We start from the raw sequence: 47,675 nt of genomic DNA, 5'->3' as shown, positions 1-47,675 counted from the left end.
CGTAGGTGGCCCAATCGGCGGAATGAGAGTCAAAAGTGCCTCTGAATCCAGCACGGGTAGCCCGATCTGCCAAAGGAGAGTCAAAAGTGCCTCTCCTTTCCGGCCCGGAGGCGTGCTCCAGGCAAATCAATATTTGTCCCTTACTTATCAGCTTCCAGCTCATTCCCCACAGTTACATTATTCCCCGATGCAATAGCCTCATCGACTGCGAACGCCAGCCGCACATCCGTCAAGGCATCCGCTAACGCATAGGAGGACACTCCCGTATGCAGGAAGTCAGCCATATTCAGCAGCGCCTGTCCGATCCCAATTTCTTCATCAGAAAGCGGGGCAGCGGCAAAAGGGTTGCGGAACAGGCTATGTCCGCCTGCCCGCAGCTCTCGCAGACCCAGGCTGTCCAGACTGCCCTCCTGACCGCTTTGAATCCGCATAATATTCAGGTACTCCGTCTCATCAGGACTCAGCCGGCGGATAATCTCATTATCGCGGATTTCCCCGTGTGACCCGCGGATCAGGATGCGGTTTGAACGCAGCGGTGAAAAGTACTGTGAGCGGGTGAAGTCAAGTACGGCACTCTGGCCGGTGGGGAAGACCATGATCGCAATATCCTGCTGCTCCGTCTTCAGGCTATCCTCTGCTGCACGCCCCCGGTAGGAGAAGTCCATAATTGGCAGCTCAACCCGGCGGGCTGTAATGTCACAGGCTGTGCCCGTGACGGAGAGCCACCTGCGGATCAGGCTGATGCCGTGATAGCCATGGGCCACAGAGACTTGAACATGCCCGATCTGCCCCAGCCCGCCTGTTCCGATATAGGCGGTTCTCGCCTGATGATGCGGCAGCAGCGGATATTGCTCGGCCACCTGAATCTGCGGGCTGCTCAAGGCAAGAGAGCGCAGCAGCTCATATTCAGCCGGAGTAGAGGCAGTAGGTGTTTCAGCCAGCACAGGTATGTTCAAAGCCGCCAGCTCCAGAAGCAGCGGCGCAGCCGCTGTTTTGGACACCGCCAGCACCACAAAATCACTATCTGCCGCAAGGCGTTCCACCGAGCTATGCACGGTGAGATTCCACTTAGTGATCAGCAGCTGGTATTTGGCAGGATTACGAATCATTACACCGCTTACCTGAAACTGCTGCGGAAGCAGCTCAGCCAGCTTGAGATACATCTCCGCCCGCCAGCCGCTGCCGATGATGCCGAAACGGATAGGTCTGTTCATCGTTAACGCTCACCTTTCTGCCTAGAGAAAAATCAGTAAGAGTGTACCGACCGCAAAGCAATAGTACGAAAAGTAGATCAGATTGCCTTTGGCCATAATGCCGATGAACCAGCGCATCGCATAATAGGTGGCCACAAGCGTTGTAAGGAACGCGATGACGTAGGGGATAGCCAGCTGCGCCCGGTTCGGATCGTTCGCAATATCAGAGGCTCCCAGAATCAGGCCGCCGATGCTGATTGGAATATAGAGCATAAAGGAAAATTTCAGAGCCGTCTCCTGCTTCATACCAACCGCAATGGAGGCAATAACCGTCGAGCCTGAACGGCTAATCCCGGGAATCAGGGCTACCGCCTGAGCCAGTCCGACAATAAGGGCATCTCTCATGGTAAGGTTGCCGTCCCTTTTTTGTCCCCGGAGATTACGGATCAGCCACAGGGCAACCCCTGTAACCAGTAAGCTGATAGAGACAGTATGTACTGAAGTAAATACCCGCTCTATAGTGTCCTTGAACAGCACTGCAGCAACGGCAGCCGGGATTGTACCGATAACAATGTAAAGGCAGAACATGAAATCAGCCTTATGCTCTGCACGGCGCGTCTGCAGGTAACGGTAAGCACCTGTAATTAACGATTTGATATCATTGCGGAAAATAAACATGATAGCGATCAGCGAAGCCGTATTGGTCAAGATTTCAAACGACAGCCCGTTTTGTTTCATCCCCAGCAGACGCTGCGCGATAATCAGGTGTCCGCTCGAAGAGACGGGGATCGGCTCTGTTACCCCCTGAACGATCCCGAGCAGCAGATACTTTAGCCAGGTTAATAAGTTTTCCATGTGTTCCTCCTGAATTACGGATTGTTAATGCTCTATGCCTGCCTGTTTCTGTACCGCTTTAAAAGGACGTAGCATCCGAAGCACAAAATGAAGACTGCTGCTGTCGGAATGATGTAAGGCTTGATAATCTCGTCCACATGCTCCCATTGAGCCCCCAGCTTATATCCCAGGTAAACGTACAGTGAAGTAATAGGCAGCATAGCCAAAAAAGTATAGATACTGAATTTTAACACATTCATCTTAGCCATACCGCATGGTACGGAAATTAAGGTTCTAACCCCGGGGATAAAACGTCCGTAAAAAGCAACGCCACTGCCGTATTTCTCAAAAAAACGGTCGGACGCCACTAAATGATGGGGACGGATGAAAATATACTTGCCGTATCTTTCAATAAAGGGTCTCCCGCCGAACCGGCCGATCGCATACAACGTTAAAGGACCAAAGGTTCCTCCGACTGTGCCCGCCAGAATCGTTAAAACCAGCTTCATGTCCCCGAGATAAACCCAATAGCCCGCCAGCGGCAGGACGAGCTCAGCAGGTACAAATTCAAAGGACAAGGCAATGACTATACCGGCATACGACAAATCTTTGAAGAACAGGATGAATTCTGTGATCCATTGTGTCATGTTGTTTCCTCCAAGCGCCTGATCATTTTTTTTAGGGAATAATAGTTTGATTTACTCTCTTCTAAAGCAAAGCTTAACAATTGCCAGGGGGGCTTGTCAAAACTAAAATGGAAATTCAGAATCATAGCATGAAAATATTGCCGGTGAACAGCGTTCATTTCATCAGAAAAAAGGAGCAGTGCTGTAGCACTACCCCTTCTATACAGAGCTTGCCGTTTGGCAAATGCAACTCTGCTTATCTTTAATTTGCTGCCAGCTCCAGCGCTCTGGCCAGTACCTTTTCACCGTTCATTCTGCCATAATCGATCGTGTTAATGACATCAACCTTAATGCCTTTGGGAACATAGCGCTGCTCATAATCCTTTCTCATGTATGCAACCTGCGGCCCGAGCATCAGCACATCGATACCGTCCGTGATGTTCGCCAGCGCTTCACCGGCTGTAGCCTGGATACTTACCTCCTGGCTGGAAGCCTCTGCAGCCTCCTGCATTTTTTTAACCATAAGACTGGTAGACATTCCTGCCGAGCATACAAGCACTATTCTGATCATGTATTTAGATCCCCTTTCTTCATTAGTTAGTTTGCGGTAAGCGTTCGTACAGACTGATAAACTCCTTGGCCATATCCTTCACCGTCATTGCATTCATGAGATGGTCCTGGGCGTGGATCATCAGCAGGGTAATGTCCTGTCTGGTCCCGCCGGCTTCCTCCTGAATTAGCTGGGTTTGAATTTTATGCGCACTTCTTATTTCGGTGGCCGCAGCATCGAGCAGCTCGCCTGCACTCACCATCTCATTTTGTTTGGCGAGCATCAGCGCTTCCATAGCTTTGCTGCGGGCGCTGCCGGACATCGCAATCAGGGTCATGATTTTTTCCAGATAATCCAATGTAGTAACCTCCGGTATTAAGTTTAGATCGTACCCTAATGAAGTATTCACTATCAGTATAGTTAATGTTTAAAGGAATCTAAACCGAATGTTTTTCCGTTTGGTTGCGGAAAAAAATATTGGATATCTCCTGAAAGGAATCCGCCGAGGTCAACTGCTGTACAAGCTCATAGCTTTCAGTCACCTGTATCAGTATATTGTACATCCCTGTCAGGTCCTGCTTTTTTTTGCCTGAAACACAGAGCAGGCAGACAAATTGTACCCGTTTGTTTCCCCACAATACCGGTTTTTGTAACGTGCAGATGACCCAGAAGGTCTCCAGCGTCTGCGGGATCAACGGGTGCGGAATGGCCGTGAGGTTACCATAGGCTGTAGAAGAGACAGCTTCCCGCTGCTTTACCAATTCAAGGAAGTTGGCTCCTGCCAGCTGTAATCCGGTCAGTTTTGAGCACAGAAAGGCTAATATTTCATCTCTTGAATCTAAGCTTTGCTTAAGAAAGGTCAGCTCCGGGCGGATAAAGGGGGCAACGGTGCTGTTCATGCTGAGCATGTGGCTATTTATACTGTGCCAATCCCCTTCATTTAGAAGCGGGTGAACCACGATAACCGGAATACCCGGGTTAAGGGCCAGAGGTACCGTGCTGATGATAAAATCAATCTGATCAAGCGGTGCCATACTCAGGTTATAGGAGCCGAAGGTACCGAGTACTTCCAGCCGGGAGCCTGTCAGCTTACTGAGCTTTTGGTACAGCAATTGGGCACTGCCCAGGCCCGAGCTGCAGACAATGATACATTTCTTCTGCAAGCCCCTCCCCTTGATACGTTCCAATGCTGCACCGATATGGAGCGCGATGTAAGCAATCTCATGCTCAGATATGGGCAGCCCGGTTTGCTTTTCAAGCAATGCCGCTCCGATAATCCCTGCCTGAAAAGCAAGCGGATACGCAGACTTAATCGATTCTAGCATCGGATTCTTAATCATCATATCCATGCGGATCCGGTTCAGCGCAGGCTTGAGATGCATCCCCAGACTCCAGATCAGCTCCGTATCGGCATGGATGCCCAGCCCTAATGCTTCTTCCATTTCATCAATCATGTCCCGGGCATACGTGTAGTATTCTTTGTCCATAGCCTCGACAGCCCGGCCTATGTCATTGCCTGCAGCGGGCAGCCTTTCTGTTCCCAGCAGAAGCATGGTCAGATAGGCCGTTTCTGCAGGGGGAAAGGTTATACCGTCCAGCTCCAGCCTACTTGTCAGGTCGAGTACGGCTACTGCCTCCTGTGTATGCTCCAAAGCTGAGAAACCGTCCGGCAGTCCGGAAATCTGATGTCCTTCCCGGATGCGTTTGGCTGCAATTAGAATATGGACGACAAGGCTGTTGAGTCCGGTATCGGAAAAAGCCAGGTCATACCTCCGCATGCTGGAGATGACCAGATTGCGGAGTTGAGTGACTTCCTCCGCCGTAAACAGTCCGTTTGTGCCCGGGGAAGTCGTACCCGCGTCGTTAACGAACGGCTTAAACGCCTCGAACATGCAAAGCCGCAGCGGAAACTCCCGGCCGCTTATTTGCAGGCCGTAGTTCGGCCTTTTCTGAAGTTCGAGCCCGTGTGTGCCAATCGCAGCCTTTACATCCTTCAAATCGTTCTGAATGGTTGAGGTACTAACATACAGCAGGTCTGCCAGCTCTTCGGTTTTGAGGTAGCCCTTTGCAAGCAGCAGCGTTCTGATTATATAAGTAGTCCTGTCAGCAGGTGAAACAAACGATCCGGGCGGAGCGCCGGTGATCTGCTGCCGGCTCCAGCCGTCAAATAAGAACGGATCGGAAATCCGCAGCTCATACCCGGCCCCTCTTACGGTATGAACCTGTGCGCCATTACGGGTCAGCATATCATTCAGGAGTTTAATATCATTACGCACGGTCCGCGAAGTAACCCTGGTCTCCCCGGCAAGCCATTCCCCTGTAACCGGATTTTCCGCATGAATCAAATAGCTTAGGATGGTTGCAAGTCTTGGATACATACGGCGGCCTCCCCCGAAATAGTCAGCACTTATTCAGTAAGCTTACTGACTGTCTGGTTGTCCAAAAAGTGTGTACTGATGATGACTTCTTTGGAATCGAACTGTTTGGAGCTGATCAGCTGAATCAGCAGGTCCGCTGCATTTACAGCGATATCCTTCTGGTTCTGGATGATCCGGGAATAGGAAGGAGACAGGAAATTATCCGGCGGGCCGTCAAAGCCGAGCAGGCTGTAATCCTCCGGGATTTTTCGGCCGGCCCGTTCCAGGGCATTCCAGAGCATCTGACCACTGAGGTAATCAAGCGCAAAGAAACAGGTAATCTCCGGCTTCTCCTTAATTTTCTGATAGATCTTCTGATAATCCGTTTCCAGGCCCTGCACATCTGTAAGGTTCCAGTAGGAGGTTTCAAGATCCAGCAGCCATAGCTGGGTATCAAGCAGCACCTGTTTGCTCATATACGCTTCTTTAATGCCGTCGATTCTGTCGTTGATGGAGGAATTATTCACATTAGTATGAGAAATAACGCAGATTTTAGTGTGGCCTGAGGTTAACAGCTGACTTGTTATCCGGGTGGCAACCTCTTTATTGTTGCTGCCGACATAAGGGACGGACAAGCCGGCAAGCTTGCGGTCCATTAATACGACCGGGAAATTGCTCAGCGTAACCTTGAGCAGGGCGGGGTTATGGAATTCCGCCTGAACCGGAAGAATAATGATTCCTTCCACACCTAGGGTGATTAGCTCATCGAGATACTCCGTCTCCCGCTCCTGGGATTCGTTAGAAATCTTCAAAATACAATGATACCCCTTCTGATTCAGCTCGCTAATGATAGTCCGGAGCAGTTCTGTACCGTAGCTGTCTGAAAAACCGGCCAGAATAAGGCCGATCAGCCTGGAGCTCCGCGCTTCGGCCGGGGCCGTAGGCTGTGCGGCAAGCTCGCTGACAAAGCTCCCCTTTCCCGAGACACGGTTAATCCAGCCTTCTTCGGCCATTAGGTTCATCGCATTTTTGGCTGTCAGCCTGCTGACCTCAAAGAGATCCATCAGCTCTTTTTCAGTAGGAATCTGTTCACCGGGCTTATATTTGCCATTTTGGATGTCTTCTTTGATTTGCTGGTAGATTTTTTGATACAACGGTTTTTTTCTCAAAATGGGAGGATCTCCTTTTCAATAAAATGATATATATATTATATCATTTATAATCGTTGTTGACAAAGAGTGATTTTAAAATGTAGTATAAAGGTACTAAATATATTATAAAAGGATATAGAAATATTAAAAGGAGTGGAAAAAGGTTATTAAACATCAGGCGATGGACGGAATAAGTGAGCTGTTGACGTTAATGGATGAAAAAACCCGTGCTATTGGAAAGGAAAGCTGGGGGAGCCAGTTCCGGAACTGTTTTTCTGACACACTGTTGAGAACGCTTAACATTCAGGAAGACGGATCGGTATATCTGGTTACCGGAGATATTCCGGCGATGTGGCTAAGAGATTCTACTGCGCAGATCCAGCCGTATCTGGTGCTTGCCCAAACCAATGAGATCTTTCAGACCTTGCTGGCTGGGCTTGTGCAAAAGCAGTGCGATTACATCCTGATTGACCCTTATGCGAATGCTTTTAACGAAGCACCGAACGGGCAAGGTCATCAGACGGATAAGACGGCAATGTCACCCTGGGTCTGGGAACGCAAATATGAGGTCGATTCCTTATGTTATCCCGTAAAGCTTGCTTATCTGCTGTTTGAGCAGACCGGGTATACAGGGCATTTCAATGAAAGCTTTTTGCAGGCAGCCAAAGAGATTGTGCGGGTCTTCAGGCAGGAGCAGCATCATGAAAGCTCGGATTATTCCTTTGAACGGTTCGGGGCACGGCCGGAGGATACACTGACAAATGACGGCCGGGGTACGCCGGTCGGATATACGGGAATGACCTGGTCGGGCTTCCGTCCAAGTGATGATGCCTGCCGCTACGGGTATCTGATTCCGGCGAATATGTTCGCAGTTGTCATTCTGACGCATCTGGAAGAGCTCGTTTCCCGCTTTTATCAGGAGGAGGTATTCGTTCAGGAGATTAGCCGGCTGCGTGATGAGATCCGCTCAGGTATTGAACAGTACGGAATTGTACAGGATGAGCAGACCGGCAAAAAAATGTACGCCTATGAAGTGGACGGTCTGGGCAATTACACGCTGATGGATGATGCCAATGTTCCCAGCCTGCTATCAGCCCCCTACCTGGGTTATTGCAGTAAAGAGGATGAGCTGTATGTGAATACCCGGGAATTTCTTCTAAGCCCTAGGAATCCGTATTACTATACCGGAAGCGTAGCGTCGGGAATTGGCAGCTCACATACACCGGATCAGTACATCTGGCCGATTGCCTTGAGTATTCAAGGGCTGACTGCAACAGCCAAGGATGAGAAAGCACGAATTCTGGATATTGTGTCAGGAACAACGGCGGGTACGATGCAGTGCCATGAGAGCTTTGATGTGAATGATGAGAGCCGGTACACCCGTGAGTGGTTCTCGTGGTCCAATATGATGTTTTGCCAGCTGCTGCTGGATTATCTGGATATTAGATAAATTATTTATGGGGGTTATATCATGAGCAAGGTGCAAACATTTCTGGAAGAACGGATTGCTCCGTTTGCCGGGAGAATCGGACAAGTCAAACAGCTGGTAGCTATTCGTGACGGTATATCCTATATCATGCCGCTCATTATTATCGGGTCAATTGCCCTTATTCTAAACAGCTTGCCGATTGAGGCTGCATGGTATCAGAATTTCATGAATGAAGGCGGATGGGCGGAGCGCCTGGGACTCATTGTTAACGGGACATTCGGTCTGATCGGGCTCCTGGCTGCCTTTACTATTGCTTACTCGCTCGCGAATCAATATTCTTTAGATGGGATGTCCGTCGGTATTTTATCGTTGTCCGCATATATGCTCAGCACCCCTAATATTTTTACAGCCGAGAATGCAGCGGGTATTCCGCTTGCTCTAATGGGAAGCAAGGGCTTGTTTGTGGCTATTGTAATTGCGATTATCTCCACCGAAATCTTCAGATTTGTCATTAAAAAGAATCTTGTCATTACCCTGCCGGACGGGGTTCCGCCTGCTGTCGGCCGATCGTTCACCGCACTGATTCCGGGTTTCTTCATTATAGTGTTCTTCGCTGCGATCAGCTGGATTCTCACAGCAACAGGAATCGGAAGCCTGCATGATCTGGTGCAGACTGTTCTGGGCAAGCCGCTGAGCATGCTGGGCGGTACGATCTTCGGCGCTATCATTTATGATCTGCTGATTAGCGTGTTCTGGCTGACCGGGATACACGGCGGCAACATTATGGGCGGTATCATGAACCCAATCTGGATGCAGAAAATGGATGAGAACCGTCTGGCTCTTCAGGCCGGGCAGGAGCTGCCTAATATTTTCACCCAGCCGTTCTTTGATGTCTTTGTTCATATGGGTGGGGCAGGTACGGTATTTGCCCTTGCTGTCTGTCTCTTTCTGTTTAGTAAAAGCCAGCAGAATAAATCCATCGGCCGCCTGAGTATTACGCCTGCAGCTTTCAATATCGGAGAACCGCTGATGTTCGGTGTGCCTGTCGTACTCAATCCAATCATGTTCATTCCGTTTATTCTGGCACCGATTGCCATGGTTGTCCTGACGTATTTTGCAATGGTGACGGGGCTTGTTCCCAAAACCAACGGTGTATCGGTACCTTGGACCATGCCGCCGCTCATTAGCGGATATCTGGCTACAAGCAGCCTGAGAGGCTCCATTATGCAGCTGGTTAACCTTGCGGTCTCAGTACTTATCTATTATCCGTTCTTTAGGGCAATGGATAAACAATTCATTCTGGAAGAAAAGAAAGGGGAGGGCCAGGCATGACCAAGCGATTATTAAACTGTGATGCCAGTGATCTGCTTGCAATGAGCAGAGAAGAGCTGAAGCTGGCTATTTACGCGAGTGAAGGAAGAACGGTGCTTGCGGAAACGGCAGTCATCAAGGAGCCGATCATAGACGGCATAACTAACGGGGAAATTGCCAAATTTGCAGGAGCGGACCTGCTGCTGCTTAACGCCTTTGATGTTGAGCATCCTGGAATCAGCGGAATAGATCCGGCAGACAAGCAGCCGGTCAGAACGCTCAGGAAGCTGACCGGACGTCCGGTTGGCGCAAATCTGGAGCCGGTAGATGATAGTGCGGCAACGATGGATGAAAAAGAACAAATTGGAGCTGGCAGAAAAGCTAATGCGGCTACCTTTGCAAAGGCCAACGAGTTAGGACTGGATTTTATTTGCCTGACAGGCAATCCGGGTACCGGTGTTACCAATGAGGCTATTACCCATTCGATCAGAATTGCCAGAGAGGTCTTTAACGGCTTAATTATTGCCGGTAAAATGCACAGCTCCGGTATCGATGAACCCATTATTGATAAGGAGACTGTGCAGGCTTTTATTGAAGCCGGTGCCGACATTATTCTGTTTCCTGCCGTGTATACCGTGCCTAAGTTCAGGGAGGATGAGCTTTACGAACTTGTAGAAGCCGTTCATGCTTACAACCGGACTGAAGCTGATCCTGCCAGAAAAGTACTGACCTTATCAGCGATTGGAACGAGCCAGGAGAGCTCTGGTAAGGAAGTTATACAGAAGATTGCTCTGGCCTGCAAAGCTTGCGGCGTAGATATTCAGCATATCGGGGATGCCGGCTTCTCCGGCCTGGCCCTGTATCAGAATATTGATATCCTTGGGAATGCGATCCGCGGTGAGCGTCACCAGCTGCGGATGAGAGCCAAGTCCATTCTTAGATAATGTATATTCAGAAGAGCCACCTTAAGGGGTGGCTCTTTATCATTCCTGTGAACAGTAAACAAAGTTCGACATTTCCTGAGCAAATAACAGGACTGAATCCTATATTTTGTGTTATCATAGCTACAAGTGATCTCTATAAACAGATGAAATTTTCATATACGCACATGATTCCATGCATCCGATACTCTCCTGAATTTAGAAAATGATTAGCAGAGAAGCCCGTTGCATGAGGGCTTCTCTGTTTAATTTGATAACGTTTACAGAGTTAATAGGGGGACATGCAATGAAGAAAATACCGATGATGCTGCAGCTGGCCGTAATTCTATTCTGCATAATGGCCATACCGACAGCCATCCTGACGTGGTATAGCGGAGCTCAGATCATAGAAAATTCAGAGGCAGCCATCGGTGAATCTGCATTAGCAGGACTGAACGCCAACCGTAAGCTGAACGAGAATGCCCTGGCCAATCTGGCCCAGGACACGGCGCGCCTGGCTGCAGCCAACGTATTTGAACCGATCCGCGGATTCGAGACCTACAATGAGGTGAACTCCAGCTACTCTAACTACACTAAGGCCAAGTCTGTAATGAATGAGCTGCTGAACTTAAACCGGCGTGTTGACGGAGTGAGCTCTTCCTATTTTTATCTGACAGATTCTGATTATGTAATTTCTACTGATAACGCTATCACGACGCTGGAACGTTACGAGCCGATGAGCTGGACAACGGAAGCCCTTAAGGACCAGAGAGGAATCAGCGGGGTATGGGTTCCGCGCAGGCTGGCCTCTGGTGAACATGTTGTGTCCTATGTCTATCCGCTCAACCGCCTGTCCTCTCCGACAAGCGGATTGATTGTCGTCAACATGAAGGAGAGCCAGGTCGGCAAATATCTGAATACGGCGGAAGCAGAGGGCAGCAGCTCCCTGCTGCTGGGGGCAGACGGAAAAGTAATCTCGCACAGTGATAAGTCACTGCTGCTGACAGAAGGCTTCGAGCTGCCTTTTGTACAGGAAATCCTGAATCAGGCTTCGGATGAAGGCTATACATTCCGTGAGCTGGACGGTAACCGGATGGTTTACGCGTGGAGCCGGTCTGCATTATCCGGCTGGTGGAATGTCAGCTGGAGCTCAATGGATGAGCTGATGGCTGAATCACGCGAGATGCAGAGCAATATTATTTTGCTTACCGGAGCTATTATTGTGCTGGGAACGGTACTGGCAGTGGTTCTTGCAACCTGGCTGTCAAGGCCGCTCAGACAGCTGGTGAGTAATATCCGCTCCAAAAGCGGTTTGGAGATCGCCAGCAGAAACAGAAATGAGCTTGCCTTCCTGGACATGGCGTTCAAACGGATGCAGGAGGAGGAGGAAGGCCTGTTCCGGCTGCTGCAGGAGCGCGAAGAGGATACGCGCAGCTTTGCAGTTCACCGCCTGCTGCGCGGGGAGATCCCGCCGCGGATTGCTGAGGTTTTTCCGGAGGCCAACTACCGGGTGGCTGTTGTCTCCATCGACCGGTACAGGGTATATGTCGGTAATACTAATGTCGAAACCCGCAGCTACCACCGTTATCTGCTCAATACGAAATACGAAAGCCTGTTTCCGGAAGGGATAGTGGCCCATTCTGTATATCATACCGACGGCTGTATCGTCATTGTGCTGAATTTTGCTTCCGGTGAGGATGAATGCAGCAATATCCTGATTCAGCAGGCGCTGGAGTCTATCCGCGATGAATCGCTTGAGCTGCTGGAGCATACAGTCACCATTGCCGTCAGCGAGGTGGCAGATGCACCTGAAATGGTTGCCGAGCGGCTGCTTGAGGCAATGGAATTAATCAAGCAGCGGATTATCAAGGGTGCAGGGAGCATAATGTACTGGCAGGAGGAAGAAGAGCACAGCCGCAAATATTTGGATTCCGAGAACAGCGAGCGGAGGATTCTCAACTTTCTGGATGCCGGAGACCTGGATGGTATATTCAATGAGCTGGAGAATATCCGCAGCCAGATTAGCACAGAACAGCACATTTCCTACGATAATATCATGTTTATCTATCACCAGCTGATCGGCACAACGATTAAGCATCTGCGTGAGAATCATATCAGTACGGGTAGAACAGTCATGGGGAAGGGTGATATTTACAGCGTGCTGGCTGCGATGGATACACTGGATGAGCTGGAGAATTATCTGCAGGCGTTGTTCCGGGAGATTATCCAGAACCTGGACCGCGGCACCGGCGAGACCAATCACGGGGAACGGGTCATCCAATACCTGAAGGATCATTATAAAGAAGAGATTGTCCTGAAGGATATGAGCACCGAATTCGGAATCAGCTACTCCTACATGCGCAAGATCGTCTATGAGCTGACCGGGAAAAGCATGATCGACTATCTGAACCAGCTGCGGATTGATAAAGCCAAGGAGCTGCTGCTCGATACGGATCTGACAATTAAGCAGGTTGCTGCTGAGGTAGGCTATTATAATGTTCAAAGCTTTAACCGGTTCTTCCGCAAGTATGAGGGCATGCCGCCAAGCAGCTACAAAACGGCCAAGAGTAAAGGCTCCTAGGAGACGGCTCATGGCCGTTTTTCTATTGTGAATATATGTTAATGAAAACGTTTTAGCCTATCAAAAATGATCATTCACCCCTCTGAAAGCCCTTTAAAACCGCGATTCTATCAGTTTTGATGGCGAGCAGCATTACTCATTGTTTTCAAAAGCGGACAATGGGGCTAGCATAGAAGTCGAGCCGGTCAACATATCCGGTGCAGAGATGAAATGGTGCAGGAGGTGAGATTTTGAAAGTTGCAAACGCTTCAAAGACAAATCAAAATGCTCTACTAAGAAAGAATTCGCGCTTCGGTTTTTTACAGCGCGACTGGCAGCTCTACTTGCTTGTAGCGATTCCGCTGGCTTTTGTAATCGTATTCAAATACTTCCCGATGGCCGGGCTTGTAATCGCTTTTAAGGATTATAAGATCGCAAGAGGCTTCTGGGGCAGTGAGTGGGTCGGCTTCCAAATATTCCAGGATATTTTCTCCAAGCCTGATTTCACAAAAGCGATCCGCAATACACTGCTGCTCAACGTTCTTGATCTCATATTCAGCTTCACGATGCCGATCATACTGGCCCTGATGCTGAATGAAGTCAAAAGTGTCAAGTTCAAACGCATCAACCAGACCCTGCTGTATCTGCCTCACTTCTTGTCCTGGGTTATTATCGGGGCTATTGCGTATCAGCTGCTTAGTGAAGGTAACGGGGTTGTCAACAACTTGATTGAACTGATGGGCGGTAACCGGGTGCCATTCCTTCAAGAGGATACGAACTGGCTGGTCAGCTATCTGGCCATCGGGGTATGGCAGAGTATGGGCTGGGGAACAATCATCTACCTGGCTTCGATCAGCGGTATCAATCCGGAAATGTATGAAGCGGCAACGGTCGATGGGGCCGGACGCTGGAGAAAGGTATGGAATATTACCATTCCATCCATCCGTGCAACCATAGTAACGCTGCTTATCATGAATCTCGGAAAAGTTATGGAAGGCTCGTTCGAGCGCATCTGGTCATTGCAAAATAGGGCCACCACAGAGTTCACAACGACCATACCGGTGCTGGTGTATCGTTGGGGGATCGAATCCGGTAACTTCAGCCGGGCGACAGCGGTTGGATTATTCCAGTCCGTAATCGGAATAATTCTTGTAATTGCAGCTGACCGCATTGCCAAAAAACTTGGCGAAGACGGCATTTTATAGAAAGGAGAGAACCCGATGAGCGCATCAACCGGCAACGCTGCCGCACAAAGTAAAGGTCGTTTTGATATCTGGGATATTCTAATCAAATTCGTTATTATTCTATTCTCACTTGCTTGTTTATTACCGTTCCTGCATGTGTTATCGAAGTCCATGAGCGGTGACTCCTATGTCATTGCCAACCAGGTATTCCTGTGGCCGAAGGGCTTCACTCTGGACGCATACAGCAAAATTTTTGCTGATGCAAGTATTCTCCGCTCCTTGTACATTTCGGTAATTGTAACCGTAATGTTCACCGTGCTGGGGATGGTCCTGACCATCTGCGCAGCTTATCCGCTGTCCAGAGCCCAATTTAAGGGCCGCCGGGTCATCACCTTTATCTTCCTGTTCACCATGTACTTCAGTGGAGGGATTATCCCGGATTACATGAACATTAACAATCTGGGTCTGATGGATACGATCTGGTCACTGGTTCTGCCGCTATCCTTCAGTGCTTTTAACCTGCTGATTATGAAGACGTCACTGACAAGCAGTATTCCGGTGAGTCTGGAAGAATCTGCGCGGATCGACGGCGCCGGACATTTCCGGATTCTCTGGAGCATTGTGATTCCGCTCTCCAAGCCAATTATCGCTACACTGTCACTCTTCTACGCAGTTGGCCGCTGGAACGCCTATCAGGACGCTCTGTTCTATATCAAGCATGCCACTGACCTGCGTCCGCTGCAGCTCAAGCTGTATTATCTGGTTATCCAGGCCAGCGAAAGCTTCCAGCTGGAGGCCACTACAGTAACACTCAGTAATCCGGAAGTTCTTAAAGCGTCGGTCGTAGTCTTTGCTACCATACCTATTCTCTGCGTATATCCGTTTGTCCAGAAATACTTTGTTCAGGGTACGATGCTTGGCGCAGTCAAAGAGTAGTGGTGAATTCCGCTAGCAAAGCAGCAGTTATACAGTCCGAAAATTCAAAATGGGGGTATTACAATGAACAAAAAGGGTTATGTATCCTTAATGATGGCAACTGTCTTGACAGCCGGTTTACTTGCCGGTTGTTCCGGTAATGACAAGAATGCAGGAAGCGGCAACACACCAGCCAACAACCTGGCTGACGGCGAGTTCGCCGATTATTCACAGGGCTTCCCTGAGAAGGTTAAGATTGATATTCCAGTCTATGAGCGTGCGTTCGAAGGCTGGAATGTAACAGACAACTACTACACCCGCTGGGTTCAGTCCGAATTCGGTGATAAGAACAACATCGAGGTCAACTTTATTCCAATTACCCGCAGCAGTGAAGTAACCGATTATGAGCAGCTGCTCGCTTCACACAAGGCTCCGGACATTCTTTTCCACTACGATATGCCGCAGGCGCTGACTTATTACGGCGAGGATGTTATGCAGCCGCTTAATTATGAAGAAATAGAAAATTATGCTCCTACTTACTGGGCAAATATGGGTGAAACCATCCAGCAGTACGGTACAGTAGATGACCAGAACATCTTCTTCTTCGCTGCACGTCCTGAAGCAGATAACTTCGTCAACATGATCCGCAAGGACTGGGTAGAGAAGGTCGGCATGAAGGTGGAAGACCTGACGTCCCTTGAGAAGTACAATGAAATGCTGGTGAAATGGAAGGAAGCCGGACTGGGTGTAACCGCCGGTAACCTGATCCAGAACAGCTTCAACTACAGCTACGCCTTCCGTGAATGGCCGGTTGATCCTGAATACCGTGCGCTGTATTCTGATCTGAGTGTGGCTGACTTCACAACCGCAGATACCGAGAAGTTCCTGCGCAATATGAACTATCAGTACAACAATGGCCTGATCGATAAAGAATTCTACCTTCGCAGCGACGATAACAAGGTAAAAGCTGAATTTGTTGCCGGCAAAACAGGTACTTATGCAACCTATCTGACCAACAACGCTGACGTCTTCGCAGCTACAATGGCTAACAATCCGGAAGCGGAATTTGCTGTAATCCCTACTTATGCATTGGTACCGGAAGGCAATAAGCCACAGCAGCGTGCCTACTGGCCGTTCGGCTTCATCATGGGGATCAACTATGAAACATCAGCCCAAGAACGTGCTGCTGTATGGATGTATCTGGAATGGCTGAGCCAGCCGGAGAACCTGTTCAAATTCCAGAACGGTGTAGAAGGCGAGAACTATACGCTTGACGCAGAAGGTATTGCAGTGAAGAACCCTGATTACAAGGGCGAATCTGTACTTGCTCAGAACAACAACAAAGACTACTGGGCTCTGGTAACTGAAATTGCTCAATATCCGGATGCCGAGAAGACGCTGAAATCCAATATGCGTAACTGGTCCCCGGCAGGCTACGAGCATCTGGCTGAAGAAATGGTGAAATACTATGACGAAGCCGCTGAATTCCGTACACCGGATGCCATGTTCACCACTGTTCTTGAAAAAACGAATGAGTACAAAGCCGATCTGAACTCCCTGTTCCAGGATCTGTACGTGAAGACTGTACTGGCTCCTGAAGCTGAATTCGATGCCGTCTATGCTGAAGCCAAAGAAACATTCCTGAATGCAGGTTACCAGGAAATCCTTGACGAGAAGCAGGCCGCAATCGATGCAGGCAAGTTCCGTTAAGACCTGTAAGGCATAGCATGACTGAATAAACATATCGCGATAAATCCCTGTCAGCCGTCCACAGTAGTGGAGGTTTGACGGGGATTTTGTGCTGCTCACGTTATATAATGATATTTATATGGAAGGAAGTGATCTTATCCTTGTTATTCTGGCGGTACTCTCAGTGTTATTAATACTCCAGACCGTGTATATGCTGCATTATAAAAGCCAGATCAGAAATATCGGCAATCAGCTGTCGTTCATTCTGGAGCATCATTCGTTCAAGTTTATCTCCACCCAGTTAAAGCCGGTGGAAATCGGCAGTCTGGTCCGGGAATGCAATGCCCTGCTGGACCGCCAGCGGGAGGTGGATCAGCAGTTCAGCCGCAAAAATGAACAGATCAACGCCACAATTACCAGCCTGTCCCACGATATCAGAACTCCGCTTACTTCACTTGACGGTTATCTTCAATTGGCACTGCGGACAGAAGCCCAGCCCGATAAGGACCGGTATGTGACGCTGGCCCAGTCGAGAATACAACAGATTATTAAGCTGGTGGATGAGCTGTTCCTGTATACAAAGCTGCAGAACCCCGAATATCCCATTGAACTGAATTCTCTGGATATTATGGATGTATTGAAGCGCAGCCTGTTCACGAGTATTGATGATTTCAACCAGTGCGGGCATGAGCCGGAGCTTCAGCTGCCTGAGCTTCCCATTCCGGTTATAGGGGAGCCTAATGCGGCTGAGCGGGTATTCACGAATATTATTAGCAATTATTTCATACATGGACAAGGTCCGTTGTCTGTTACTTATGTGGATAGTCAGGATACCTTGTGTATACGCTTCACCAATCAGCTTAAAGCGGGCAGCAGGGTAGATGCCGGACAGATATTCACCCGCTTTTATAAAGAAGATCCGTCACGCACCCGCCATTCATCCGGCCTCGGACTCTCCATTGTGCAAGCGCTGATGGGCAAGATGAACGGGCATACGGAGGCTGAATGTACGGGAGATACTTTTAGCATCATTACAGCGTTCAAAAAAACAGCAGAGGGGGAGACACATACAAATGGGCGGGAACGGAAGCGGACGGCGGATTCTAATCATTGAGGATGACGGACACATTAACGGGATTATCCGTGACGGGCTTACATCAGCAGGCTTTGTATGCACACAGGCCTATTCGGGCAGTGAGGGGAAAATGAATCTGGATGCGCAGGAGTATCAGCTCATTGTTCTGGATCTGATGCTGCCGGGACTGTCCGGTGAACAGTTCATGCACTACCTGCGCAAAGAGCTAAAATCCGCAATACCGGTGATTATTCTCTCGGCCAAGGACGGGCTGGACCATAAGCTGAACCTGTTCGCGTTAGGAGCGGATGATTATGTGACCAAGCCCTTTGAGCTGGAGGAGCTGATTGCACGGATTCATGTCCACATCCAGAGAAATACCGCTGACGAACCGGTGAAGGCTTTCCGGCATAAAAATCTGCTGCTGGATACTGGCGCATATAGTGTGACCGTCCACGGAACGGTGCTTAACCTGACCAGGCAGGAATACCGGATCGTTGAGCTGCTGGTGAAGAACCCCGGCCGGGTGTTCACGAAGCAGGATCTATATGAGCTGGCATGGGAGGAGCTCTATATGGGTGAGGACAAAACGGTAACCGTGCACATCAGCAATATCCGCAGCAAAATCAAACCGTACGACAGCGAATCCTACATCGATACAATCTGGGGAATCGGCTTCAGGCTGAGTAAATAAGCGGCTTTGACATTTCTTAACCTTTTGTTGGCGATGTCTTAGTGTGATCCTGTTAACCTAAGGCTAAGGAGGTGCAGAACATGACCGATTGTATTATTGAATGTTGCGGACTTACCAAAAGATATAAATCGAAAGCGGCCGTGCTGAATGCAGAGCTCAAAATATACAGGGGTGAAATTGTCGGCATCATCGGTAAAAACGGTGCAGGCAAATCGACACTGCTGAAGATGATATCCGGATTGGTGTATCCTACCTCGGGCGAGCTGCATTTTTTTAACCGTGCTCCGGCCGGGGACCAGTCTTTTTTTGAACGGATGGGTGTACTGATTGAGAATCCGGGACTTTACCTGAATGTAACCGGTTATGAGAATCTGAAGCTGCTGGCTATAGCTTATGGGCTTAAGGATAGTAACGCCAGAATAGAGGAATTATTGCAGCTGGTAGGACTGGACGGTAGCCGTTCAATAAAAGTGAAAGGGTATTCCATGGGGATGAAGCAACGGCTGGGTATCGCAGTCGCGCTGCTCGGTAACCCGGATGTGCTGATTCTGGATGAGCCGATTAACGGTCTCGATCCGCAGGGGATTATGGAGATCAGACAGCTGATTCTGGAGCTGAACAAAAAAGGTCTGACGATCCTTATTTCCAGCCACATTCTAGAGGAGCTGTCCAAAATAGCATCCAAGTATGCCATTCTCCATCAGGGTGAGATTGTCGAGGTGATCTCCAGGGAGGAACTGCAGCATAAGTGCGAGGAACGGATCGAGATTAGCGTAGAGGAAGCCAAGACGGCAATTCCTGTACTGGAGCGGGAACTGAACCTTATGAGGTATAAGGTGATCGACAGCCGGAATGTGTATGTATATGACACGGATATCACGATCCGCCAGATTACGAAGGTGCTGGTTGAGCATGGAGTCATGGTCGATTCCATAGCTAAGCACAAGCAGAGCCTGGAGCAATACTTCCTGGAACGGACAGAAAGAGCAGGTGAACACCATGCTTAATATTCTGAGAATGGATTTCTACCGTTTTGTGCGGAATCGGATAATGTATCTGCTGCTTCTGGTGTTCTGTGCCTTCCAAATCTTTGGTATCTTTATGACGAAGCAATATGCCCAGGAGATGGAGAAGGGCGGTATTTCGGTCAGCAGCCTGAATGAGAGTGATTTCATCCAATACACCATATCGCAGCCGCCTTCCTGGATGCTGGTGTACATTGCGGTGTTCAGCATTTTTTTCTACACAAGCGAATTCAGCTCAGGCTTTCATAAAAATTACATCCCGATGCACAGAGCCAGAATTCATTCGGTATGCTCAAAAATACTGGTGCTCGCAGCGTTTGTTGCTATGCTGTTTCTGACCATGCTTATTGCCGACTGGATCGGGAGAACGCTGTTTTTTGACAATACCAGCCTTGGAGATCCTGTGTACCTAATGAAGCTGCTGATCAGCCAATTTATGCTGCACTGGGCGTTCTCCATTCTAATACTCTATATTGTTATGGTCGTCAAAAATCTCCTGGTCAGTCTGACCGCCGGATTTGTTCTGGCATTGAATGTGGCAGGCATGGCCCTGTCTGCGCTGGAATCGCTGGTCCAAGGCCTGCATCTGTCGCAGTACCTGCTCATTAACACCATCGTCCGGGTAAAAGATTTCAATAATGCAGCAGATATCCTGCATACGGCAGCGGTTGCGGTAATCGTCATCCTTGTGTTCAGCTTCCTTGCGGTCCGTTATAAGCTGCAGGAGGATTTGAACTAAAGGCCAGTACCTATTTCCCCCGTACATGCACTTCTGGGCACTAACCCACATACAATAAAAGGACCATGAACCCGTAGTTCTCATCATAGACCGGTTTCATTGTACATGTGCGGGAGGTGTCGCCAAGTTGCCTGGAATCATAAGCACGATTGCGCTGCTAATCAAAGAACTGACGCTGCTGGTATCCTACGTAAGAAATAACGCATTTCCACAGCCTTTATCGGAACAGGACGAGAGCAAATACTTAGGTATGATGGCTGAGGGAGACGCCAAGGCTAGAAATCTGTTAATTGAACATAACCTGCGGCTTGTTGCCCATATAGTCAAAAAGTTCGACAACACCGGCGAAGACATGGAGGACCTGATCTCCATCGGTACGATTGGATTGATTAAAGCGATTGAGAGCTACCGCCCAAACAAGGGGACAAAGCTCGCCACTTTCGCTGCTCGATGTATCGAGAATGAGATATTGATGCACCTTCGCTCGCTGAAAAAAACACGGAAAGACGTATCCCTACATGATCCGATTGGGACAGACAAAGAGGGGAACGAAATTACCCTCATTGATATCCTCGGCTCGGAGACGGATGATGTGATTAAAGAGGTGGATCTGAAGATTGAGAAGAGCAAGATATATCGGAACCTTGATATTCTCGATGAACGGGAAAAGGAGGTCGTGGTAGGGCGATTTGGGTTGGATACCGGCGGGGAAGAAAGGACGCAGCGGGAGATTGCGAAGGATCTGGGCATAAGTCGCAGCTATGTGTCGCGGATTGAGAAAAGGGCGCTGATGAAGCTTTATCATGAGTTTTATAAGGCGAAGCGGTAGCTAATAAGTAGCTTGTAGGAATGAGATATTAAAGGTCTCATTCCTGCAGGTTTTTTGTTTTTTTAAATCAATGATTACATTCTATACACTATGCTTTAAGCTGATATAAATTGTGCTTTGCTGTGGTATACTCGAACTATAAGCGGAAATGAGGTGTTTCTGTATTGATGAATATTAAGCAGGACCTTGCCAAACTGATCAGATTAACAGGCGACCGTGCCAAATTGGATGCTAAAGCAAACGGAACATATATAGTATATAAGACAAATGAGGGGAAATTTGTTAGAGAATATAGTACAGGTAAGATCGAGGAAATGAATGAACAGGATTTAATCCATGGGTGAGACAAAGGCGACTATGTTTGTGTTTGCAGGCAATAATGGAAGCGGAAAGAGCACAATCCGCAACTTGATTGTTGACCGGCTTGGAGTCAGTGTGAATATTGATCCAGATGCGCTAGCCCGCAAGATTAATAATATTGATTCCGAAAAAAGTAAATTATCTGCTGGAAAAGAAGCTATTAGAATAGCCAGGGAATGCATCCGAAATAAGTGGGACTTCACCGTGGAAACTACTTTAGCCGGTGGTAACGTTATAAGGCAGATGAAGGACGCGAAGGAGCAGGGCTTTGAAATCATTATGTTCTATGTTGGCTTAGGTGATGTTCGGCTAAATATAGAACGGGTTGCTTTGCGCGTGAAAAACGGCGGTCATCATATTGAAAAAGAAGATATTATTAGACGCAATGTAACAAGTATGAATAATCTTTTATCACACTTAGACTTGATTGATCAATTGATAGTTATTGATAATAGTAAAGCTGATGGAGAGTTTGTTCTTGAAACAGATAAAAGCGGGATTAAATATTATTTAAATGAATTGCCTGAATGGACACAAGAAATTAATCGGAAACTACAAATTAAATATAAAAAACAAGAGTAAACCAATTCGAATCCGAAACGATCGTAATTGGTTTGGTTTTTTGACATCGTATCGTGGTCACAACCTCAAAAAGTTCGACCATACAGGCGAAGACATGGAGGACCTGATCTCCATCGGTACGATCGGGCTGATCAAGGCCATCGAGAGTTACCGTCCTAACAAGGGAACGAAGTTTGCTACTTTTGCGGCTCGATGTATTGAGAATGAAATATTGATGCACCTTCGTTCGCTGAAAAAAAACCCGGAAAGACGTGTCTCTACACGATCCGATTGGGACGGACAAGGAAGGTAACGAGATTACCCGGGAGAAGGAAGTCGTGGTAGGTCGGTTTGGGCTTGATACAGGCGGGGAAGAATGGACGCAGCGGGAGATTGCGAAGGATCTGGGGATCTCGCGGAGTTACGTGTCGCGGATAGAGAAAAGGCCGCTCATGAAGCTTTATCATGAGTTTTATAAGGCGAAGCGGTGAGGTCAACAAACAAGCTATACTTTTATGATGATGAATTAGGAAAGATAGTCTTCTCGTAATAATATTTGCAAATCGCCGTCTGCCTAAGGGTCGACGGTTTTTAAGTTGTATTTTTCTGAAGAGGACTTGAGGAAATGTCTGAAGATTGAGAAGAGCAAGATTTATCGTAACATCGACATTTTGACCGCGGAGTTTAGCAGTAGAGGTGAGGCTACGGTGATACAGAATCTGAAGCCAGCCAGCCTAACAGTCTGATTGCAGCTCTTTTTTGTAAAAATCAAAACATATATTATGTGAAAATTAGGTTTTTTATCTAAAAAAATATAATTATATGTTATAATTGGATGTGTAAAACTTTGTTATTACATAATTTGGAGGGGAAAGGTTAATACGAGCGTGAGATAAGCTTTTCTGTTAAGCGGCCAATCATGAATGAAAAAATGTAAAAAAGGACGAAAGGCGCTGTATATTATTAAGATACTCATTAAAACAAGAGAGTAGGTCGTACGTGTCAAAAAAAATACTTGAGGTTCATAAACCTTTTTTGTCTACTTCCAATGTATATGGAACGCTTCTTTCCATTATTTCTGACGATGAACGGATAAGACCGTGGATATATTCCAATTTTATACAAATTAGATATGTTATTGACTGGGATGTATATTTTTTTGATAACCATGATTTTCTGATCGATATTTGCCCGTACCTAAACAAGTCAACCCTGGACAGATCTTTAATCACACAATGGGCCACTTTTAAGGATTTTATAATTCATGCAATAGATAATGATTTTTATGTATGGTGTCATTTAGACCGTTTTCATATTCCCGGACATGCTGAGTATCTTAAACAAAGTAATTTTCATGAAACGCTGATATATGGATATGATATTAATGAAAATACAGTGTATTTTTCAGACAATATGGCAGATGGTGCTTATAAAAATTCAACGTGTTCTTTCGAGAACATTGAGGCTTCAAATAAAGAGGTTTACATGGAACGCAACTTTATTTCCAGAGTGATACTGCTGAAAAAAAACAATAAGACGGATAACTATACTATCAATAGAGAATACATTATCGATGGATTGCAGCGCTTGCTATTTTCCAAACGGAGTTTTGACTTAATTAACAACGAGGTTCTATGTATCTATGGATTAGACGTCTATCATCATTTGAGTTCCCGGATAACGAATCGAAAGGAGGATTTGCCGGAGCTTGACATAAGGGTATTTAATTTGCTCTGGGAGCATAAGAAGCTTATGGTCATGCGATTGGAGTATTTAAACCAAATCTCATGTTTAGTGAATGCACAGGATTTAATTGAGGAATCTAAGGCTCTAGACGTTAAGAGCTACATTACAAGAAACATGGCCCTGAAATATAATGTGAAACCTAATAAAGACAGCCTGGAGAGTATTAACCGGGAGTTGATATCCATAAGGAACAGAGAACAGATTCTGTTAGAGCGTATCCTGGCAAGAATTTAAATCATATATTTGTATCATTAACATTTTATCCCTTTTATGACATGCATCACTTCTAAAGTGCGGAAAAAGGCTTAAAGTTTTTATAGGAAGTATTTTCTAATTATGTGGTTTTAGATATGAGAGGAGATACTCATGGATATTAAAGACATCGTTCGAACCAGCATATTGGAATGTATACATTTCAATATGAGTGAAGCGGATTTCTCAGATGAAGTAAGGTTGGGCGAAACAATCGGACTGGATTCAATCAGCTATGTCCAGGTTGTCGTTACTATTGAAGATAAGATCGGGATCTCCTTGTCGGATGAAGTATTAAATATTTATGAAATTAAAACATTCTCCGATTTATGCCGGGCTGTGGAAAAGAGTATAAGTGAGGGTGATAAAACTGTCCAGACTTGAGGATTTATTGAAGAAGAATAAGTCCTCTTTCATTTGTACAGATGAAGCATTGGATTTAGATGGAGAATCTCTCTATCAGCGTTCCCTGCGCTGTAGAGCTTATCTGCAGGAGAACGGAGTCACAGTAAACAGCAGGGTTATTGTGATAAGCAGACATTGCACAGACTTTATTATTAATCTATTTGCCGTACTGGGTTTGGGAGGCGTCGTAATTCCATTAACACATAATACGCCATCTGACATTATTGAGGAAATCATTGATCTTACACTGCCCGGGTGTATATGTATTTCTGGTGGAAGAACCGATGTATCATTTTCATGCAGAACCATCCAGATTGATTACGAAGATTACAGGCATAAACCGCTTTTGGAGCCTGTTTCAGGCTTGAGTGAGGACAGCATTGCTCTGGTAATGATGAGCTCAGGGACGACCGGAAGAAGGAAAGGCATTGCCTTAACACACAGGGCGATATACAGCAATATACAAGGGATAGTAGAATATATGCGGCCTGCCCCTACAGACAGGTTTCTGACCTTGAAAAATTTCACACATGTCTCTGTATTAGTCGGCGAAATACTGACATGTATTTATTCAGGGTCACATTTATTTGCTCCAGATCCGTACTGCAGTATGGCCAAGACGCTGCAAAATATCAAACATTATGCGCCCACATTCTTATTTGCGAATCCGCAGCTTCTGAAACGCTTAAAGGATTATACGAAGAAGACGGGAAGCGATATCCGGGTCAGAACCATTTACACAAGCGGAGCAGTATTGAGCGGTACGGAGGCTCAGGAACTAAGCGCAGTATTTGCCAGCAGTAAGATTTGGAACGTATACGGCTTAACTGAAACTGGCCCCCGAGTTACTGCGCAGACGGACTTTAATGATGCAAAGTACGGTTCAGTAGGCCGACCAATAAAGGATACGATCCTTTATATTAAGAACCCTAATACTCAAGAACAATGCAGTTCATATGAAGTGGGGCTGATATGTGTCAAAAGTCAAAGCCTCATGTCCGGATACGTGTATTCCAAATTTCAAATTCAATATATAAATCAAAATGATTTTTTTGAAACAGGCGATTTAGGATATTTAGATGATGATGGCGATCTATTTATTCTCGGGCGAGCCAACGATACGATTAATGTATCTGGGAATAAAGTAGATCCTGTACTTGTTGAAGAAAAGATTAGAAGGCTTGAGGGGGTGGAGGATTGTATTGTATTCGGGGTTTCAGATCAAGTCTATGGCAGCAGAATAGTATGTCTATTGGCAGGGAGAATACAAGATGTTAAGGAGCATATACTTATTCAGCATTGTAATTCAACCCTGTTTCCACACGAACGGCCAAAAGAATTTATAGTTTCTATGAGTATTCCGGTAAATGAACATCAAAAGAGGTCGCGATATTGGACCGCAAAGCTTTATCAGGAGGGTGCCCTCCAATATAGAAGGTTACCTTTTTAGGAGCATGATATATGGACAATAATTATCACAAGAGTTTGGCCTGGGCATGCATGCATGTTCCGTTTTACCGGCATTATTTTCAGGACAGGGGCATCTCCCCGGACCAGTTACAGTTACAGAACTTTCCTGTTGTGGACAAAGCTTTATATCTGAACGAACCCGAACAATTTTTAAGCGAATCTGTTTCTGAAGCTCAATTAAAATACTCGTTGACCTCCGGTACTACAATGATGCCGCTGAAAGTAGTAAAGACACAGCAGGATTATTATACACAAATGAAAAATATTTGGAGCTACAGGTCAGCGGAGTATGGACTCAGGACTGACACGAAGTGTTTGAATCTGTTCTTTTTTAATGAGCGTCAGGAAATATCATATCTATCGGATCGTGGGACAACCTTCAACATTAATACGTCTCTGATGGATTTAGAATGGTTTGAGGAGCAGGCGGATGAAATCGAAAACTTTAGCCCTACTTATGTAATCGCATACACTGGTGGGTTTATGAGGTTACTTGCATTTTATGAAAAACATTCCCGGGTTTTCCCGGAAACAATCCGCTACATCGAATTTATCGGTGAACCCCTGCTGCAATATCAGCGCGAAATTATTACCCTGTTTACTGCCGCACACCTTACTGAGAATTACAGCAGTACAGAGGTTATGGGGATCGCTTTATCATGCAGGCAAGGCCATCTTCATTGTATCTCCAGAAATGCAGTGGTTGAAATTATGAACAGGGGAAGGACATGTCAGTACGGAGAAGAAGGTGATGTCGTCCTTACCAGCCTCTTTTCCAAAGCCATGCCGTTTATTCGTTACCAGATAGGCGACATCGGGCTTTTGAGAAAGGGAAATGAGTGCAGCTGCGGGAATCCCAATGACATTATTGAATTAACTAAAGGGAGGGCAGCAGACTTTATCGAGCTGTACAGCGGAGAGAGAATTCATTCCGTCATTCTATGTAATGTAATAGAAAATATAAGCTGCAGCCTGAACAACTGTATATTTAAATTCCAGTTCAGACAATTGTCCAGTTCACACATTGATATCGGGCTGTCATTCAGAACCGGGCTGGAGCTTATGTTCGTTCCTTTTAAAATGTTATTTTTAAAAAGAATCAAGTCGGTAATTTATGCAGAAATCATCTGGGAGTTTCATATGGAATCCGTATTGGAATTGAATGAGCACAAGAAAAGCATGCATTTTCTAAGGGAAGGATAAGTATAGGTGATCCAGCTACAGATAGGAGATACCCAACATAAATGTAGCTATCTACCGGTTTTCGAACGGGAGTTCCGTACTCCACTGAAGTGGGGAGAGAAGGACACGATAGCGGGAATGATATGCGAATTTACTGATTCGCTGCAAATCATTAACCAGAGCTTTATCTATTGCGAATCCGTAACTCCGGCTTTAATAAATAAAATACGTGCAGGCTCCCATTGTATCAAAGCTATTTTCAGCAAAGAATTTGTGCCAGTACATTTATATGGAGTAACGGATTTGCCTTATCTATTCACCTTGCCTGCTGATGCACCCGTCGATGGTTGCAGCCAAGCCATCTTGGAAATTGATCTAACGGATTATTTAAGGAAAGAATACGACACCTTTGATCTTATGTACTGGAAAGCGTATGAAGTGGAACATCTGCTTCACCGGCTGACAGGAGATTTTACATTAGTAGAAAATTATCTTGGAATAACCCGCCAGCAGCGATTACAGGTCATATTCGCCAAGGATATTAATGATCTGTCTGATTTAACCGGTCAAAATTCTTCATTCGCCTATAGAAATCTGGTCATGGGATTAACATATAAGCTGGGAAAATACCGCCCCGAACTTCATGAATATACACATATTCTTCTTTATGATTGGGGCAGTCCCCCCTTTTTATTTGTGGAAGGAATGGCCGCGCTAATTAGTGACTTGCTGCTTATAAATGAAAATAACAGAAAATCATTCGATATTTTATCGAAAGTTTTTTTGAAAAAATATCCTGAATCTCATTTAAAGGAGTTATTTACGGTGGATTATAAAAGTGAAAATTTTCATATCCACATGTATCATATATCTGCATCATTTGTTTATTATTTGATCCGTATTTTTGGTCTTGAAAAAGTCAAGGAAGGTTATCAGATCATATGCCGGAAAAACGGTTTGAGTGACAATTTATCGGTTTTCCAATCCATTTTCGGACAACCGTTGGAAATGGTGGAGAAAGAATGGTTAACAGACATAGGGGTACAGGTGGTGAATGGTTATTAACAGGCTCATCAAATTATTAGGCTCTTGCGACCTTTCCGATGTTTCTTCACTGAGAGCCATATATAAAAACAATAACGTGTATTCATACAATGGAGTAACTATAATCTGTAATGAAACACATAAATCAAAACCCGAGTATGTGAAGTTTACCATTCAGATCCCGGCTGGGATGTTGGGTCTGGAGAATCGCAATAGATCTCTAGACGCATCAACAGCGGACTTTTGTTTACGGTCTTTTGTTTCTCTTATAGAAAAAATAGATTTAGAACAAGAACATAAGACAGGGAAAGAGAAATTTACAGGCAAAATACACATACATGAACCTAACCAGAAGGTAGTTGTCCGCAATAGCTGTTTTTTTAAAGATGACATGCTGAATATCACAATGGTAATCCGTTTCCCTGTACACATGATGGAAAAGCGGAATGTAGTTGCAGGTAAATTATCAGTTAAAATCGTTAGAAAGGAACTGGGAAAGGCTGTTAGAGACTTTGTTGACTTCTTCGACAATGAGGCATGCATTCAATTTAATACAGTGTATAGAAGACAGTTGGAGATACGAAGGTTATTACAGAAGAAGAATTTAGTGTGTTTTATAGCAAATAACAGTCTTCTTCCGCGGGGGAAAGGAGAGCAGCCGTTGGGCGATGTTACCCCCTTTATTTCCCCGTCTGAAGATGAAATCGAAATTACATTAGCAGACGGATTTGTCATTAAAGGAATGGGGATCACCGAAGGCGTTACAGTCATCACTGGAGGAGGTTATTCAGGGAAAAGCACACTGTTAGACAGTATTCTCTCGGGCATTTACAATCATGTCCCCGGGGACGGGAGGGAGTATTGTATAACCGAAGAGAGAAGCTGCAAAATCATCGCAGAAGATGGACGCAGTGTCTCTTCACTGGACATTACACCATTTATACGAAATATCCCTCATTCCAATACCAAGGCCTTTAGTTCCTGTCATGCCAGTGGAAGCACTTCGCAAGCTGCCAATATTATCGAAGCGGTATCCTTCGGATGCAAAGCGTTACTGATAGATGAAGACAGAACAGCAACTAATTTTATGATACGGGACTCCCGTATGAAACAGATTATTCAAGATGATCCTATCGTTCCTTTTACAGACCGTGTCCGGCATTTATATCAAAAAGCGGGGGTTTCGACCATTCTTATTATTGGCGGAAGCAGTGAATATCTGGATCTGGCTGATAATGTGTACATGATGAAAAACTATACCCTGCATAACTTTAATAAGGAACTAATGCCATTTAAGCAAAATGCATATGAATTCTATGAAAGAGAAGATGAACATGAAGTGCAGTGGAAGTTAGAACGACTGGTCAAAACGGACTCGCTGTCCTCCTTCAAAAGAGATGCAGAAAGCAACCGGATTTTTGAATATGTGCATATCGACAATAATACTATTCATCTCGGAAAAGATACGGTGGATGTCTCCCGCTTGGATACAATCATTTCGCAGCAGCAAATAGCGACTATTGCTTTTATAATCCGGTATCTGGCTAACCGTACGAAGGAACCGTCGTTTAATCTTTACCGTTCCATTCAGGAAGTATTCGGCCTTCTCGCTGAACAAGGACTTGATGCAATATATTCAAACAGCTTTGATATTCCTCATCATTTGGAATTGCCCGCAATGCATGATGTTTTGTTTGCTTTCTCCAGAATGAGTATGCCTGAATATGTCTAAGGACAGCCTGAGCTTTGCATGCAGATTACATTTGTAGCAGGAGGTGGATTTGATGCAACTATATATTCATAATGACCTCACAATAAAACCTTACAATGAGAAGCTCTACAGTGTGTACATCCATCGTAACAGGGTGTCATTTATGGATGAGGATACCTTGGAATGTTTGCTGATGATAGGCAAGGGACTTGAAGTGGAGGATTTCAAAGCTACTATAAGCGTAAGGTTTCCCTTGGTCAGAGCAGATAAATTGATTAACCGGTTACTGAATCAAGAGATTCTTACCTATAATCAACCCAAATATGCTTGGATATCCAACAATTTTGGAGCGTCAAGGATATCGCACGAAGAAGCTGGGGCTGTAATGGAAGTATTAAATTCCAAGCGGTTATTCCGTTATGGCGAACTGACCTTGGACAGCCTCCGTCATTTAAGGTACTCGCCATGCACCAGATTAGAGCATGAAATATCCAAGCTGATCGGAACGCGTTATTGTTTAGCCGTAAACTCCGGTACAAGTGCTCTCCTCTGCGCATTTAAAGCTTTGGGCATCGGTGAAGGGGATGAGGTTATCTGCCCAACCTTTAATTACATCGGATCGGCAACCTCAATGATGCATTTTGGAGCCACTCCTGTTTTATGCAATATAGACGATACCTTCATGTTGTGCCCGGAAGAAGCCGAACAACGCATTACATCCAACACCAAAGCGATATTATGCTCCCATTTACAGGGTAAGGCTGCCAGAGTCAAAGAATTACAGAGCATAGCAAAAAAGCATAATATATTTTTAATTGAAGATTGTGCGCAATCTTTCGGCGCTTTTTATGAGGATCAAGCACTCGGCTCTTTCGGAGATGTGGCTTGTTTTAGCTTCCATGAACATAAAGTGTTAAGCAGCGGCGAGGGCGGGGCCCTTGTTACGAACAATCAAGAAATATATGAGAAGGCTTTATTATATTCTGATGCGAGTCTGTTATATATGCACTCTAAATATTTGCCTGGCTTCCCGGCACAAAACATGCGCTTATCGGAATTGCATGCGGCAATTTTTATGGAGCAGATGAAGAAATTGGATTTATTTGCAAATCACTTGCGCAGCCTGCATAGATTGATGACACAAAAATTATCTCTGCTCCCTAATGTGGATCTGCAAACTATTCAGAACTACGAAGGTTATATACCGCAGTCTATATATATCGGTATGAAATCTCAGGACATGGCTGTTCAACTGGCGGAATTTCTCCGGGAAATTGGTGTCAAGGCAAAACCCCTTTACAACGAAAAAGAGATAACGACAAACGTATTTGTGCATTGGCCCTGCTTGCTGGAGAAGCCGGGAGCTCATGCCTCAACTGAAACACAGTATTCAAGAACTGCGGATCTGTTGAGCCGGACTGTCACACTTTCATTCGGACTGGATATTACTGAGGAGCTTGTTGATAAGGTAAGTGATGAAATTGTGCAATTCTGTTCGCCGTTGGGGATGTAATAGGACAGGAGAGAAAAGATGACCGCAAAAACTATTCGTTCGGTATGGGAAGTAACAGAGACAAAAAAGCGGAAGCTAGTAATTTTAATATTGCTGAATCTAATTATAAACTTGTTATTTATTGTCTATTTGAATTCTATTAAAGATCTAATCAACAGTGTAACTACTAGGGAGTTTGGAGCTCTGGGGAAGCTAGCTGCTCTTTTGTTCCTGGTAGTGCTGATAAATATTTTATTGAACAGAATAAGTAAATTCTATACTAACCGTTTACAAATGCAAACAGAAATAAAGATGAGTAACAAATTTTATGAGAAATTGAACAGGGTCTACTTAGGTGATCTTGAGAGCTTCAGCCAAGCGGATGTAATCACCAGATTTAACGACGATTTAAAAAGTATAGTTAACTTTCAATTCAATACGTTGTTATCCTATATATCTAATATCACTAGACTTGCATTGATCCTGTTATATATAGGCATAAATAATGTATATCTGTTGGCTTTTGTTGTGCTGATGCCCGTACTCATTATAATTCCCAGGCATTTCGGAAAAAAAAGCGGCGAAGCCTACATTAAAGCTCAAGAGTCCAAAACAGCACTGAATATGATTTCGAAAGATATTATTGACCATGCAGATGATATCCGTATTTATTCGGCAAATGAATACTTCATGGACAAATACCGGTCCAGCGAGCGGAAGCTAGTGACACTTGAAAAGAAAAAAACTTTGTACGATAACATAGTCTGGATTGCCGGCGTAGGAGGCTATCAAGCTATTTATATTTCGTTATACGTCATCGGCGGGATTTTAGCTTACAACAATAGGATAGATTTTGGCGTAATCGTAAGTACTTTTATAGTCATTGATCCAATGGTTGATATACTAATGCAACTGCCGGGGATTATGCCTGCAATCTATAATGTGCGAAAAAATATTGAACGGTATAACGAAATAATGAATTTGCCGGAAATGCCGGCTGGAAATGTAAGCGGTGAAGCTTCCAATACGAACTCGATCATCTTAAACCAAGTCAGTTATACCTACAAGTATGGGAGAAAGGCGTTAGACAACATTTCTCTAGAAATTAAAGATCAAGAAAGAATAGCGGTAATTGGGAAAAGCGGCAGCGGAAAAAGCACCCTATTGAAGCAGTTGATGGGTTATGACGGCAAATATAACGGAAGCCTGATGCTAAATGGCCAAGAACTCAAAGCAATGGGTACGGATGATATAAAAAAATATATATCTTATTTGCCGCAGGAAATATTTCTCCAACACGATACTATTGAGAACAATATTAAGGGAGTCCTGTATAATTGCAAACTTGAGAACTTCATAAGGTATGCACGCATAGCAGAAATTCATTCTGAAATCGAAAATATGAGCAGCGGATATCAGACTGTAATTCAGAATGATGGTGAGAATATGTCAGTCGGACAAAGGCAACGTTTAGGAATTGCGATGGCAGTGGCTAAGCAGAAGCCGTTTTTGCTTTTGGATGAATGTTTTTCCGGAGTTGATGCCCTAACGGAGCAGAAGATTCTAGATCATATGTTTTCAGAATTATCATGCGGTGTTGTGCTAGTTACTCATAGAATAAGTGCAGACATTATGAGTAAATTCGATAGAATTCTTCTAATGGATAACGGGCAGATTGCCGCTTATGAAAATTATAACGTGATGTTACAAAATTCATTATATAAAAGCATGCTAAAAGAAAATGCATAGAGGGGGTGACGAATTGAACAACAGATTTCCAAAGGAATTTATTAAATACCTAAAACAAACCAAAAGTTTAGGAATTCTCGTAGTTACTTCTGGCCTTGAGATTCTAAGGGGACTCATAATGTCTTTTGGAATAGCATGGGGAGTAAAGTGGATCACTGATGGAACACTACAGCATGATATAGGAATATTTAGAGACGGGATCATGGTATTTACCAGCTCCATTCTTATAGGTACCTTTGCTGTGTATCTCATAAACCAAAAATTAAATTATTCTATTATTTCAATGCACAGCCAATTACGAACGGACATGATGCAAAACGTGTTATACAGCGACTCAAAAGAAACAAATAAAAATGATGTCTTATATAGGGTCAATAATAACATTAGAGATTTCAGCAATTTGTACAAAGCAATCCACTTATGTATCGGAAGCCTGGGGAAAATATCTGGCACAATTATATCCGGCTTTATTCTATCCTGGCACTTAACGATTGCCCTTTTAGTTTTTGGCGTGGTGAAGATCTTCATTGATAAGAAATTGGTCACTTACTTGTATGGTATTCATGATGAAATTAATAGAAAAAAGTCATCTATGTTTTCGGCTGTAATGCAGATTATACAAGGGATTGTTTTTTACAAATTGGCCGGTGACGAACGCACAACAAGAGAAAATATTCATAATCACTTAGAAGATTATAACCGCCTCAATACAAGATCCGTTCGTATTGGTTTGAACATTGATGCCATTTCCAGCTTTGTCGACATTTTAGCGTTGCTTACCGTTTTATTTATAGGATCATTTTTGGCTGCAGAACAAGTGATCTCAGTAGGGGCCTTTGTGGCATTCGTATCCATGTACGATGTTCTGCTTAATCCTTATAAGTTTGTCAGCAATCTCATGCGCGAGTATCAAAAAAACAAAGCAGGATGTATAAGTATTTTTGAATTACTGGGATTACAGATTCCGGAGATTAACAATTGCGAAGCTACCGAAATTCTAAAGACCCCGTTTCAATTAAAAGTGGAGAGCATCAAGTTTGGCTACGATAAGGGAAGGCTGATTCTGGATAATATTAAATTTGAAGCCAGCTCAGGGAAAATTACCTATCTTACCGGGAAAAGCGGCATTGGCAAGACAACGCTATTCAATCTGATTAACGGATTATACAAACCCTTAAGCGGAAAAATCTCCGTCGTAGGTGAACACAAGACGGAATTGAATCCAAGTTTAGTTACCTGTGTATCCCAATCTCCATTTTTATTTAATGGAACCATTAGTGAGAATATAGCCTTAACACATAAATCAGAGATAGACGAAACCCGTTTGATTGAGGCAGCCCAAAAAGCTGGTCTAGAGGAATTTGTGCTAATGCTTTCCAGCCAATATGAACATGTAATTAAGGACGGAGGTGAAAACTTATCGGGAGGCCAGAAATGCAGGATTGCACTCGCCAGGATGTTCTATAATCCGTCTCCGCTTATACTATTGGATGAAATTTATGCGTCACTGGATAACATCACTATCTCTTCCATCGAACATGCTTTAAAGGATTTATGCAGCAAAAATCATTGTGTCTTATTTATATCCCATCGGGACGAGTGGATTCCCAAGGAATCTTCAATTGTACAAATAATGTGACATTCAGATTGGGAGGTAAATCTTTTGCTAGCAAATGAGCCGCAAAAACATTTAGATTTCCAGATCCTCTCCAGGCCGTTAAAAACAATTTACGATGATTTGCATCATTTCAGAGATACCGGAATTCCTCAGCCTAATGACTTCAAACTGTTTGCCCCAATAAATAAGAGATATTTTCTGCTGGCTGTTAAAAGCGGGATTTTCATGGAAATTACTGAACATGCCAGACAACAGTTATTTCAATATCAAGCAGACGGAGAGCCCTTTGCAATCGATGTACCGGTCAGAATGCAATTGATTTCTTTAGCCAAGCTGGGGGTTTTCTCGGAGAATAAATTAAAGGCATCATCGACTTACGTGGAAAAAATGAATCTGAATCTCTGTCACAAGTGTAATCTGATTTGCAAATACTGCTTTGCCGAAGGAGGAGGGTATGGATATTCAGAATCTGTGATGCCTGAGGAGACTGCTCAAAAAGCCCTTGAGGTTTTTATTTCCCAGATTCCTGAGAACTGTGAAGGTAACATCATTTTATTTGGCGGAGAACCGTTACTGAACAAAAAGCTGATGTATTTCATCATAGATTACGGCAGAGCGTTATCACGGAAATATGGCAACCAAATCATTTTTGATATTTTCACAAATGGTACTTTGATTGATGAAGGTATTGCCGAATTAATGAATAGCGGTAAAGACATTCGAATTCTTCTGAGTTTGGACGGCCCTCCAGAAATCAACAATCAGTACCGCTTCGGCAGGGGAAAGCTGCAGGTATCTACTCAAGTCGAAAAGCGTGTGAAATTGATTGAACATTATTTAAGTGACCGTGTGGTTCTTCGATGTACTGTTGCAGATGTTGAACATAATTTGATTGACCGTATTAAATACTTTGTATCTTTAGGGTTCCGCAATATCGTGTTTGACCCGGCATTTGGCGACAATCTACCGGGAATTCCACCTACAGATCAAATTTATCAGTCAATTTTGGAGCAATTACCTGCCGTAACTGATTATTTAGTTGAATTAATTGATACCAAAGGCAATGTGAATATCAATATGATATCGGAAATGCTAACACAAATCCTGAAAAACAGCCGTAAGGCTGAATTCTATGAAACACCACCATGTCCTGCAGGAAGCAGTTATATTTCCGTAGATACTTCAGGTGCTGTTTACCCCTGTCATTTCTTTGTCGGAAAGGAAGCATTCTCTATAGGAAGAGTCAACGAAGGCATTCAGCAAATAGATATCCTCAAGGATAATGGAATCAGGAATCTGGAAAAACAAAATGATTCGCTCTGCAAAGATTGCGATTTAAACGTACTGTGCGAAGGCCCTTGTCCATACAAACGGCTTGTATTATTCCCTTCGGAGTTAATCGTCCAAAAATCTCACTGCAGGTTAATGGAGGAACGGGTTGTTCAAAGTTTAAGATTGCTTTCCAACTATTACCCTAAAGGGCAGCTGCCTTATAGGGAACTGTGGGATGTGCTAATCAGAGCGGTTGAAAATAAAGCTGTGGCACAAAGCTGAATCTTCTTTTGTTAGTCCAATTAAATAAATAAAAAAGAGGTCACGATGATGAGATCATATGAAATCAAACGAATTTCACCAGCAGTGAATAAGACAAGTCAAAAGATTGGTCCGAAGATCCTTGTTAATCCGTACTATGGCTGCGAACATCAGTGTCTCTTTTGTCCTGCAAATGATGGGTTTCTTAAACGCAAAGCATTCGATGATTTTAGGGAAAAAGGTGTAATCCGTGTTGTCGAGAACATCATTGATCATGTAGATAATTATATCCTCAATAACGATTATGCCAAGGTGATCCATTTATCACCGGTGTCTGACCCTTTTCAACCGGTAGAAGCAGAGCTTCAGCTAAGCAGACAAATCATAAAACATGCTGCTGACATTAACATGCCTGTAGCCATTTGTACTAAAGGATCCGTTCCTGGAGAGTTATACCCGTTAATCCAAAAGCATCCGCATTCCTTTGTGCAAATTTCAATTTTGACTATAAATGAGGCTAAACGAAAAATGCTTGTCCGGGGAAGCGGTGCCAGTGTAGAAGAATTATTAAACGAGATTGAGGCGATGTCTGATTACGGCATCCGGATTATTGCCAGAATTGATCCGATATTCCCCTATATCACCGATGATATGGCAGAATTTGAAGCACTGGTAGATGAGTTGAAGAAGAGAAAGGTAAGATATATTGTCAGCAGTGTGGCGGATGTTATCGAAGGTGCCCTTGATAGAGAACGGGGATATCTAGAAGCCATACAACCGGGACTATCTGAAAAGTATACAAATTTGTACACAGAGAAGATAAATGGAAGATTACACGCAAATACAGAGTACCGTGAGAATATTTTTTCCAAACTGAAAGAGATCTGCGAAAGTAAAGGACTGGAATTCGGAATTACATGGGAACCGGATATAAATGGTAACAGCATAAATCACAAATACAGCCACCAAATCTCAAATATGCTATAAGTAAATTCATATAACAACGATAAAAATTCTTCCGGGAACGAGGTGCAGAACATGAGAATTGCTTGTATTCTTCCACACAGTAATTCAATATACAGGCATAAATATTGTGCGGACTATGTTCATATGTCAGGCCTTATTACAATTAGAGAGTTTATGAAGAAGAAAGGGTATGACTCCCAGATTTTCGATTTTATAAAAGAAGAAGGGGAGGATGAGGAGGAACTAACTGAGGCGTTAGAGCTTTATGATCCGGACATCGTGTGCATATGCGGCATGTTTTGTATTGAGGATATTTACGATTTTATGTGGGCGCGTAAAAACAGTCTGGAACACTGTATATGTATCGCAATCGGAACAGGTGCATTAGATTATGTCAAATGTCTAGAGAGTATGCCTATGCTTGATTATGTTATACCTGTGAATCCTGAAGAAGTGCTCCTGGATATTATCAATATTGAATTAGGCGCTATGACACTCTGCCGATTAGAAGGTGCTGCATATAAGGATGTTAGTGGAGAGATATGTTTTGCCAAAAGAAATTTCAACTCCCTTAATGACATCATGGCTGGTGTGGATGTGCGGCATTACATCTCATCAGAAAATCCTTCAATGGCTTTAGTATGGTCCAGCAGGGGCTGCTGGTACAGGTCCTGTATTTATTGCAATATCGGAGCTGCATCAACATTATGTCATGGAAGCGGCTGGATATGCCGGGATATAAAAGAGGTGGTGGCTGATCTAAAGATCTTGTATGAGCTTGGTGTCCATAATATTCATTTTTTGGATGCCGAGTTTATCGGCCCAGGCAAATTAGGGCGCAAGAGGGTTATCGAATTTGCTGAACTCATTCGTGAAAGTAAAATGAAATTGGAATTCTATATAGATGTCAGGGCAGATTGTATTGACTATGAAACTTTAAAATTACTTAAGGATGTCGGATTAAATTCAGTTTTTGTGGGAGTTGAATCGGTGTCATCCCGTGAACTTTCCACGATCAAAAAAGGGTACGGCCGGGAGAAGGTTGTAAAGGCTCTGGATTGTATAAAAAAAGCCGGTATCGGTTACAGAATAGGCTCTCTTCTGGCTGTGCCGGACAGTACGCTGGATGACATTGACTCCAAACTGGAATTCTATCTGGAACAGAAAATATACGAAGCAATAAATATAACAGGCGTAGGTTCTATATTTCATGAACTTCATTTGCATTTAGGCACTCCAATATATAAGGGATTCAGGTCCTTTGTTAAAGATGAAAGCATCTGGGAAGGAGAAGTCCCCTGTTACTACATTGATAGAGATGTTCAACTTTTTATTGCCCAGGCAAGAATTTTTCAACAATTTGTCTTGGCCCGCTATGTATATTCCAAAGAAAACTGGAATAATCCGGACCTGGTGAAAAGATATCATTTTTCATTAAGAATTATTGCTTTATCAGGACTCCGCAAACTGATTTCAGCACAAAAAGAAGGACAGGATTCCATTCTGCTGCATGAAAAAATTGTTGATATCTTTAAAAAACATGATCATACGTGGACCAAAATGGGAGGGAATATTTTTGATGAACTCGCTTATAGATAATGATCTGGTTTACAAAGACAATGAGGCGCCAGCGATATTGCTGGAGGAGGATTACCGGGATTTTCAAGGACGGGACTTTGAAATTCTAGGGAATATGTTAACCGGGCTTAAAGAGGCCAACATTAAAAATATTATTATTAAATCAATGAGTCCCCAGGCGTTAACCGGGATGTCTGAATATGTTCTTAACAAGATTACTGCAGGAATTGTGTGGCGGATTAATTATGAGGATTTGTTGAAGATTTATGAAGAGCGGCGTGAATTGCCCTCTTGTGTGAAGCTTGTACTAAGAATAGAAGAAAACATTACGAATGAATGTTTAAATTCAGCTGATTTTTTGAATACTTTTTGCGAAAAAATTAACGGGATAAATAGAAATTATTATAAAATCTCCGCTATGATTTTAAATCTCAATACAAATCATCTTGTGAATGTTGAAGAGCTGCTGCTGAATGTCTATAACCGAACCCAAATTACACTAACTTTAAATCCAGAGCTGGACGCAGATAAAGGCCTGCATATAACATGGGCTCAATTGGACCATCTGTACCGTATTTCTATAGAAATAAATAAGAATTGTGAGAATCGTACAGCTGTACTGATGGAGTTGGGAATTCTTCCTGCCAGACTGCTGAATGAGCATCCCTGCAACGGTTATGTCTGTTTTAAACACACCTGCCATTCTTCTAAGGGGGATGTTCCAAGGAGACTGGCTGTCATGAGAGACGGCAAGGTGTACCCTGAACGCAAACAGGCAGACACTAATTTGTTGATCGGTGATCTTGCAGAGAATACTCTGGAGAACATGCTGATCTCCTATAAGGATAGCGAAAGCCATGAACTGTTCAAACAAATTTCCAAGGCAGTGCATATTAAGTGGGTGCAGACCAGCCCATTTCGTGTAGTACCTTGGGGCCATTTGTTCAGTGAGGAGGCAAATTATGCAAATAAAACAACAGAGGCTTCAGTATGAGTCTATTTCTATCGAATTAACCAAACAATGCAACCTGGAATGCCCTTATTGCTATTCCAGACTGAAGAAGAAGGAAGAGGAACATCAATTGACAACAGAACAGCTGTGTTTCTTTTTGGAGAAATTCAAAAGCTCCGGCGGGCGCAGAGTTTTGTTCACAGGTGGAGAGGCACTTCTAAGGACTGATTTCAAAACGCTGGTTTTGTTTGCCAAATCGCAAGAATTACTAGTTGATTTATTTTCTAATGGAACACTTATTGACGAGGATTATGCTGAATTCATCAGCAAGCATATCAATATGGTTAACATTAGTTTGGATGGTCCCCTTGAATATCATGACCGGATGAGAGGGAACGGCAGCTATGAACAAACAATAAAGGCGTTATCTTACCTTGCTGAACAAGGTGCACATGTTGCCCTGCAGTGTATGGTGACACCGGAAAGTTATGATGACTGGGATTGGTTGAAGGATATTATCCTGCACACAGATCCGGTGATGGTGAAGTTAGGACATGTGAGCAGAATGGGCAGAGGAAAATACAATGAAAAGTTATGGTTAACGAGTGATAAGATACTGGATTTAAAGTCTGTCTCAGGGATTTTGGCTGAATCACATAACCATTTCCACACGAGAATTACCACGAATGTCATTACCAAAGAAGAATATTTAAAGTTCTACCCGACGCTCGAAAACGTACTTTCCCCGTGGATACTGCCTGACGGAAATATTATGAGCTGTTATGTACACCATAATAAAGAAGATTGGGCTATCTCTAACCATGAAATATACCCTCAATATAATGAGGAAGTTTGGCAAAACACAAGACTCCTTGAGCAGCAAATGCAGCTTGAGGTCATGCAGCGAGAATATTTTGACATGCTTGAGCTGTCAGAACAAGTAGCTTCCAGAATTAGCAGCGGGAATAGAAACCTTGCCTCATCACATTAAAATATTAGGAGAATTAATATGGCCCGTAAATACTATCTGAACGGTAATTTCATCCTGGTCCAGAAACCTGAACTTGTCCTAATCAGAATGAAGCCATACGGAATTTATCCCATCAATGAAGCAGGGGTAAAGATCCTGCAATCCGTTCATCATACCGCTGATCTGGAAGGGATATGCAGGGAGTGTAACGCAGACACAGAGAGCAAAGGTAACAAGCTATTAGCATTTTTGGATCTTTGTATGGCTAATCATATTTTAACAAATGATGCAGCAAAGCAAGGGAAACTGAGCGTTAAGGCCCCTGGAACAACTCCGTATCTGGAACGGCTATTTTTTGAAATAACCGACCGCTGTAATCTGAATTGCAATCATTGTTATATGTCTGCGTCTTACAGGTCTGTTACTACCACGGATGTGCCGTTGGAGAATATTAAGGATGTAATAGCTCAAGCGGACAAGCTTGGCGTCTACCGGACAGATTTTACAGGCGGAGAAATTTTCTCCCGTGACGACATTGATTCGGTTCTAAAAATCAGTGCCGATCATTTTATGATCACCAACATATTTACGAATGGAACGCTGATCAATGAATCCATGGTTAATCTTTTGGCGGATTTGGGGAATATCCGGACGGTTTTCGTTAGTCTGGATGATGTCGTAGAGAAGGAACATGATATATTCCGGGGGATGAGGGGGGCTTTTTCCAGTACAATTCAAGCATTGCATTTAATGAAAGAAAAAAATATTAAGGCGGTAGCAAACATAACTTTGAGTAAAAGAAACATTAACCGAATACAAGAGATCATTGATTATTGCCGAAATGAGCTTCAGATTGAATGCAGAACTGCACCGATTTTATATGTAGGGCGGGGAAAATGCTTTGAGCATATGGATCTGACTTTGGACGAGATTAGCGAAGCAATGAAAATATCATTGAAAAACCGGGTTAAATTCACTTCTGGATATTGTGAAGACGAGGCACCTAACGGAACAATCGTCCCTGGCTGCGGAGTTGGGCATAAAATGCTGTATGTGCGTTCTAACGGGGAAATGTGTTTGTGCCCGACGCTCAGCTCACGGGAAGCTGACATGTTTAATTTAGGTAACATTTATCAGGATCATCTAAAGGAAGTGTGGGAAGAATCTCGCGGTATTGTAGCTTTCAGGGAATCGGCATGTAAAAACAGGAATTGTAAAAACATTGGGGTGTGTCTGGGGGGCTGCCGCAGCCGCGCTTACTTAATAAATCAAGACCTGTGTGACGTAGATCCTATCCTTTGCAACTTTTTTAAAGAGGAAGTTGTAGTATGAACATATTGTTGTTGTATCTGAATCCATTTGATTGGGCATCTATAGCAGCCCCTCCTTACGGGCTTGAGATTATCTCTAATTATGTGAAAAGAAACATTGACGATACGACAACCAGGATTGTAAATCCCTTCGCTTTTAAAAATATGAAGGATGATTTGAACCAATTGTTATTAAATTTCCTGCCGGAAATGATCGGCTTAAGCATCAGAAATCTTGATAATATGGCCAACATATGGACGGAAAAAGCGGAAGCACGCAACGGAATCAAAACAAGAGGCTTCTTGCAAGAATATGAAGAGGTCGTTCGCATAATAAAAGCAGTTACACAAGTACCCGTGATCGTTGGCGGGGCAGGCTTCAGTATTGCTCCTGCGGCCATATTGAGGAGACTGGAACTAAACCTGGGGATTGCAGGGCCGGGAGAAGTCACATTTGCTAAGCTAGCCAATGCAGTTAAAAGCAAGCTTGATCTAACAAGGTATGTTGATAATAACCTAGATCAATTGGATGGAATGATCTATGTTTCTTCTCAAGCTGACAGGGTCAGTCCGCCGGCGCACGCTATGCACTCCACTGAAATGTCTTTTTTCGAACGAGCTGTCCAATATAGTCCGAAATGGACCGGAAGTGTGCCGGTCAGAGTTTCTACAGGATGTACAGGAAAATGTTCATTTTGCGTAGAAGGAAGCTTGTTTCCAAAAAACCAGTGGAGAAGTATCCAAGATATCATCAACGAAATCAAGCTGATCAACAATCATAACGAGGCCGTATGGTTAGCCTGCAGCGAACTGAACGATTCGAATGAAAGCAATGTAATTGAATTATGTAATGCGATCAGGAAGAGCGGGGTGAAAAATCGTTTCAGCTCTTACTTCACTCCGGCTCCCTTTTCCAAGGAACAATATTATGCCTTAAAAGCAGCCAACTTTTCGGATCACAGCATCTGTTTTGGAATCACGCATGTGTCAGACCAAGTATTGCATAAAAATAACATTGCCCATCGTAAAAAAGACATTGACCAGCTGATAAAAACACTTGTAGATGCAGGAGCAACAGGGATCACCGTAGGATTCATTGTAGGGTTACCTGGAGAAGATGAACAAACCTTAAATGAATTTATGGAATGGATCAAGGAAATGGATGATCTGTTTGGGGAAGGGCTGCGCTGTTTCTACAATTGCGGTGTCAGGGTGTATCCGAATACACAGCTGGCCCGGATTATTCAGAAGCAAGGTAACCGTCATAACCTGTATGGAGAGGCTGGGCCGGACTTTTTGGAGCCGGTGGTTTTCTCAACGCCATACGCTCCGGAGGAAATGAATCAACGGATTATTAAAGCCATCGGAAAGACAAAGGGTACTGTAGCTTCCTATAATCTGGGTAATGAACTGCTTCAGGAAGACATAAAGGTTGCTATGCATTGGCAAAGATCAAAGTACCACCAATTTGAAAACAATTATAAAGAAGCTATCGGCGAATTGCTGGAAATATATTCTTTGTGCTCCAAAAAGAGTGTGAAAGAAAAATTAATGCTGGATACCATTCAATTGATTATAAAGGCGAAGAAGCAGGACTTGAATGCAAGCTTTTATCTCAATCACATGCTGGAGAATTCTGCTTTTTATTCGTTAGTTGATTAACTAAATAACGGGGGGGATTCGATGAACGCTGATAGCGTCAATTACTTGAAAGGGATCAGGGAACCATTAAGACCAAGGATCAGAATGACTTCTTTTTGTAACAGACAGTGTAATTATTGTTTTGCACAGGACTTTCTCTCTGAGGAAACATCCGACCGGGAAATCTCTATTGACAATCTGACTTACATTCTAAACAGGCTGACTGAGGATGGAATTCCTATGGTCGGCTGGCAAGGTGGAGAGCCGTTACTGCACTCCCGTATCGATGAGGTTATAGCATTACACAAACAATATGGCATACAGGTTATGCTTTTTACAAATGCGCTAGTTCCGCCTGACGTTATACAGTCATTGGACGGGGTAGTGGAACATGTATTGATTAACTGCAATGAGCCGTCAACCTATTCTGCGGAAGAATGGACATTGTTTAACCAAAATATCGCTAGCTTTATTTCTTTAAAAGGAACCGGCAAAGTCGCTCTTGGCATCAATGTATACGATAGCTCCATGGACACGGATTTTATTATTGATTTGTCCGTTAAGCACGGTATAAAAGAAGTCCGAATTGATATGACCCGGCCAGCACCCAGTAATACTAACGACTTCATTAAATTCTCCGGAATCAATCAAATATTCGCTTTAATTAAACAAACCATTATGAAGCTAGAGCGAAAAGGAATTTCAACGCCGCATTTGGATTGCCCATTTCCACTGTGCACTCTTTCTGAGGAGGATAAGAGATTTGTACAAAAGTATATTCATGACGATCTCAAATTCGGTGCATGCCGGACAGGAGTCGATATAACGACAAACGCTAAACTTTCCTCATGCTTTTGCTCTGTACCTATCAGGGATACGGGTCTTAGAAAGTATAAGAACATATGGCATGCTTGGCTGAGCCTAGAACATTTGGAGAATAAAATTCGCTGGGAAAGATATACGAAAGAAAGCTGTAAAACTTGCAGCTATCATACTCAACAAATATGCCAGGGCGGGTGTCTGGGCTATAAAATCGACGCTGGCGAACATGTTGATTTTGCCGGTATTAAGTACTCTCAAAATGATCTGCCTGATCATTACCTGGAGGAGCTGGCTTCTGCCTATAAGTTCTTTTACAAGTCTAATTATGTGGATTGTTACTTGGTGCTGAAAAGACTGCTCACTCAATACGAACATGAGAGAGCTTTATGGTTAATGGCCGTGGTCTGTGTCTATCTCAAATATGATGCTTATGTTTATTTTGTGAAGTTTATTACCGTAAGTAAAACACCCTTAATTTCAGCTTACGAAGCAGGATCTGTTCTATGGTCAGCCAAACTGTTGGATTTAAGCCAGAATGTAATGGATTATGGACTTGATTTGGCAACTGCTATGGACTCCGGATACCAAAGGTTGTTACATGCGCTAATCAAAGTTGTAAAAGAAAGTAATAAATATGATGAGATTAATAAATATTTCAGAATGTTAATAACGGAATCCAAAGAAAAAGTGGTGTGAAAGGAGGTGAGAAAAAATGGAAAACAACAAATCGGAGCTTATGGAACTCGCAATTAACAAAACTGAACAGGAAGATATTTTTGAGCCTGTCTTAGGAGAACTAGTATCTGATGATTCCTTTGCATTTACCCTGCTATCCTGCCATTGCTAATCACAGTGAAATTTAAACAATACAAGGTGGTGAATAGATATGGAAAATAATAATACTGAAATGACTAAACAATTAATGGAGCCGCAAGAGGATATTTTTGAGCCTGTCTTAGGGGAATTAGTATCTGATGATTCCTTTGCGTTCACATTGTTGTCTTGCCATTGTTAATGACCATTAATTAAATATCCCAGACTAATGCAGGTCTTGCTCAGGGTATGACTTAATAGAATGCTGCTTGCATTAGTCAGGGCTAAAAAGCGAGGGTTACTAATGACAACGTATAAATTAAAAGATTCAGTGAAGATGGAGTTAAATGAAGGAGATTTAATGATTGTTGACATGGAAACAGGTTTTGTAGGCAAAGGCAATAAACATGCATATCAGATCTTATCTTTACTGTCTGAACAAAAAACGGTTAATGATGTAATTACTGTATTGAAATCTCAGTTTCATGAGAGTCAGATAGAACGAATTGAAAAATCAGTGCCAAGTGTTTTGGAGTGGGCAGTCGAAAGAGATTTAGTCTTATCCCACCCGTAAGGGTAAGGCTCAGAAACCACCAAAAAGTGCTAAGGTGTGTTTCGGATCGACATATAAAGCGCGATGCCTAAAAGTGTGAATATTGTGCGTGGGGCTGGTCCACACGCACAATGAAAAACCAACTGGATCGCCAAAAAGGTAGTGAGAATTAGATATGGACAAGAAGTTGAGAATATCGGCGCCCTATATTACGACTTATCCGCCTTATGCTAATATTTCTTCAATGATTGGGGGCTGCAAGGACGCCATGAACTGGTTTCATAACAACTTTGTTGACTTGAAAATTGAAGAGGACACCATTTTTTTTGCCGAACATCCAACATTATTTGATTCATGCCCATGGCTCTGCATTGAGAAATTAACAAGAGAGCAAATTCAACTGAAATGGAACAGCTTTGTTCATTTTGTAATCGATTGTATCGATGCTGGTTGCTATTTAAATCTTACACTAGACCAATCGCAAATATCTAATGCTAAAAGGACAACGGCCCCTTTTTTTCACGAAACAATGATCTTTGGCTATAATTTCTCTAAAATGGTCATTTATATTGCCGATAATTTCGGAGGAGGAGACTACCAAACAACTGAGTGCACTTTTCTAGAAATCTCACGGGCGTATGCCCGATTTAAGCCTAGTTCTTATCTTGGAATTAACAAAATAAGCGTAACTGAAATGGATTATAATTTTGACCTGGAGTTTGTATTGAAGTCCATGCGCAGCTACATGAATTACCGTTTAAATTGCGACCTTAAAACCTCTGACGTTTACTCTTTTTGGAATAATAAAATTATTAGATTTAGCGAACGTGATGATTTGGATATACGTGATTTCCATTTATTGTGTAGTCACAAAAAGTGCATGCTGGACCGATTGAATTTCATGAAGGACAACGGCCATGTTCATAAAGAAAGGAAGTACGATGACTACATTGAAGTCGTTATTCAGACCCATATTCAACTATACTTGGCATTAAAATATTTAGTCACTAAAGACCATAAAATTGTTGACCGAATCATCTACGGCAATAACCGAATCCGTGCAAAAGAGTCAGCGATACTAAAAAGACTCTTTATTTAAGACCTCTTTCAAATGATATGAAACCCTGTTAACTCCATCTGGCAAAGCATCTCGTAACCGGTTACCAAGTCGTGGCATTGGCCGCCAATAAACTCAAAGCGAAGAGATTACCCAAGGCATCAACAACCGCATAAATTTTGGTTGTTAATGCGCCAGGGGAACGTCCAATCGCTTATTGAAGCACCCCTCCCTTTACCCCCGCTCCATGCTGCTGGACACGTATAATTGTTGACTTGCTCGAACACCATTAAATATAAATGGGAGGGCGACTATACTTTAATACTCCCCAAAAAACGGAGGAAATCGCCTTGTTTGACGAAAAACCGATTATTTCTAAATGGGTCGCTGATATATACGACCAAAAAGTTACCGAAACAGAAGATGTGGATTTTCTGTTATCGGTCATTGGAAATGAACCTAAACGAGTTTTAGAAGTCTGCTGTGGTAGTGGACGCATACTTATACCGCTTGCTAAGGCGGGACACACCGTTATCGGTATAGATGCAGACACATTTATGTTAGATAAAGTTTCAGCAAAAGCCGCAGGACTTGAAAAAATCGAATGGCACAAAGCTGATGCGGTGCATGACGATTGGGGTTCTGGCTTTAATGTAGTTGTGCTTGCCGATAATATTTTATACAACATAGTTTCTGACATGGATTATAAAAAAGCACAGGAGTTGTTTATTAAAAAGGCGGCTTCTTCGCTTGTTCCAGGTGGATATGTTTATATTGCATATAGTCCGGGAGGCTATAACATAACCAAG

The 47,675-nt window shown here is 43.8% G+C and carries 42 protein-coding genes and 2 pseudogenes (1 of these 44 only partly in view); 36 read left to right on the top strand and 8 right to left on the bottom strand.

Annotated features, from left to right (window positions below):
* Window positions 1–140: 140 nt before the first annotated feature.
* The 7 genes from BN3772_RS09815 to BN3772_RS09785 all read right to left on the bottom strand — a co-directional run bounded on the left by BN3772_RS09815 (window position 141) and on the right by BN3772_RS09785 (window position 6,729).
* Complete coding sequence (locus BN3772_RS09815) at window positions 141–1,214, bottom strand: Gfo/Idh/MocA family oxidoreductase (protein ID WP_042199133.1); 1,074 nt, start codon at window positions 1,212–1,214, stop codon at window positions 141–143.
* Between the two features lie 21 nt (window positions 1,215–1,235).
* On the bottom strand, window positions 1,236–2,048 hold the full coding sequence (locus BN3772_RS09810; RefSeq protein ID WP_042199132.1) for an undecaprenyl-diphosphate phosphatase: 813 nt from the start codon (window positions 2,046–2,048) through the stop codon (window positions 1,236–1,238).
* A gap of 32 nt (window positions 2,049–2,080) precedes the next feature.
* Entirely contained in the window at window positions 2,081–2,674 is a 594-nt protein-coding gene (locus tag BN3772_RS09805) for a DedA family protein (protein WP_042199131.1), read from the bottom strand.
* A gap of 241 nt (window positions 2,675–2,915) precedes the next feature.
* Window positions 2,916–3,224, bottom strand: a complete 309-nt coding sequence (locus tag BN3772_RS09800) for a PTS sugar transporter subunit IIB (protein ID WP_042199130.1) — start codon at window positions 3,222–3,224, stop codon at window positions 2,916–2,918.
* 22 nt (window positions 3,225–3,246) lie between these two features.
* Window positions 3,247–3,561, bottom strand: a complete 315-nt coding sequence (locus tag BN3772_RS09795) for a PTS lactose/cellobiose transporter subunit IIA (RefSeq protein WP_280114383.1) — start codon at window positions 3,559–3,561, stop codon at window positions 3,247–3,249.
* Window positions 3,562–3,640: 79 nt separating this feature from the next.
* The gene (locus BN3772_RS09790) at window positions 3,641–5,581 is read right to left on the bottom strand and encodes a BglG family transcription antiterminator (protein ID WP_042199129.1); all 1,941 of its coding nucleotides are present in this window, start codon (window positions 5,579–5,581) and stop codon (window positions 3,641–3,643) included.
* A 29-nt stretch (window positions 5,582–5,610) separates the two neighbouring features.
* On the bottom strand, window positions 5,611–6,729 hold the full coding sequence (locus BN3772_RS09785) for a GntR family transcriptional regulator (protein WP_042199128.1): 1,119 nt from the start codon (window positions 6,727–6,729) through the stop codon (window positions 5,611–5,613).
* Between the two features lie 193 nt (window positions 6,730–6,922).
* On the opposite strand from BN3772_RS09785, the gene BN3772_RS09780 reads away from it, so the two are divergent.
* The 35 genes and pseudogenes from BN3772_RS09780 (at window position 6,923) to BN3772_RS09615 (ending at window position 46,908) form a co-directional block, all read left to right on the top strand.
* Window positions 6,923–8,161 carry a glycoside hydrolase family 125 protein gene (locus BN3772_RS09780; RefSeq protein WP_042199143.1) on the top strand — a complete coding sequence of 413 codons (1,239 nt, stop codon included), beginning with the start codon at window positions 6,923–6,925 and terminating at the stop codon, window positions 8,159–8,161.
* A 21-nt stretch (window positions 8,162–8,182) separates the two neighbouring features.
* A complete protein-coding gene (gene celB, locus BN3772_RS09775; RefSeq protein ID WP_042199127.1) occupies window positions 8,183–9,472 on the top strand; it encodes a PTS cellobiose transporter subunit IIC in 1,290 nt (429 codons plus the stop codon).
* Entirely contained in the window at window positions 9,469–10,395 is a 927-nt protein-coding gene (locus tag BN3772_RS09770; protein WP_042199126.1) for a DUF7916 family protein, read from the top strand. The genes celB and BN3772_RS09770 overlap by 4 nt, the downstream gene beginning before the upstream one ends.
* A gap of 283 nt (window positions 10,396–10,678) precedes the next feature.
* On the top strand, window positions 10,679–12,952 hold the full coding sequence (locus tag BN3772_RS09765; protein ID WP_042199125.1) for an AraC family transcriptional regulator: 2,274 nt from the start codon (window positions 10,679–10,681) through the stop codon (window positions 12,950–12,952).
* 230 nt (window positions 12,953–13,182) lie between these two features.
* Window positions 13,183–14,136 (top strand): ABC transporter permease, encoded by a 954-nt coding sequence (locus BN3772_RS09760; RefSeq protein WP_042173920.1) that lies wholly within the window; start codon window positions 13,183–13,185, stop codon window positions 14,134–14,136.
* Between the two features lie 15 nt (window positions 14,137–14,151).
* Window positions 14,152–15,051 carry a carbohydrate ABC transporter permease gene (locus BN3772_RS09755; RefSeq protein ID WP_042173921.1) on the top strand — a complete coding sequence of 300 codons (900 nt, stop codon included), beginning with the start codon at window positions 14,152–14,154 and terminating at the stop codon, window positions 15,049–15,051.
* Between the two features lie 63 nt (window positions 15,052–15,114).
* Window positions 15,115–16,740: a type 2 periplasmic-binding domain-containing protein gene (locus BN3772_RS09750; RefSeq protein ID WP_042199124.1), complete on the top strand. Its 1,626-nt coding sequence runs from the start codon at window positions 15,115–15,117 to the stop codon at window positions 16,738–16,740.
* A 163-nt stretch (window positions 16,741–16,903) separates the two neighbouring features.
* The gene (locus BN3772_RS09745) at window positions 16,904–17,833 is read left to right on the top strand and encodes a sensor histidine kinase (RefSeq protein WP_167336663.1); all 930 of its coding nucleotides are present in this window, start codon (window positions 16,904–16,906) and stop codon (window positions 17,831–17,833) included.
* Window positions 17,793–18,488 carry a response regulator transcription factor gene (locus BN3772_RS09740; RefSeq protein WP_042199122.1) on the top strand — a complete coding sequence of 232 codons (696 nt, stop codon included), beginning with the start codon at window positions 17,793–17,795 and terminating at the stop codon, window positions 18,486–18,488. Before BN3772_RS09745 ends, BN3772_RS09740 begins: the two co-directional genes overlap by 41 nt.
* Window positions 18,489–18,568: 80 nt before the next feature.
* A complete protein-coding gene (locus tag BN3772_RS09735; protein WP_042199121.1) occupies window positions 18,569–19,495 on the top strand; it encodes an ABC transporter ATP-binding protein in 927 nt (308 codons plus the stop codon).
* Entirely contained in the window at window positions 19,488–20,252 is a 765-nt protein-coding gene (locus BN3772_RS09730; protein ID WP_042199120.1) for an ABC transporter permease, read from the top strand. The genes BN3772_RS09735 and BN3772_RS09730 overlap by 8 nt, the downstream gene beginning before the upstream one ends.
* 127 nt (window positions 20,253–20,379) lie before the next feature.
* Entirely contained in the window at window positions 20,380–21,081 is a 702-nt protein-coding gene (sigK, locus tag BN3772_RS09725) for an RNA polymerase sporulation sigma factor SigK (RefSeq protein ID WP_039870896.1), read from the top strand.
* 167 nt (window positions 21,082–21,248) lie between these two features.
* Complete coding sequence (locus BN3772_RS09720) at window positions 21,249–21,425, top strand: hypothetical protein (RefSeq protein WP_209443633.1); 177 nt, start codon at window positions 21,249–21,251, stop codon at window positions 21,423–21,425.
* Complete coding sequence (locus BN3772_RS09715) at window positions 21,418–22,023, top strand: ATPase (RefSeq protein ID WP_042199118.1); 606 nt, start codon at window positions 21,418–21,420, stop codon at window positions 22,021–22,023. Before BN3772_RS09720 ends, BN3772_RS09715 begins: the two co-directional genes overlap by 8 nt.
* Window positions 22,024–22,081: 58 nt before the next feature.
* Window positions 22,082–22,493, top strand: a pseudogene (locus tag BN3772_RS09710) (sigma factor); the annotation flags it as partial.
* A 508-nt stretch (window positions 22,494–23,001) separates the two neighbouring features.
* Complete coding sequence (locus tag BN3772_RS09705) at window positions 23,002–23,982, top strand: cysteine peptidase family C39 domain-containing protein (RefSeq protein WP_042199117.1); 981 nt, start codon at window positions 23,002–23,004, stop codon at window positions 23,980–23,982.
* Between the two features lie 132 nt (window positions 23,983–24,114).
* Window positions 24,115–24,384 carry an acyl carrier protein gene (locus BN3772_RS09700; RefSeq protein ID WP_042199116.1) on the top strand — a complete coding sequence of 90 codons (270 nt, stop codon included), beginning with the start codon at window positions 24,115–24,117 and terminating at the stop codon, window positions 24,382–24,384.
* On the top strand, window positions 24,362–25,855 hold the full coding sequence (locus tag BN3772_RS09695; protein ID WP_042199115.1) for a class I adenylate-forming enzyme family protein: 1,494 nt from the start codon (window positions 24,362–24,364) through the stop codon (window positions 25,853–25,855). Before BN3772_RS09700 ends, BN3772_RS09695 begins: the two co-directional genes overlap by 23 nt.
* A gap of 11 nt (window positions 25,856–25,866) precedes the next feature.
* Window positions 25,867–27,078 carry a phenylacetate--CoA ligase family protein gene (locus BN3772_RS09690; RefSeq protein ID WP_042199114.1) on the top strand — a complete coding sequence of 404 codons (1,212 nt, stop codon included), beginning with the start codon at window positions 25,867–25,869 and terminating at the stop codon, window positions 27,076–27,078.
* A 6-nt stretch (window positions 27,079–27,084) separates the two neighbouring features.
* On the top strand, window positions 27,085–28,122 hold the full coding sequence (locus tag BN3772_RS09685) for a hypothetical protein (RefSeq protein ID WP_042199113.1): 1,038 nt from the start codon (window positions 27,085–27,087) through the stop codon (window positions 28,120–28,122).
* A complete protein-coding gene (locus BN3772_RS09680; protein ID WP_052380447.1) occupies window positions 28,112–29,833 on the top strand; it encodes a P-loop domain-containing protein in 1,722 nt (573 codons plus the stop codon). Before BN3772_RS09685 ends, BN3772_RS09680 begins: the two co-directional genes overlap by 11 nt.
* 52 nt (window positions 29,834–29,885) lie before the next feature.
* Window positions 29,886–31,325, top strand: a complete 1,440-nt coding sequence (locus tag BN3772_RS09675; RefSeq protein ID WP_042199112.1) for a DegT/DnrJ/EryC1/StrS family aminotransferase — start codon at window positions 29,886–29,888, stop codon at window positions 31,323–31,325.
* Between the two features lie 18 nt (window positions 31,326–31,343).
* The gene (locus tag BN3772_RS09670) at window positions 31,344–33,053 is read left to right on the top strand and encodes an ABC transporter ATP-binding protein (RefSeq protein ID WP_042199111.1); all 1,710 of its coding nucleotides are present in this window, start codon (window positions 31,344–31,346) and stop codon (window positions 33,051–33,053) included.
* Window positions 33,054–33,066: 13 nt separating this feature from the next.
* Complete coding sequence (locus tag BN3772_RS09665; protein WP_042199110.1) at window positions 33,067–34,692, top strand: ATP-binding cassette domain-containing protein; 1,626 nt, start codon at window positions 33,067–33,069, stop codon at window positions 34,690–34,692.
* A 24-nt stretch (window positions 34,693–34,716) separates the two neighbouring features.
* Window positions 34,717–36,225, top strand: a complete 1,509-nt coding sequence (locus tag BN3772_RS09660; protein ID WP_042199109.1) for a radical SAM/SPASM domain-containing protein — start codon at window positions 34,717–34,719, stop codon at window positions 36,223–36,225.
* 45 nt (window positions 36,226–36,270) lie between these two features.
* Window positions 36,271–37,191 carry an SPL family radical SAM protein gene (locus tag BN3772_RS09655; protein ID WP_086074494.1) on the top strand — a complete coding sequence of 307 codons (921 nt, stop codon included), beginning with the start codon at window positions 36,271–36,273 and terminating at the stop codon, window positions 37,189–37,191.
* A gap of 153 nt (window positions 37,192–37,344) precedes the next feature.
* A complete protein-coding gene (locus tag BN3772_RS09650) occupies window positions 37,345–38,769 on the top strand; it encodes a B12-binding domain-containing radical SAM protein (RefSeq protein WP_042199107.1) in 1,425 nt (474 codons plus the stop codon).
* Window positions 38,750–39,742 (top strand): hypothetical protein, encoded by a 993-nt coding sequence (locus BN3772_RS09645; RefSeq protein WP_042199106.1) that lies wholly within the window; start codon window positions 38,750–38,752, stop codon window positions 39,740–39,742. The genes BN3772_RS09650 and BN3772_RS09645 overlap by 20 nt, the downstream gene beginning before the upstream one ends.
* Window positions 39,711–40,691, top strand: coding sequence for a radical SAM protein (locus BN3772_RS09640; protein ID WP_042199105.1), 981 nt, complete (start codon window positions 39,711–39,713; stop codon window positions 40,689–40,691). The genes BN3772_RS09645 and BN3772_RS09640 overlap by 32 nt, the downstream gene beginning before the upstream one ends.
* A gap of 18 nt (window positions 40,692–40,709) precedes the next feature.
* Entirely contained in the window at window positions 40,710–42,002 is a 1,293-nt protein-coding gene (locus tag BN3772_RS09635) for a radical SAM/SPASM domain-containing protein (RefSeq protein WP_042199104.1), read from the top strand.
* Window positions 41,999–43,642, top strand: a complete 1,644-nt coding sequence (locus BN3772_RS09630) for a B12-binding domain-containing radical SAM protein (RefSeq protein WP_042199103.1) — start codon at window positions 41,999–42,001, stop codon at window positions 43,640–43,642. The genes BN3772_RS09635 and BN3772_RS09630 overlap by 4 nt, the downstream gene beginning before the upstream one ends.
* Before the next feature lie 21 nt (window positions 43,643–43,663).
* On the top strand, window positions 43,664–45,139 hold the full coding sequence (locus tag BN3772_RS09625; protein WP_042199102.1) for a radical SAM protein: 1,476 nt from the start codon (window positions 43,664–43,666) through the stop codon (window positions 45,137–45,139).
* A 16-nt stretch (window positions 45,140–45,155) separates the two neighbouring features.
* Window positions 45,156–45,290, top strand: coding sequence for a hypothetical protein (locus tag BN3772_RS31500; protein ID WP_280114382.1), 135 nt, complete (start codon window positions 45,156–45,158; stop codon window positions 45,288–45,290).
* Window positions 45,291–45,560: 270 nt separating this feature from the next.
* Window positions 45,561–45,830 carry a PqqD family peptide modification chaperone gene (locus BN3772_RS09620; protein ID WP_157643573.1) on the top strand — a complete coding sequence of 90 codons (270 nt, stop codon included), beginning with the start codon at window positions 45,561–45,563 and terminating at the stop codon, window positions 45,828–45,830.
* Window positions 45,831–45,984: 154 nt separating this feature from the next.
* Complete coding sequence (locus BN3772_RS09615) at window positions 45,985–46,908, top strand: hypothetical protein (protein ID WP_042199100.1); 924 nt, start codon at window positions 45,985–45,987, stop codon at window positions 46,906–46,908.
* Between the two features lie 70 nt (window positions 46,909–46,978).
* Here BN3772_RS09615 and BN3772_RS31225 read toward each other — a convergent pair.
* Window positions 46,979–47,080, bottom strand: a pseudogene (locus BN3772_RS31225) (IS5/IS1182 family transposase); the annotation flags it as partial.
* A gap of 136 nt (window positions 47,081–47,216) precedes the next feature.
* Here BN3772_RS31225 and BN3772_RS09610 point away from each other — a divergent pair.
* Window positions 47,217–47,675, top strand: the 5' portion of a protein-coding gene (locus tag BN3772_RS09610; RefSeq protein ID WP_042199099.1) for a class I SAM-dependent methyltransferase. 336 nt of this gene lie beyond the right edge of the window; 459 of the gene's 795 nt are visible here — the first part of the coding sequence; its start codon is at window positions 47,217–47,219; the stop codon falls past the right edge of the window.

Source organism: Paenibacillus camerounensis (genome assembly GCF_000723885.1).
Taxonomy (GTDB): domain Bacteria; phylum Bacillota; class Bacilli; order Paenibacillales; family Paenibacillaceae; genus Paenibacillus_AQ; species Paenibacillus_AQ camerounensis.
This window is presented reverse-complemented; position numbering and strand designations above follow the sequence as displayed.

Coding starts and splice junctions, on each gene's coding strand:
- BN3772_RS09625 (WP_042199102.1), top strand. CDS start 43,664: ATGAACGCTGATAGCGTCAATTACTTGAAAGGGATCAGGGAACCATTA.
- BN3772_RS09640 (WP_042199105.1), top strand. CDS start 39,711: ATGCAAATAAAACAACAGAGGCTTCAGTATGAGTCTATTTCTATCGAA.
- BN3772_RS09675 (WP_042199112.1), top strand. CDS start 29,886: ATGCAACTATATATTCATAATGACCTCACAATAAAACCTTACAATGAG.
- BN3772_RS09750 (WP_042199124.1), top strand. CDS start 15,115: ATGAACAAAAAGGGTTATGTATCCTTAATGATGGCAACTGTCTTGACA.
- BN3772_RS09800 (WP_042199130.1), bottom strand. CDS start 3,224: ATGATCAGAATAGTGCTTGTATGCTCGGCAGGAATGTCTACCAGTCTT.
- BN3772_RS09620 (WP_157643573.1), top strand. CDS start 45,561: ATGACAACGTATAAATTAAAAGATTCAGTGAAGATGGAGTTAAATGAA.
- BN3772_RS09810 (WP_042199132.1), bottom strand. CDS start 2,048: ATGGAAAACTTATTAACCTGGCTAAAGTATCTGCTGCTCGGGATCGTT.
- BN3772_RS09740 (WP_042199122.1), top strand. CDS start 17,793: ATGGGCGGGAACGGAAGCGGACGGCGGATTCTAATCATTGAGGATGAC.
- BN3772_RS09615 (WP_042199100.1), top strand. CDS start 45,985: ATGGACAAGAAGTTGAGAATATCGGCGCCCTATATTACGACTTATCCG.
- BN3772_RS09735 (WP_042199121.1), top strand. CDS start 18,569: ATGACCGATTGTATTATTGAATGTTGCGGACTTACCAAAAGATATAAA.
- BN3772_RS09790 (WP_042199129.1), bottom strand. CDS start 5,581: ATGTATCCAAGACTTGCAACCATCCTAAGCTATTTGATTCATGCGGAA.
- BN3772_RS09715 (WP_042199118.1), top strand. CDS start 21,418: ATGGGTGAGACAAAGGCGACTATGTTTGTGTTTGCAGGCAATAATGGA.
- BN3772_RS09630 (WP_042199103.1), top strand. CDS start 41,999: ATGAACATATTGTTGTTGTATCTGAATCCATTTGATTGGGCATCTATA.
- BN3772_RS09700 (WP_042199116.1), top strand. CDS start 24,115: ATGGATATTAAAGACATCGTTCGAACCAGCATATTGGAATGTATACAT.
- BN3772_RS09645 (WP_042199106.1), top strand. CDS start 38,750: ATGAACTCGCTTATAGATAATGATCTGGTTTACAAAGACAATGAGGCG.
- BN3772_RS09650 (WP_042199107.1), top strand. CDS start 37,345: ATGAAGAAGAAAGGGTATGACTCCCAGATTTTCGATTTTATAAAAGAA.
- BN3772_RS09670 (WP_042199111.1), top strand. CDS start 31,344: ATGACCGCAAAAACTATTCGTTCGGTATGGGAAGTAACAGAGACAAAA.
- BN3772_RS09780 (WP_042199143.1), top strand. CDS start 6,923: ATGGATGAAAAAACCCGTGCTATTGGAAAGGAAAGCTGGGGGAGCCAG.
- celB (WP_042199127.1), top strand. CDS start 8,183: ATGAGCAAGGTGCAAACATTTCTGGAAGAACGGATTGCTCCGTTTGCC.
- BN3772_RS09770 (WP_042199126.1), top strand. CDS start 9,469: ATGACCAAGCGATTATTAAACTGTGATGCCAGTGATCTGCTTGCAATG.
- BN3772_RS09690 (WP_042199114.1), top strand. CDS start 25,867: ATGGACAATAATTATCACAAGAGTTTGGCCTGGGCATGCATGCATGTT.
- BN3772_RS09765 (WP_042199125.1), top strand. CDS start 10,679: ATGAAGAAAATACCGATGATGCTGCAGCTGGCCGTAATTCTATTCTGC.
- BN3772_RS09680 (WP_052380447.1), top strand. CDS start 28,112: ATGGTTATTAACAGGCTCATCAAATTATTAGGCTCTTGCGACCTTTCC.
- BN3772_RS09815 (WP_042199133.1), bottom strand. CDS start 1,214: ATGAACAGACCTATCCGTTTCGGCATCATCGGCAGCGGCTGGCGGGCG.
- BN3772_RS09805 (WP_042199131.1), bottom strand. CDS start 2,674: ATGACACAATGGATCACAGAATTCATCCTGTTCTTCAAAGATTTGTCG.
- BN3772_RS31500 (WP_280114382.1), top strand. CDS start 45,156: ATGGAAAACAACAAATCGGAGCTTATGGAACTCGCAATTAACAAAACT.
- BN3772_RS09635 (WP_042199104.1), top strand. CDS start 40,710: ATGGCCCGTAAATACTATCTGAACGGTAATTTCATCCTGGTCCAGAAA.
- BN3772_RS09730 (WP_042199120.1), top strand. CDS start 19,488: ATGCTTAATATTCTGAGAATGGATTTCTACCGTTTTGTGCGGAATCGG.
- BN3772_RS09755 (WP_042173921.1), top strand. CDS start 14,152: ATGAGCGCATCAACCGGCAACGCTGCCGCACAAAGTAAAGGTCGTTTT.
- BN3772_RS09720 (WP_209443633.1), top strand. CDS start 21,249: ATGAATATTAAGCAGGACCTTGCCAAACTGATCAGATTAACAGGCGAC.
- BN3772_RS09655 (WP_086074494.1), top strand. CDS start 36,271: ATGATGAGATCATATGAAATCAAACGAATTTCACCAGCAGTGAATAAG.